Source organism: Variovorax sp. 10L426 (genome assembly GCF_056395305.1).
In genome coordinates this window covers 342,078-396,570 of the sequence record NZ_JBFTJF010000002.1, presented here as the reverse complement: position 1 = coordinate 396,570, position 54,493 = coordinate 342,078, and the positions used below count along the sequence as shown (strand labels likewise).

The window sequence follows — 54,493 nt, the reverse complement described above, 5'->3', positions numbered from 1 at the left end:
GGCGAGATGAGCGAAAAGGAAATGGCATGAAGCAGGCCCGAGCCCCCTTGGCGGGTGTGCGCATCGCCGATTTCACAATTCACGCGGCAGGTCCGTTCTGCACGCACATGCTGTCGCAGCTGGGGGCGGAATGCATCAAGATCGAAAGTCGCACGCGGCCCGATGCCTTTCGCAAGCCCCATGCCGTCTACGGCCGTATGCAGGCGGCGACCTTCGATCAGGTCTCGGCCAACAAGCTGTCGGTGCGGCTCAACCTCAAGCAGCCGGAGGCTGTGGTGCTGGCCAAACGCATCGTTGCGCTTTCAGACATCGCGGCCGAGAGCTTCAGGCCCGGCGTGATGAAGCGTCTGGGCCTCGACTTCGAGACGCTGCGCGAGGCCAAGCCCGACATCGTGCTCCTGTCGCTCTCGTCGAGTGGCCAGAGCGGCCCCGATTCCCACTTCGCGGGCTATGCGCCATTGTTCGGCGCGTGGGGCGGACTCGGATGGATGACGGGCTACACAGACGGGCCGCCCGTGGAGATGCGACACGTGATGGACCATTCGGCCGGCATGCATGCGGCACTGGCCACGATGGCAGCGCTGCATCAACGGCGCCGGACAGGCAAGGCGCAGCACGTCGACCTGGCCGCACGCGAAGTGGCCTCGGCGATGATCGGGGATGCGCTCGTACAGGCGAGCGCTGGGGACCAGCCGATTCGATCGGGCAACGACGATCCGGTGATGGCACCTCACGGCATCTATGCGACGGCCGAGCCTGATCGTTGGTTGACACTGGCGGTGCGCGATGACGCGGATTGGCTTGCGCTGCAACGAGTTCTGGGCTGCTCGACGGACGACCCTCGCTTCACGAGTGCCGAGGGACGCAGAGCGCACCGCGCAGCGCTTGATCAATTGGTGGAGACCTGGCTGTCCCACTGCACGGCGGATGGGACCGCGGTACGGCTGCAACAAGCGGGTGTGGCCGCACACGTTTCCTGGAACATGCAGGACATCGCCGACGACCCTCACCTTCGCAGCCGTGGAGCGCTCGTCCCCGTCAGTGCGCCGGACATCCCCACGCGGCTTGCGGTCGGGGCGCCCGCAACGTTCAGCCGGACCAACGAGGTCGGCATACGCCGCCTGACGCCCACCCTCGGCCAGGATGAGGACTACGTGTTCGGGGAATTGCTGGGCCTCACCAGCGCGCAGCGTGGCGATCTCGAATCGCGTGAAATCATTCTTTGACCGGCCGGGCGTGACCCGCGCTGACCTGAACGAAAGGAGCATCTCTTGAAGGATTCCATCTATCTCGTGCTCGACATGGAGAACGATCTCGTCCATGCGGACGGGCCGAACGGCAAGGCCGCCTACGGCGAACAGGTGCGCGCAAGGCGCGTCATCGAAAACACGCGTGACGCCGTGCGCAAGGCGCGCGACGCCGGAGTGCCCATCGGCTTTGTTCGGGTGGGTTTCTCGCCGGACTACCGTGAATGCCCGCCCAACTCGCCGATCTTCTCGGGGGCCCGCAAGAACGGCATCTTCAAGCTCGGAACCTGGGGCACCGAAGTTCACCCGGAACTCGGCATGCAGCCGAACGACTTCGACATCGTCAAGCATCGCGTGAGCCCGTTCTACAGCACTTCGCTGGAGGCCGTCCTGCGCGCCCACGGGATTCGGCGCATCTACTGTTCGGGAATCTCGACGAACGCGGTGGTGCAGGCGATGGTGCGCGAAGGCCATGACCGCGACTATGAAATCGTGGTGCTCGAGGACTGCTGCTGCGCCCTGTCGACCGAAGAGCACGATCAGGCGATTGCCGGGCTCAAGCGGTTCTGCCGGCTGACCACATCGCAAGACGTGACGTTTGAGTGAGGGGAGCAGGATCATGTCGCGCACGGATCGCAGCTTCCTGTTCGTGCCGGGGCACCGGCCGGATCGATTCGAGAAGGCCGAGGCTTGCGGCGCACACCAGGTGATCCTGGACCTCGAGGACGCCGTCGCACCGGACGCCAAGCCCGCGGCACGCGATGCAGTGGCCGGGTGGCTTGCCCGAGGGAGCCGCGCCCTCGTGCGTATCAATGCCGCAGACTCCGAGTGGTACGAAAAGGACCTGGACATGCTCCAGGGCTTTCCGCACGCGGGGGTGATGCTGCCCAAGGCAGATCGCCTTTCGTTGGCCCACGCGGTGGCGGCGTTGCCGGAACGGCCTGTCGTCGCCTTGCTCGAGACGGTGGCTGGTTACATGGATCTTCACGAGCTTTGCAAGGTCAGAGGCCTTTCCCGCATCGCATTTGGAAGCGTGGACTTCGGAGTCGACAGTGGCATGGCCGACGAGGGGGATGCGATGACCTCCGTTCGCGTGCAGATCGTGTTGCAGTCGCGTGCGGCAGGACTGTCGGCGCCGATCGACGGGGTCAGCGTCGGCTTCTCCGACCCGCAGCGCATGCGCTCGGATGGGCTGCGGTCGCGGCAGCTCGGTTTCGGCGGCAAGCTCTGCATCCATCCCGCGCAGGTCGGTGCGGTGAACGAGGCCTTTGCACCCTCGGAGGAGGAAAGAGCGTGGGCGCAGCGCGTCCTGGCTGCATTCGAGTCCAGCGGCGGGGCCGCCACGGCGCTGGATGGCAGGATGATCGACCGTCCGGTGGTGGAAAGGGCGCGTCAGATCGCCGCCAGCGCCATGGGACATGCACCCGCTTAGAATCGGCCCGAGCCGAGCGATGCCGAGGCCGTTCAGAGGGAGCGGGCCATGAGGCATCTGCTTTCCGGCGACACCTACGGAGAAACTTCGTTCGGCTTCGGCGGGACGGCCGGGCGGCTCGAGATGGAATACCGAACCAAAGAAGAACAGGTCGCAGACTACCTCCGGGAGCGGATCATTTCCGGGGTCTATCAGCGTGGCTCGCGCCTGAAACAGGCAGAGATCGCGGAGCAATTGAACCTGAGCATCACCCCGGTGCGCGAGGCGCTCAAGCTGTTGGAGGCAGAGGGCTACGTGAGCGGCGATTCGTATCGTGGCGCCCGCGTCGTGCCGTTCGACGCCGCAGCCTCCGGTGAGATCCTGAGCTTGCGCCTGATGCTCGAGGCGCAGTTGGTGCGCGGCGCGGCCGAGAGAGCCACGTCAGAAAACCTCGCGGAGTTGAGAAGTCTTGCCGACGAGTTCGCCAATGCTTTTGCAACCGGCGATCGCGCGACTGCGCGCGGCGTGAACTATCGCTTCCATCGACGCATGTATGACATCGCCGCGATGCCTCAAACGCTGCATTTCGTCCAGATTCTCTGGGCTCGCTATCCCTTCGACCTGATCAACGCCGCTGAAGGGCGCGGTGGCGATGCCGTCAAGGAACATGATGAGATCCTCTCGGCGCTTGCGTGTGGAGATGTGTCCGCCGCGGTACTGGCAATGCGCAAGCACATCGAGTCCGGGTGGACAGTACTGAGGGCAGTGCAGCAGTAGCCGCCCCAAGCCCCGATGCGAGTCTTCGATCGGCCGGGCGACGACCTGCTTGCACGTGGCCTGTTCCTGGACATGCCGCCGTGGGGGCATCACGTTTTCGACGTACAGTGGCTCGCATGACGTTGCCGAAAGCAGCCGAGCCTGCTTACCTCACCGAGGTGCTGCGCAAGGCTGGGGTACTCGACGAAGGTCGTGTGGCCGACGTGACGATCGAGACGTCATTCGCGACCGTGCTCTCGCACATCTTCAGATTGCGCCTCGCGTATGCCGACGCGGCCGCCGCTGCGCCCACAACGCTCATCCTGAAAGCCGGCCTGGCAGACCGCCCGGGCGGTCCATGGTTCGGAGGCCGGCACGAAGTCGCGTTTTATCGGGACCTTGCGCCTGCGATGCCCGCGGGCATCACGCCGCGTTGCTTCGACGCCCAATCGGATGCCGACACCGGCACCTGGCATCTGCTGCTCGAAGACCTCACCGACTCGCACGTCGTTGCGACCCGCTGGCCCGTGCCACCGACCTTTGTACAGTGCGAGGCCATCATCCGCACACGCGCCCGATTCCAGGCCGCATGGTGGGACGACCCGCGACTCGGCGTGACGATCGGCTCCTGGCAGGATGCGGGCGCTGCCGACGAAGCGACGAAGAATCTCGCGGCGCAATTTGCGCGCTTCGCCGACGAAATGGGCGATCGGCTTTCCGATGATCGGCGCGCGCTCTACGAGCGCCTGTTCGACGCCGCGCCGCGACTGGCCGCGCGCTATCAAACGCATCGCCACATGACCATCATCCAGGGCGACGCGCACGTCTGGAACTGCTTTCTGCCGCGCGATGACGCAAAGGATGGAGGCAGGTTGTTCGACTGGGATGCCTGGCGCGTCGACATGGGATCGGATGACCTGGCATGCATGATGGCCCAGCAGTGGTACCCGGAATTGCGGCAACGCTTCGAGACGCGCCTGCTCGACAGCTTTCATGATGAATTGACCGCGCGCGGCGTGCGGGGCTATGACCGGCGCGCGTTGCAGGACGACTACCGACTGTCCGTGCTCTGGCTGATCGCAACCCCTGTCTGGCAGCATGCGAACGGAATTCCTCCCGTGATCTGGTGGAACAACTTCGAGCGTGTTCACCTGGCCGTCGAAGACCTTGGCTGTCGCGAACTGCTGGGGTAGGTCGATGTTCAACGTCACGAAATCTTGGGTCGTGGGCTTTCTCATCGCACTGGCTTCGCAGGTCCAGGCGCAGACCACGGAGAAGGTGGTCGATATTCCCACCCGGCCCGGGGTGACGCAGCGAATGCTCGTGCTGTCGCCGCCCACGACGAAGGCTGCCGTGGTTCTGTTTGCGGGTGGACACGGCGGGCTGCAGATCTACCCGAATGGTTCGTTCAAGTGGGGCGCCGGGAACTTCCTCGTCCGCGCGCGGCAACTGTTCGCTGACCAGGGGCTCATGGTCGCCGTTGTCGATGCCCCGTCCGATCGCCAGAATCCGCCTTACCTCGGCGGCTTTCGCCAGAAGCCGGAGCATGTGGCGGACATCAAGGCGGTGATTGCATGGATGCGGGAGCAATCGAAAGTGCCCGTGTGGCTTGTGGGCACCAGTCGCGGTACGCAATCCGCGGCGTACATCGCCACCGAGCTTTCCGGCCCGGAAGGACCGGACGGCATCGTCCTGAGTTCGACCATCCTCGTTGACGACAAGAGCCGACCTGTCCCGGCAATGCCGCTGGCAAAGATCCAGGTCCCCGTGCTCGTCGTGCATCACGCGCAAGACGGCTGCGCGGCCTGTCCGTATGCCGCCGCGCCCTCACTTGTGGCGAAGCTCGAAAGCTCGCCAAGGAAGGAGCTATTGACCATCGAGGGCGGAGAGAACAAAGGCGACGCTTGCGAGGCCATGGCCTATCACGGCTTCAATGGGCTTGATCGCGAAGTCGTCCCGAAGATCGCTGCGTGGATTCTTGCCAGGTAGACAGCTGATCAGTTCGCCGAGTGGCCGCCGTCCACCTCCGGCTTGCTCGCCGAAGTGGGGGCGCTCATCCGCACGAAGTGCAGCAGCGGCGGCGACATTCAACGGCCTGGTCCACCGCCGCCGCCGGGTCCGCCGCCGCCACCGGGTCCGCCGCCGCCACCGGGTCCACCACCGCCAGCGCCGGGTCCACCGCCACCTGGGCCTGCACCACCGCCGCCTGGGCCCGCACCACCGCCGCCTGGGCCCGCACCACCGCCGCCTGGGCCCGCAGCAGCACTAGCACTAGCACCAGGAGTAGCAGCACCGCCACCGCCGCCGCCGGCCGCCGCGCCGGCCTCAGGGCCAATGGCGGCCGCGAATCCGCCTATGGCGGCAAGGCCTTTCGAAATCGCAGTTCCCCGTTGGGCCTGTCCAGGAGATGCGCCGTTCGTCCCGACCTGGGACTGTGGCACCTGTCCTGAAGGCTGAGTCACGCTCATACAGACCGCTTCGCCGAACGGGTTGTAGGGATCGCAATGCGCCGTGCCGCCCATCGCAGGCCGGGCGGAGGCTTGAGACAGCGATCGCGCACGAGGTGAAGTCGGGGGGCTGTCCACTCGCGGCCGTTCGACGGGAGACGGAGGTTGCGCTTCCAGAGACATCGCCACGGGTACTCCCCGACGCTCTGTTGCGAACGTGCGAGGTTTGGTGCGTGCGATCTCTTGCTTGACGGAAGGCGATGTATCGGCATCCACACGATGTCGAGGCCGAGCGTTCTGCACCGCTGCAGTGGGCGCCGGTGCTTGTGCTTGTCTCTCCGTTGCATCGTCGGCGGCAACCTCGGGCCGGGCCTGTGTAGGCTCGACGGGGTTCGGCTCAGGCCGGGCCTCGCTCTGCAAAGGTTCCGGCTGCACCGTCGGTTCGTCCTTCGATGCGGTCGGCGCCGCCGCAGCAGGTGCCGGCGTCGGAGGTGCAGCCGTGGCCGGCGATTGGAAAGATGCCTGCCGGGCCGGCGGAGGAATGTAGTCCGCGGTGCGGTTCCAATACCAGAGGACGAACGCGGCACTCGACAGGACGATGACGATCAACATCAGAACGACGGGCGCATCCAGGCGCGTCGACAGCTCAATCCGTCGGATGGGTTGGTGGTTCGCGGCGATCTGCCACGAGGCGGGGACGTTGGCCAGCGGCTGCCGGCGTGGCATGGCCAGTGCCGCGCCAACAACAGGTGTGGTGGGGCCGAACGCGCTTGCAAGGGTGCGGATGCCCGAAAACTTCCCTGCGCACCCGCGGCAGTACTTGGCGCGGTCCCTGTTGGGCGTGTGACAGGATTCGCAGAACTTTGTCATTTCTCGACTCCAGCCGAGCCAGGCGATTCACGGGATCGATATGAACGCCGTGACGACCACGAGCGAAGCGATCACGACCGAGAACGCCGCGAAATCGATCGCCCATTCACGCTCAGGCGCACCGAGAACGGGCCACATCGACACCGCGTGGCGCGTGCGCTTGGCGCCGTTTTCGACCGCATAGAACGCTGGCAACTTGTGCGAGCAGCATTTGCAGAAGCGTGCAGAACGCGCGTTGATGGTGTTGCATGCGTCGCAGACCTCTGCCGAGGGGCTCCAGATTTGGATCCGCGCGAGGTCGACGATGCTTCCAAAGGCGATGTCGTTCGACCGGACCGGAGATTCGACGGGAAAAATGGCGGCGGTTGTCACGGACGTTCTCCTCGAGACGGAATGGATCTGGATTCATCGCGCCGGCCCGCCGGCGCACGAACCTTGCACCTTGGCTTTGCCGAAGCCACGCTTCAGTCGCTGCTCGTGAACGGCGAGCCTTGCGAACAATTGCAGATCGAGGTCGGTAGGCCCCGGCCCGAGGCCCTCGATGCTTTGGCGGAACGCGCAAACGATGCGCGCGTGAACGGCCTCCCTCGCACGCATCGCGGCGACCCGCGCCCTGCGCGCGCTCATGGCACGCGGAGGCAACGTCTCCCGCGTCTTCGCGCTTCTGTGGCGCGCATCGCGGGCCGAATGCTTCGTGCGTCGACTCATCAGCTTGATTTGGCGTGTGACAGGATTTGGCATCGCATCCTCCGGTGAGAAAAATGTGAAAGCTTCACAGTTGTAATCCTCTTGTCCTATAGTGGGTAGAGCCTGGGTGTCAGACAGGGGCTGAAGTCGCTGTCCATCGGTAACCGGTGGTTAACGGCATCTGGCCTCGACGAAGAACATCGCGTTGTCGGAGGGCAACTCGGCTCCAATGCCATGGTCATGAAACGGACTGCATCGAAGAACGCCACGCACGATCGGGCCCGGCGGGTGCTGCGACAACCCATGGTTCAAGCCAGGGAAGGCCAGCTCACTTGGGTATTGGAGGCTTGCGCGCGCGTCCTGCATCCATTGGTCAGGCTTGCGCTGTCTTTTGGCGTGAAGCACGCCCACTTGGAGGAAGTGCTGCGCGACGTCCTGGTCGACGAAGCGCGCCGCGCGTGGCTCGCGAAGGGGACAGAACCCAATATCAGCCAGTTGTCCGTCACGACGGGCTTGAACCGCAAGGTGGTGACCACTTGGGTGCGCGGTGCGGAGGAGGCCTCCTTGCCGCAAACCGAGATGTCCGTGGAAGCCAAGACGTTGACGTTGTGGCTGGAGATGTTCTCGAACGACCCGACCTGCCGGTCACTGCCGATCGCATCGCAAGAAGAGTCCAAGCCATCGTTCGAGGCCGTTGCGCGACGTGCCAGCCGCGGCAACGTCCATCATCGGGCCATATTGGACGAGCTGGTGCGCCTGAACATGGCGATCGATCACGACGATGGAACCGTGGAGTTGGCTGTCGCTGGCTTCGTGCCGGCCAGCGACTTGAAGGCCATGCTGGCATTCCTGGGCGACAACACGCGTGATCACCTGCTGGCCGGCGTGTTGAACACCGTCGGCGGGAAGCCGCCGATGCTCGAGCGATCGGTGTTCGCGGCCGGCATCTCGCGGGAGGAATGCGAGCGCATTCATCAACTCGCGCGCGAACGCTGGGGTGGCCTTCACCACGAGTTGACTCAGGAGATGAGACGCGCCTTCGAAGCTGCGCACAAGCGGGATTCGGGGCGCATTCGGGTCGGCATCTACACCTTCTATGAAGACGCGGCGGCCGAGGGCGTTGCCGCGTCGCCCGATGCCTCGAAACCATCCGGACGAAAAGCATGACGAAATTCCTTCTGCGCCATGGCCTGCTGTCGTTGTTCGCCGCGCTGCTGCTTTCATGCGGAGGAGGCGGTGGCGGGGGAGCAGGCTTGAGCGTATCGGCGCTCGGGAGTCCTGGCGCCGGCGCGACCGACCCCGTCGGCGGTTCGAGTATGGACGCGAGCGCCGGAGGCAACGGTCTTGGCGGCATTGCAGCCAGCGCGGACAGCAGCACGACGACCGCTTCGGGCGGTGATGAGGGATCGGGCGTCGGCTCCGGCGGCACCGGCGTGACCACCGCCGATGCGGTCGGCGTCGGTGCGGTCGACGGCGCGGGAAGCATCTTCGTCAACGGCCTTCGCTATGACACCAACACCACCGTCGGCGCTGTCGAGGACGCTCAAAACGGGATTCAATTGGGCATGACGGCGAAGGTGACCGGCCCGGTCGACGCGGCTTTCGCGAGCGGCATTGCCCGTCGAGTCGACTCCGCCGCGGACGTGCGCGGTCAGGTCGAATCGCTCGACCAGGCACAGGGAAGCTTCGTGATCCTCGGCACGCGTGTCACAACGGACGACGCCACCGTCTGGGCTGACGCATCCGGGCTTGCCGCCATTCCGCTCGGCAAGACGTTGCAGGTCTGGGGCCTGCCGGCGGGGCCTGGCGTGATACGTGCAACACGCATCGAGCAACGCGATCCCTCCACGCCCATTCTCTCGGGCACCGTGCAGAACCTCGACGAGATGGGCCATACCTTCATGCTCGGCGGTCTTGTGGTCGACTATGGAAGCGCGGTTCTGAGCGGAAGCCTGGACGGCCGTCCGCTCGCCAACGGAACCATCGTCCGCGTGCGCGCGGACGTTGCTTCGCCGGGTCGCCTCGCTGCCACGCTGGTGCAGTGGTGGTACCCCGTGCCGATGGCGAACGCCACGACCGCCCACCTGGAAGGGGTCGTCACGGACTACGCGGGACTGGGCGCGTTCAGCGTACTCGGCTTCCCGGTCGACGCGAGTGCGGCGCAAATCACGGGCGGGCCTGCCAAGGGGATCGGCAATGGGGTGAAGGTGATCGTCGGGGGCGTGGTGTCCAACAGCGTTCTCAAGGCAACGACCCTCAAGATCCGCAACGTGCCAGGTACCGGCGGCCCGGCATCGTTCAATCTCATCGGTCCCGTCGGCGCCTACAAGTCGCCTTCCGACTTCCGCGTCAAGGGGCAACCGGTGAATGCCGGCGGCCCCGGCGTCGTGTTCTCCAACGGCACGGCCGCAAACCTGGGCAATGGCGTGAAGGTGAGCGTCCAGGGCACACAGGTGATCGACGGGGTGCTGATTGCCAACACGGTCAGCTTCCCGTGAGCGTCTTTGGGTCGACCCGAGTTTCGCGACCCTGACCGGGTTCTGACTGGTCTCCGGGGCTGCTACGACAACCGCCGGTTGTCGTCAACACGCGAGGTTGCCTTTGCGGGATCGCTTCCGCCGCCTAGGATGGCGAGTCCGTGGAGGACCTTGTTTCACTGCAACGGAGATTTGATCCATGTATGCCTGCGCATCCTTGACAGACGACACGGTGGTGCGGCGCGCCGTCTGTCTTTGCCATCGCCCTGAAATCCAGACGCTGACGAATCGCATCAACGCGGACCTGTCGCGCCGCGGATTCGTGGTCGGCATGGCGGCCTCGATCGCATCGCTCGGCCTTCCGTTTCGTGCGCTGGCGCAATCCGCTTCGCCTGCGGCGCCGCGGCCCGTGATGTTCACCAATGTGCGCCTCTTCGACGGCAAGTCAGCTTCGCTGCGCGATGGCATGTACCTTCTGGTCGAGGCCAACCGCATCAAGGGCATCGGCACGGGCACGCCGGCGGCGCCCGAGGGCGCCCAGGTCATCAACGGCGGTGGCCGCGTGCTCATGCCGGGGCTGATCGACGCGCATTGGCACGCGATGTTTGCGGCCTTGCCCTTGCCGGTCCTGCTGCAAGGGAACATCGGCTATATCCATCTCGCCGCCGCCGGGGAAGCCGAGCGGACGCTGATGCGAGGGTTCACGACGGTGCGCGATCTCGGTGGCCCGGCTTTCGCGTTCAAGCAGGCGATCGACGAAGGTCTTGTCGTCGGGCCCCGCATCTACCCGAGCGGCGCCATGATCACGGGCAGCGGAGGCCACGGCGACTTGCGTCCCTTGTCCGAGGTTCCGCGCGCTCCGGGTGTCCCGAGCTTCGTTGAAAAAACGGGTGCCGCCGCGATCGTCGACAGCCCGGACGAGATTCGGCTGCGCGTGCGCGAGCAACTGACGCAAGGCGCATCGCAGGTCAAGCTCGTGGCCGGCGGCGGTGTCTCTTCGCCGCGCAGCCCGCTGGACCTGACGACGCTCTCCGAGGCAGAGTTGCGCGCGGGCGTCGAGGTTGCGCGGGACTGGAACACCTACGTCGCCGCGCATGCCTACGCGCCGACCACGGTCCAACGCGCCCTCGCGGCAGGCGTGCAATGCATCGAACATGCGCACCTCATGGACGAGACGACGGCGAAGATGATGGCGGACAAAGGCGTCTGGCTGAGCATCCAGCCTTTCCTGTCCGAAGAAGATACGGGCGTATTGACCGGACCCAATCGCGTTGCAGCGCTTCAGGTCTTCGCCGGCACGGACAACGCCTACAAGCTGGCCAAAAAGCACAAGATCAAGACGGCGTTCGGTTCGGACATGTTGTTCGCGCCTGCGCTGGCAAGGCGGCAAGGCACGATGCTCGCGCACCTGACGCGGTGGTACTCCAACAGCGAAATCCTCACCATGGCGACTTCCGTCAATGCGCAACTGCTGGGGCTGTCGGGGCCACGCAATCCCTATCCGGGAAAGCTCGGCGTCCTCGAGGAAGGCGCCTATGCGGACATGTTGCTCGTCGATGGCAACCCGCTCGACAATATCGCGCTGTTGGCGACTCCCGAAACCAGCCTTCTCATCGTCATGAAGGACGGCAAGATCCACAAGAACACGCTGAAGGCCTGATGCCGGATGGCCGAGAGCCCTAGCTTTTCTTGGAAGTCTTCGCGAAGAACTGCGTCGGCTGGTGCTGAACGGTTTCGCTGCCGCACTTGGGGCAACGCAGTCGAGCCGTCTCATGCTCGGCCACGTGCTCGACGTGCTCGAAAATCTCACCGCATTTCGCGCAACGATACTGGTAGGTGGGCATGGCGCTTCTCCATTCGGACTGCGCATCCTAAGGCGAGGCCGCTGCCGGGGAAACCCCTTCGGCGCAAAGGGCCGCGCTCGGTCCGGAATCAGATGACCCACTCCACTCAACCGCATCGCGTACCTGGCCGCCTCACTTCCTATTTCTGGAGTGGCGATGCCATCCGCAGTCGAAGCGTGAGCGATGTCGTGCTGTCGGGCACGGTCGACATACCTGCTCCCCCTGCAAGGCTGGTGGCGGATTGGGAAAGAGAGATATCACTGCGAATGAGCCTGGAACCCGGCGACGTCGAGGCCCTGCCTCTGGCGCGTGCGCGCATGCGCTGGCCGGACTATCGGCACTGCGTGCATGCGGTGTCTGAATGGACGCGTTCGCTCGGTCTGCAGGAGGTGCTCGTCACTTCCGACGTCGCCCTGATGGCTTGCCGCGGCGCGAAGTACCACCATGACGGCGAACACTATGGTGGTGCGGCCTTCTGCAATCTATTCCTGAGCGAGGACAAGGGGCTGGACTTGCACTACCCCGCGACCGGTCATCGGATCCCCCTTGCCAGGGGCACGGCCGTGATCTTCGATACCGGCCAGCCGCACGCCGTCATCAAGCGCGGCGGCGGCGGCTTTGATGCGGCCGATTTCGGCCCCGATCGGGACTGCACCCAGGTGTTTCTGACATGGGAGCTTCCCATCGAGGACGCCCAGGTCGGACGCGCACTCCATGTCGCCTTCGACATCGACCCTTCGACTTCGTCGCAATTGGAGGAAGAGCAAGTCTGGCTTGACGGCGCACGGGCCAATGTATGGCCGGATTCTGGTCGGTGGCGCCGGGCTGACCAGCCGTCGTAGGCTCAATCGACGTCGACAACCATCTGATATGAATGGCGCTTGCTGAAAGCGACCACGACATTCACTCGGGCACGGCATCACTTACGGATATTGGGGGCTCAAATTCCTGTCGCGCCCCAACTACAACTTGTCGAGTGCGGCACCATTTCTGCACTTTTGCCGCATTGTGAGAATGGCTGTTCCTTCGGATAGCCGGCTCAAGCTCCGACGACGAGGTGCGCGGCCCTGGGGTCGCCGGGTTGGCAACTCCCCCTTAGACTTCCGAATCCGGCCACCACCGGTCATTCGACGCGGGCGGCTACTGAGGAGACTTTTTCGATGGCTTGGGTTCGAGACGTCAACAGCTTGTACAACTTCATCGGGTACGTCGTGCTTCGGGCGCCGGACCGGTTCCCGCGAGAAGACTACTTGCGCGACGATGAGCAATTGACACTAGACAAGGCGTTTGAGGAGCTGCGAGCCGGTGTCAGTCTCGTACAAGCTGACTTTCCTGAGCGCCACGTCTCCGGCGAACTGCAGCTCATCCTCGACGAGAGCCTGGCGCTTTACCGGTCAGGCGAAAGGGTCGCGGCGGCACGTCGTCTGCAGGATTTCTCGACCGCAATTTTCAACGAATGACCGGCGCGAGAGCCAACAGGCGGCCACAACCGGTCAGTCGCACCTGACTTCCAGCCAGAGAACCTAGAACATCTATGACTGCATCCAGGCAGAAGGCACTTGCATTGGCCAAGTCGTTGGGCCTTCCCGTGAATAACCGGCTGCCGCCCGTCGATGGGCGCCTTCGGCCGCTTTCCGCCATCATCGAACGTGCGCTATGCCTCAATGTCGTCGCGGCCGTCTCGTACGGCCTGCTGTGGCAAGCTGGCCGCAAATGGGTTGAGCGCGAGGGCCTTTGGTTGTCGCTGACACCCGCCGAGCGAGAGTTTCTCACCGGGCCGGGACTTAACGCGACCAACTTTCGTGGTGCTGTGCAGTCCCTCTATGCCCTCGCATGGGTCTTAGGCTTGGCGACGCCGCTCTCGCCTACTTCGCCGGTTCCGCAGGATTTCTACAAGGTGTTGCCCGACCTGAAGTCGGGCGAGTCGAGTGAGCGATTTCGCGCCAGAGTTCATGGCATCACAGAGAGTGAGGCACTTGGGGCGCTGGACATCTTCTACTGCGTTCATTGGGGGGTGCGAGAGGCAGGGTTTTCGGGTTCTCCTGCGCGCTTCGAAGGACTCGACGAGCGGCGACATGCACTCGAATGGGCGATGAGCACGGTGGCGTGGGACGAGGTATCGCTCGACACCTGAGGGCGAGCAACTCTAACTGTCACGTCCGCCCGAGCGTCCGCTTTGCAGTGCGATCCGACGGCCGGTATGGGCCCTAACCCGGCCTACAGCAGACGTCGAAACTGCCCGGAAGCGGCCGTTCTCGAAGCCGTGCGACACAGAGGCGGAGATCCAGTCTTCCCGCTGCCTAGCCTTTAGGCACGAATTTGGACACCTTGCCCGAGGCGGCTGAACGAAGGTGCGCCAATTCAAAGCGCACGGCCTCAAGCGGTGAAGGCGCCACGGGCCTCAGCTCGTACTCCGCCGATAGAACGCCAACGACCCTGCCAAGGCCAGCAGCGCGGCGCCGCACGAGCGGTCCAGCCACAGCACCGCCCGCTGGCGCAAAAGCCGCACGGCGCGGGCGCCGATGACCGCGTAGCCGAGCATCACCGCGAAGTCCAGCCCCGCGAAGATCAGGCCGATCACGACGTATTGAGGCCATTGCGGCGCAGATGCGTCGATGAACTGCGGCAGCAGTGCCGTGCAGAACAGATAGCCCTTGGGGTTCGTCACGGCCACCAGAAAAGACTTCGCGAAGACGCGGCGAGCGATGGCTTCCACCGGCGCCGCTCGCGCCTGCGAAAGATCCAGGTTGCCCTTGGAGCGCAGCAGCCTGAGACCGATCCATGCAAGGTAGGCCGCGCCCACCCATTTCACGACGGAGAACCAGAACTCCGACGCCGCAAGCAGCGCACCGAGCCCCAAGGCAACAGAGCCGACGAGCACGAAATCCGACAGGACCGCCCCGAACATTCCGGGAAGCGAGCGGCGCACGCCGAAGCGCGAACCGTTCGCGAGTGCCAGCAACACGGTGGGTCCCGGTGTCGCAATCGCCACCAGGGCGACCAATGTGAAGACGGCAAGGGTAGTGAGGTTCATGGACGTTCCTGGATGTCCAGATAGGCATCGACGGCTTCGCCGAGTGTCGCGTAAAAGGTCTCTGCGCCAAAGCGCGCGAAAAGGCCGAAGCGCTTGAGCTTGTCCTTGACCGGGTCCTTCATCTCGGCAAAGCACAGCTCGATGCCCTGGGCATGCAGGGTGTCGTCCAGTTCCGCCACGATGTCGGCGGCGGTCACGTCGACGCTCGTCACGGGCTCGGCCGCGACGACGACCCATCGAACCGGCGCGGGCGCGCTGGCGACTGCCGCCGTCACGCGGTCCCGGAAGAGTTCCGCGTTCGCGAAGAACAGCGGCGCATCCCACCGGAACAGCACGAGGCCCGGAATGCGCTCCGCTTGCGGGTATCGCGTGATGTCGTGGTAGCCCCTCACGCCGCGTACGCGCCCGAGCACTGCCGAATGCGGACGCCAACCATCCCACAGAAACTCGATCACCGCGATGGCCACCGCGATGCCGATACCCTGGATGGCACCGAACACCACGACGCCCGCGAAGCAGATGATCGACAGCCAGAACTCCCATCGCTGGATGCGATAGATGCGGCGCAGGTCGGTGATCTCGATGAGTCCGATGGCCGAGGCGATGACGACCGCCGCGAGCGCCGCACCGGGCAGGTTGCGCAGCAGGTTCGGTGCGACGAGCAGCAGCGCCGTGATCGCGAGGGCGCCGACGATGCCGGTGAGCTGGGTTCGCGCGCCGGCGGCTTCGGCGACCGGCGTGCGCGACGAGCTGCTGCTGATCGGAATGCCCTGGAAGAAGCCCGATGCGAGATTCGCGGCACCGAGGCCGATCATTTCCTGATTGGGATCGACATTCGTCTGCGTTCTCGCGGCGAAGACGCGCGACAGCACGCTCGTGTCGGCGAAAGAGACCAGTGCGATGGCCAGGCCGCCGAGCAGCACGGGCCCGATGTCGTTCACTCCGATGATCGGCACCGAAACAGCCGGCAGGCCTTGGGGCAGGGGTCCGAGCACCGACTGGCCGACGCGCGTCGACAGATCGAACACGCCGGCGACCAGCGTGGCGCCGACCACGCCGATCAACACGGCCGGCACGCGTGGCTTCCGTTGCAAGACCAGGATGGTCGCGAGCGTGCCGGCGCCGACGGCGAGCGTCGCGCTATTCGTCCGTCCCGAGAACACGCCTTCGATGAACGCCCAGAGCTGCCGAAGCGGCCCCTCCGATTCGACGGAGAACCCGAAGAGCTTCGGCAACTGGCTCAGCAGGACCGTGAACGCGATGCCGTTCATGTAGCCGTAGCGGATCGGCTTTGAAAGAAGCTCAGTCACGAAACCCAGTCTCGCGATGCCTGCAGCGATGCAGACCAGCCCGGAGACGATGGCCATGGCGCTGGCAAGCGCGATGGCGCGCATCGGGTCGCCACCCGAGAGCGGAAACACGACCGCGAGAATCAGCGCCGCCAGCGCCGAGTCCGGACCGAGCACGAGGATGCGGCTCGGACCGAACAGTGCGTACGCCAGAAGGGGCACGATGGTCGCGTAGAGGCCGTAGATGCCGCCGACGCCCGAGGCCTCGGCATACGCGATGCCGACCGGGACCAGCATCGTCGTCAGCACCAGTCCGGCAACGATGTCGTGGCGCAGCCAGGTCCGGTCATAGTCGCGCAGCGTGCGCCAGCCCGGAAGCCAGCGGGAAAAGGACCTGCCGGACGTCACAGCAGCCATTCGATCGGGAGCTTGGCGCCGATGTCGACGACGGCGCGCTCGAACCATCCGGTCTTCGGATCGACGGTGAACACCTTGCCGTCGGCATCGAGCCACGTGACGTTCCCGTCCTTGTCGATGTTGACGCGGTACGCCAGCGAAGGGTAGGCGTGTTCGACAACGGTATGGAGCTTCGCAGCGAGCGTGGGGCTGTCGATCACGAGGCCCATCTCGGTATTGAGGCGGGCGGAGCGCGGATCGAGATTGAACGAACCGACGAAGATGGCTCGACCATCGACCGCGTAGGTCTTGGCGTGAAGCCCGGCCTTCGATCCTCGGCCGATCTCGCTGGCGCGGCTCATGATGGGAGCCGCTTCAGGCTTCAGTTCGAAGAGTTGCACGCCAGCCGCCAGGAGTTCCTTGCGATGCTTGATGTAGCCGGCATGCACCGACTTCTCGTCGGTCGCGGCGAGCGAATTCGTCAGCACGCGCACCTGCACGCCTCGCTTGGCCAGGTCGGTCAGCGCCTGGGTGCCGGCATCTCCGGGCACGAAGTAGGGCGAGATCAGATCGAGCGACTTGGCGGGTTTGCCGAACGCCGTCTGGAGCCTCGGCAGCAGGAGCAGTTCCGGATGCTTGCCTGCGCTCAGCGTCTTTTCGGGATCGTCGTGCACGACGGTCGCCGTCGTCCATTCCGGATTCACCGTGCGGGCCAGCAAGCGCTGGACGATGTCCGTGTGGGCGATGGCCTCGGCGTACTTGGCCGTCACCGGATCGTCGCGCACCGTCTGCGCGCGACGTGCGAGCGCCTCGCGGGATTCCGGTGTGACGCCGGCGAGGATCTTCGTCGCGGGGTAGGCGGAGGCACTGTTCCAGAACAGGTCGAACTCGGCCGAGACCGACCGGACCACGTCGCCGATCGCGATGATGTCGAGGTCGACGAGACCCGTTTCCGCGCCCGCCTCGAAATACTCGTCCGCGATGTTGCGCCCACCGACGACCGCGACCACGTTGTCGACGGTGAACGACTTGTTGTGCATGCGATGGTTCAGGCGCGTGAAGTCCGCGAGGAAGCCGAGCGATCGGGCGCTGCGTCCGGCGAAGGGGTTGTAGAGGCGCAGTTCCAGATTCGGCTGCGATGCGAGCAGCGCAAGGGTCGGGTCGAGCCCGGTGGTGTTCAGGTCGTCCAGCAGGATTCGCACGCGCACGCCGCGTTCGGCAGCGCGCATGACTTCGTCGAAGAGAAGCGTGCCCGTCGCATCGTTGTGCCAGATGAAGGTCTGGATGTCGATCGACCGTGTCGCGGCCTGCGCGAGCGCTGCCCTGACGCCGAAGGCGACGTGCCCGTCGTTGATCGCGACGACGCCGGTCTTGCCGGGGTGCGCCTTCGCCTGGGGTTCGATGGCACGTCCCAGCGGGCTGTCGGCGGAAGGGGCGAGTGCGTAAGTCGCGGGGCGGTCCTGCTGGGAGGGCAGTCCCGCGCAGCCGGTGGCGAGCACGAGCAGCAATGCGGCGGCGCCGGCGCCGACAGCCCGCAACGCACTGCTCAGGAGGGGACGAGCGACGTGACGATCAGCTGTGTCGATGGGGTTCACGTGTCTTCTCCGGGTTGCATGTCGGCCGGGCGGCGAATGCTCCCATCATGCCGCGCGATGCTGGCGAATCAACTGAGATGCGAAACCGCATTTCCATAGTACAAATCAGCAAAAGGCCGCGAAAGGCCGGGAAGCCAAGGAGACAAGACCATGTTGGGACTGATGCAGGATCGGCCGTTGCTGATCTCTTCGCTGGTGGAGCATGCGGCCACCTTCCACCCGGCGACCGAGATCGTCTCGCGCCGGCCCGAGGGGGGAACACACCGCACCACCTGGCGCGGCGTTCGCGACCAGGCCCGCCAGGTCGCCGGCCTGTTGCGCGACCTGGGCGTGCGGCAGGGCGACAGGGTGGCCACGCTGGCCTGGAACTCCGACCGGCATCTGGCGCTTTACTACGGCGTATCGGGCTCCGGCGCCGTGCTGCATACCGTGAATCCACGGCTCTTTCCGGACCAGATCGACTACATCGTGAACCACGCAGAGGACGGGGTGCTGTTCTTCGACGCATGCTTTGCGCCGCTCGTCGAAAAGCTCGCGCCTCGCTTCAAGACAGTGAAGCACTTCATCGCGCTGTGCGGGCGCGAGCACCTGCCCGCGACTTCGTTGCCGAACCTGCGCAGCTTCGACGAACTCGTCGCCGCGCAAAGCACCGACTACGCCTGGCCCGAATTCGACGAGCGCACCGCCTCGTCGCTCTGCTACACCTCGGGCACAACCGGCAATCCCAAGGGCGTGCTGTATTCACATCGCTCGACCGTGCTGCATGCGCTGATGGAACTCGCGCCGGACACCTTCGGCATCAATTCGGGCGAGACGCTGATGCTGATCGTGCCGATGTTCCACGCCAATGCCTGGGGCGCGCCGTATGGTGCGGCGATGGTCGGCGCGAAGCTCGTCCTGCCGGGCCAGTTCCTCGACGGCAAGAGCGTCTACGAGCTGATACGCGACGAGAAGGTGACCTTCTCTCAAGGCGTGCCCACCGTCTGGCTGATGTTCTTCCAGTACCTCGATGCCAATCCCGATCTCGATACGGCGGCGCTGTCGCTGAAGCGCGTGGGGATCGGCGGCGCGGCTGTCTCGCGAGCGATGCTGGAGCGCTTCGAGGGCCAGTTGGGCGTAGAGGTGGTGCAGGGCTGGGGCATGACCGAGACCAGCCCCATTGGCGTCATCAGCAAGCTGCTGCCGAAGCAACAGGCGCTTTCCGGCGAAGCGCTGGTGAAGGTCAAGCTCAAGCAAGGTCGCGGTGTGTGGGGCGTCGACCTGAAGATCGTCGACGACGAAGGCAAGCCGCTGCCGTGGGACGGCCAGGCCTTCGGCCACCTGCGGGTGCGTGGGCCCTGGATCGCCAGCGGCTACTACAGGTCCGAGGGCGGCGTGGTGATCGACGACGAAGGTTTCTTCAGCACGGGCGATGTCGCGACCATCGACCCCGACGGCTTCCTGCAACTGGTGGACCGCGCGAAGGACGTGATCAAGTCGGGCGGTGAATGGATCTCGTCCATCGATGTCGAGAATGCGGCCATGGGCTGCCCTGGCGTGGCCGAGGCGGCGATCATCGGCGTCGCGCATCCCAAGTGGGGAGAACGTCCGCTGCTGCTGGTCGTCAAGCGCCCGGGCGCCGATGTCGGCAAGGAGGCTGTGCTCGAATTCCTCGCCGGCCGCATCGCCAAGTGGTGGCTGCCCGACGACGTGGTGTTCGTCGACGAACTGCCGCATACCGCGACAGGCAAGCTGCTCAAGACGAAGCTGCGCGAGCAGTTTCGCGACTACAAGCTGCCCACGGCCTGAGCCTGCAGCCAGCCGATCGCGCTCAGCGCGGCGAACAGACGCTGACGACCATCTTGCAAGGCTCCGTCGGAAGATGGTTGTCGCACTCGGTCACGGCGGCCTTGCCGGCGGCGCTCGCCGTCGGAGCGACGGCCGTGCCCCATTCCCCAAAGTTGCCCGTCGCGAGCGCGCCGCATGTGCGATCGAAGTACGCGCGGACGACGCAAGTGTTGGCACGGCCCGCCGCGCGGTCGCATTGGGCGCGTGCCGCGCGCTCCGCCGCTTCGCGAGAAGGGTGGTTGTACGAGAAGCCGTACCACCCGGACATCGCCGCGATGGCGCCCCAGCTGGGGTTGGAGCCGGGATCGGCATGGGCTGGAGTGACGGCGATGTCGGCCAGGCCACAACTGAACAGGAACACCAGCACGGCAAGGACGCGGGCGGCGCGAAATCGAAGGTTCATCCCTGAAAGCTTAGCGCCTGGCGGATCGCGCGCAGTCGTTGAATCATGGTGAAGAAGTCCTCGGCCCGGGTACGACGGATTTCGAGGGATCCATCGAACTCTCGCGACGCGCAACCGAAGAATCCGCGTGTTGGGCACCCGTCGAGCGACCATGGTCGATCAAGGCGACCGCGATTGCCGCTATCACCGCCGGGATCGCAATCGCCATGAAGTTCTGCTGCAGGGGGAGTGCCAGGCCGACAAGGCTGCCGATCACGATCGGGGCGAGGATGGCGCCACTTCGCCCCACGCCGGAGGCCCAGCCGATACCTGTGGCACGCACCGCCATCGGATAGAACTGGCCCACGTAGGCGTAGGTCACGATCTGCGTTCCGATGGTCGACGCGCCGGCCAGGCCGACGAGCAGGAACAGCGCTTCCGTCGGAACGCGATAGCCCAACAGCGTGATCGACACCGCCGCCAGCGCATACATGCCTACCAGGACATATTTGATGTGAAAGCGGTCGGCGAGCCAGCCTCCGCCCACCGCGCCGATCATGGCGCCGAAGTTCAGCACGAGCACGAAGGTCAGGGCCGATCCGAGGCTGTAGCCGGCGGTGGCCATCAGCTTGGTCAGCCACGAACTGAGGGCGTACACCATGAACAGGCACATGAAGAACGCGATCCAGAACATCACGGTGCTGAACCCGCGGCCTTCCTGGAACAGGCGACCGATCGGCGCGCTCACGGCCTTGTCCTCGCGCGGCAGCGCGAAATTGTCGCCGGCACCTGGCCTGTAGGTCGGATCGAGGCGCGACGCGAGGCGCTGCAATTCGTCGAGTCGATTCGCCTTGATGAGAAAGGGCATCGACTCGGGCATCGATTTCAGGATCGCGGGGATCAGCAATATCGGCAAGCCTGCCGCAAGAAACACCGACGACCAGCCATAGGCTTCGATCAGTCCCTTGCCGAGCAGCGCGGCCAGCATGCCGCCAACGGCATAGCCGCTGAACATCAGCGTGACCATCGTGCTGCGGATCTTGCGCGGTGAGTACTCGGTCATCTGGGCGACCACGTTCGGCATCACGCCGCCGATGCCGAGCCCGGCCATGAAGCGCATCACGCTGAAGCTGACGGGCTCGTGGGTCAGGCCAGCGGCCGCGGTGAAGGCGCTGAACAGTGCAATGCAGATGACGATCGCGCGTCGCCGGCCGATCTTGTCCGCGATGGTCCCCAGGAAGACAGCGCCGAACATCATGCCGAACAGCGCGGAGCTGACCATGAAGCCGGCGTTCGTCGGGCTCACGCCCATCTCCTTCATGATCGAAGGCAGCGCAATGCCGGCCACCGCGAGGTCGTAGCCATCGAAGATGATGATGAGGGCGCACCAGAAGAGAACCAGCCCGTGGAAGCGATTGAAGCGGGCCTCGTCGGCCAGCTTGTGGAGATCGATGTGGCGCATGGTTTGTCTCGATGTGTGGGGTGAATAAAGACCGTCGCGGCGTCAGCCGAGATCGCCGCCGGCGACCGGTACGACAGTTCCCGTGATGTAGGAGGCATCGTCCGATGCCAGGAACAGGATGGGCCCGACCTGCTCGTCGATCGTCCCGTAGCGGTGCATGAGGCTGGAATCCACCGTCTGATCGACCACGCCCTGGTACCAGGCGGTCTCGCGCGCACTGGGCTTGGCCTGGGACTGGTTGCGCGGCACGCGACGCGGCGGCGCGTCGGTTCCGCCCGGCGCGGTGGCGTTGATACGGATGCCGTTGCGCGTGTGCTCCATCGCCAGCGATGCGGTCAGCGCATTGACGCCGCCCTTGGCCGCCGAATACGGCACGCGGTGCACACCGCGCGTGGCGACCGACGAGACATTGACGATGACACCGCGCTTCTGCTCGACCATGAACGGCAGCGCGGCGCGGCAGGCCCAGAGCGTCGGGAACAGCGAGCGTCGGATCTCGGCTTCGATCTGCGCCTCTTCATAGTGCTCGTAGGGCTTGGCCCAGATCGTGCCGCCGACGTTGTTGATGAGCACATCGAGGCGCTTGAACCGAGCCAGGCATTCCGCCACCATGGCCTGCGCACCCGCGAAGGTTTCGAGATCGGCCTGGAAGGCCGCCGCAGTGCCGCCGCCCTCGTTGATTTCCGCGACGACCTCCTCGACGATCTCGGCGCGGTCGACGGCCAGCACGGTCCCGCCTTCGGCCGCCACGCGCAGGGCGACACCACGGCCAATGCCTTGCGCCGCGCCGGTGACGATGACGACCTTGTTCTTGAAGCGGTCCGGGTTCATGCTTCCACCGCTTCGTTGGCCGACGAGAACTTCTCGAAGTGGAAGCTCCTGGGCGTGACGCCGACACCGGACATCCATTTGCGCACGCCTTCCACCATCGGCGGCGGGCCGCACACGTACACATCGACGTTGCCGTCGTGCAGGTCAGCGCTCGAGAGGTGATGGGTCACATAGCCTTGCCTGGGATGCCCGCTTTCCTGGTCGACCACGCAGGTGAAGAACTCGAAGTTCGGCAGGCTCGCCTTCAGCTCGGCCAGGGTCTCGAGTTCGACCAGGTCGTCATTCGTGTTGACACCGTAGGCAAGGCGAATCGGATGGTCCGTCGGGTTGTCCTTCAACCAGAGCAGCATCGACAGGAAGGGCGCAAGGCCGGTGCCGCCCGCGAGCATCAGGATCGGGCGCACAGCCGGGCGCAGGTAGAAACTGCCATAGGGGCCCGTGAACATCATGAAGTCCTCGGGCTGCGCCTTCTGGCGCATGTAGGTGCTCATGAGTCCGTCGGGCACGTCGCGGATCAGGAAGGCCAGTTCGGACTTGTTCGGTGCGGAACTGAAGGAATACGAGCGCGTCTCCTTGCTGCCCGGCACCATCAGGTTCACGTATTGACCCGGCAGAAATGCCAGGGGGCGCTCGGCTTTCAGCTCGAACGAGACGGTCGTTGCCGAATCGCGTTCGATCCGCGTCAGCTTGCCGCCGTGCGCGCCGACTTCCGTCTTGCACGCCGCCGACGATGCCGGCACACGCACTACGCAATCGGACGTGGGCCTCATCTGGCAGGTCAGCACATAGCCGTTCTCGGCCTCGTCGTCGGCGAGCGCATCCTCGATGTAGTCGCCCATGGTGAAGCTGCCGCTCTCGCAGTGGCACTTGCAGGTGCCGCAGGCGCCGTCGCGGCAGTCGAGCGGGATGTTGATCTTGGCGCGGTACGCGGCGTCGGCGACCAGTTCGTTGGGCTCGCACGGGATGATGCGCGAGACGCCGTCCTCGAACTGCAGGGCGATGTTGTACGTCATGGTTGTCTCCTTGACCCTTGAAAAGCTAGATGTGATAGATGTCGAGCAGGTGGTGGATGTAGTCGTTCTTCAGCACCACGTACTTGCGCTTGATCAGCGGCTTCTCGCCCCGCGTGTCGAGCGTGTATTGCGAGCTGCCGAAGTAGACGTCGACGATGTCGTAGCGGAAGCTGTGCGTGGTCCAGTTGAAGGACACGACGCATTGCTCTTCGTCCTGCGACAGCACCTCGAGGTTGTTGATCGCATGGCCCGTTCGTGTGTCAGGCATCGTGGCGCTGGAGCGCTCGGTCTGGATGCGGAAGACGCGGTCCTCGAGGCCCTGCTTGTCGGGGTAGTAGATCAACGAGACCTCGTTGTGCGGATCCGTCGTTAGCTTGTCGTCGTCATCCCACGAGGGCATGAAGAATTCGGCGTCGTCCGCGTAGTACGCAAGCCAGTCGGCCCAGCGGTGTTCGTCGAGCGCGCGGGCTTCCGAGTAGACGAAGGCCTGGAGTTGCTGGTAGGTCAACATCACTGGCCTCCTGCGGCGTGTTCGGCAACCACGGCCTTCTTCATCGTGTCGAGCCAGTACTCGTGCTGTCCGATGTAGAGGCCTTCGTCCTCGGTCTTCACGCAACTGAGGTCAGGCTTGAGGTCGATCAGGTCGGCGGTGGCATCGGGCCCCTTGATCCAGTGCGTGGCGCCGCGGCTCATGTCGTTCCACTTCACAGCGCGCGCGCCGTAGCCGTGCTGGCAGGAGCGGAACTCCTCCAGGTCGTCGGGCGTGGCCATGCCGGTCGCGTTGAAGAAATCCTCGTACTGGCGCAGGCGCCGCGTGCGTGCTTCCGGCGCCTCGCCCTTCGGCGCGATGCAATAGATCGTCACTTCCGTCTTGTTGACCGAGATCGGCCGCACGATGCGAATCTGCGAGCTGAACTGGTCCATCAAATAGACGTTGGGGTAAAGGCACAGGTTGCGGGACTTGCCCAGCATCCAGTCGGTGCGCGCTTCGCCGAACTTGCCGATCCACTCGTCCCGCTTCGAGTACAGCGGACGGTCTTCCGGGTTCGCCCAGTTCGTCCACAGCAGCAGATGGCCGTGCTTGAAGGTGTAGGAGCCGCCGCCTTGCTGCGCCCACTTGCCTGCGTTCATGGCCTTCACGGTGTCGACCTTGCCGTCGACGCTGCGGCGGCTGGTGGTGGCCGCGTAGTTCCAGTGCACGGACGACACGTGGTAGCCGTCGGCGCCGTTCTCCGCGCCGAGCTTCCAGTTGCCGTCGAAGGTGTAGGTGGAAGCACCGCGCAGCACTTCGAGGCCGTCGGGCGACTGGTCGACGATCATGTCGATGATCTTGGCGGCCTCGCCCAGGTGTTCCTTCAGCGGCACGACGTCAGGGTTGACGCTGCCGAACAGGAAGCCGCGGTAGTTCTCGAACGCGCCGAGCTTCGCCAGGTCATGGCTGCCTTCGCAGTTGAAGCTCGAGGGGTAGCCGGCCTCGGCGCTGTTGTCCTTGACCTTCAGCAGCTTGCCTGCGTTGTTGAAAGTCCAGCCGTGAAACGGACAGGTGAAGCTGGACTTGTTGCCCTTCTTGTGACGGCACAGGATGGCGCCGCGGTGTGTGCAGGTGTTGGCCAGCGCGTTCAGCTTGCCGTCCTTGCTGCGCGTGATGACGACCGGTTGCCGGCCGACATACACGGTCAGGTAGTCGTTGACATTGGCGATCTGGCTTTCGTGCGCCAGGTAGACCCAGTTGCCTTCGAAGATGTGCTTCATCTCCAGGTCGAACAACTGCTCATCGGTGAAGACGGAACGGTCGAGGCGGTACTTGTGTTCGACCGGATCGTCTTCGAGCAAGGCGTCGAGCTTGGCGAGGTTCGGCGTCGACGGGACGGGGTAGATGGGGATCATGCGTGTCTCCTCGGAGGTAAGCGAATGGGAATTCACTGAAAGGCGGTCGTCGCCAGGCCGAAGCACGCTGCTTCACGCATCGACGATCGGTATGGAAATGGGCTGGAATGGACTCCTGGCCGGCCAGCCCTGCCGGCTCAGGAGCAGCAGCGTCGGATCAGCCGACGGCGCGGGCCACGCGGGCCTGGGGAGAGGCCTCGCTCTCGTCAACGGCCGGCTGCATGACGAAGTCGAACGGCACACGGGTGAAGGGTTCGTTCACGCCGAGCGATTCGTAACCCTTGGCAGGCGTGTTCTTCTCGAGCTGGAGGATCAACCCGTCACGCGTCGCGAAGGCGAAGTCATCGTCGATGAAGCTGTCGCCCGGAACGTTGACTTGCGTCGTGAGCGTGCGCAGGCCCGGTGCGACCACGAGGAAGTGGATGTGCGCCGGACGGTTGCCGTGGCGTCCGATCGCGGTGAACAACTCCGAGGTCGGGCTGTCCGGGGGAATCGCATAGCCCGGCGGCAGGAAGCTGCGGAAGCGATAGCGGCCTTCGGCATCGGTCTCGATGCGGCGGCGCAGGGCGTACTCGGCCTGGTCCGGATCGAAATGCGAATAGCGGCCCAGTTCGTTGGCGTGCCACACATCGACGATCGCGCCAGCCACGGGCTTGCCGTGGATGTCGAGCACGCGGCCTTCCATCACCATCGTTTCGCCGCGTTTGGCGTCGCCTTCTTCATCGACGCGCACTTCGTACTTGGCGAGCGGCGCTCCGGCGATATACAGCGGCCCTTCGATGGCGCGCGGCGTGCCGGCATTGCGGCCTGCGCGTTCGTCGGCTTCGTCGAGGCGGATGTCCAGCAGGCGATCGAAGCCGAGGCCGGCGGTGATCAGGCCGGCCTGGCCGCTCGATGCCAGGCGCGAAAGCCAGTCGACGCCAGCCCAGAACTCGTCGGGCTGGATGTCCAGGTCGTCGATCGCCCGAAAAAGGTCACCGACGATGCGCGCCGTGATCGTCTGGACGCGCGGGTTGCCGTTGGGCCGGTTCGAGTGGGTGACTCTTTCCAGCAGCTGGGTCTTGCTCATTTCGTTCATGGCTTTGTCTCCGTGGGGTCGTGGGGGTGGGTTGAAGAAAGATGGAAGTCAGCGGTCGTCTTGATGGATGGACGAGGCGTGACGGCAGAGCGGCCGCACCTCGATATCCATGTAGGGGAACAAGGGCAGCGTCATCAGCGTGTCGTGCAAGGCCGCGTTGTCGGCGACGTCGAAGATGCTGACGTTGGCGTAGCGCCCGGCAACGCGCCACAGGTGGCGCCAGACGCCGTCGCGCTGCAGGCCTTGCGCAATCTCCTTCTCACGCGCCTTGAGCTGGTCGGCTTGCGCCGGTGGCATGTCGTGCGGGAGGCAAACGGTCATTTCGACGTGGAACAGCATGGTGAGGACCCTCAGGCGGTGACGGCGACGGACTGCGAGGCGCGGTCGCGGCGATAGAAGTTGAGCTTGTCGAGATCGAGTTCCACGCCCAGGCCGGGCACTTGCGGCAGTTGCAACTCGAAATCGCGGTAGTCGGGACGCTTGACGACGATGTCGTCCTTGAGCAGCAGGGGTCCGAACAGTTCGGTGCCCCAGGTGAGCGTCGGGCAGGCCGCAAACACATGGGCGGCGGCGATGCTGCCAATGCTGCCTTCGAGCAAGGTGCCGCCGTAGATGCCGACGCCGCCGGCGTCGGCAACGGCCGCGGCACGCAAGGTCGGCCAGAGGCCGCCCGCTTGCGAGATCTTGAGCGCATAGACGTCCGCAGCGGCGTTCGCGGCCAGGTCGAAGGCATCGATGGCGTCGTGCACCGCTTCGTCGGCCATGATGGCCACGTCGAAGCGGGAAGCGAGCCGCTGCAATGCACGGCGATTGCGGCGTGCCACAGGTTGCTCGATGAGGCCGACGCCGATGGCTTCGAGCGCCGCGATACCTTGCACGGCGGTGGTCTCGTCCCAAGCCTGGTTGACGTCGACGGTGAGCATCACGTCATCGCCAAGACCGCGTCGAATGGCTTGCACGTGGGCAATGTCCTCGGCCAGCGGGTGGCTGCCGATCTTCAGCTTGAAGACCTTGTGGCGGCGCGCCTCGATCAAGGCAAGCGCCTCGTCGACATCGCGTGTGGCATCGCCGCTGGCGAGCGTCCAGAGGACAGGAAGCGCACTGCGCATCGCGCCGCCCAGCAAGGCGTGGACGGGAAGGCCGAGGCGTTGGCCCTGCGCATCGAGCAGTGCGGTTTCAATCGCCGACTTGGCGAACGAGTTGCCTTGCACGGCGGCCGACACGCGCTGCATCGCGACGTTGACACCGGTCGCGTCCGTGCCGACCAGCAGCGGGGCGAGGTAGTTGTCGATCGCGCTCTTGATGCTTTCCGGGCTCTGGTCGCCGTAGGCGAGGCCGCCGATGGTGGTGGCCTCGCCGATGCCGGTGAGGCCGTCGCTGCAGACGAGGCGAACGATCACGAGCGTCTGGCGCATCATGGTGGTCATGGCCAGCTTGTGCGCGCGGATGGTCGGCAGGTCGACCAGGACGGCTTCGATGGATTGAATGGTGGGGCTCGTGTTCATGGGTTGAATGTTCGTCTTCACGATGCCTTTGGTCCAATATCGATTGGGTCCGGCAAAATACCTTCAAGGTATGGAGACATCGGGTTTCCACTGACCCGCGCATTCTTCGAACAGGAGATTCCATGCACCTCGAATTGCGTCACTTGCGCTATTTCTGCGCGGTCGCGCGCGAACTGAACTTCAGCCGCGCGGCCGAGCAGTTGCACATTGCACAGCCGCCCTTGAGCCGACAGATCCGCACGCTCGAAGAGGAACTTGGTGCGGAGCTGCTGGACCGCAGTTCGCGGCCGCTGCGTCTCACGCCGGCCGGTCGATTCTTCCAGATCCAGGCGCAGCAGATGCTCGATCGCATGGCGGAGGTGCAAGCCGCAACGGTACGCATCGCCGGCGGCCGGCGCACCTGGTACGCGATCGGCTTCGCGCCCTCCACGTTGTATGGCAAGTTGCCGGACGTGATCCGGCAATTCCGCGCAGCCCAGCCGACGGTCGAGTTGAACCTCTACGAGATGACGACGGTGCAGCAGGTGGAGGGCCTCAAGGCGGGCCGCATCGACGTGGGCTTCGGGCGGCTGAACTTCGACGACGATGACGTTGTTGGCGAACTGGTCCGCGAGGAGCCCGTGATGGTGGCCTTGCCCGTGAACCACCGCCTGGTCAAGCACAAGAAGATCAGCCTGGCCAAACTGGCGACGGAGCCGCTCCTGCTGTACCCCGCAAAACCACGGCCGAGCTATGCCGACCAGGTGCTGGAAATGTTCCAGTCGCGTGGATTGAAGCCCATGATCGCGCTGGAGGCCAACGAGGTGCAGACCGCCATCGGGCTCGTGGTTGCCGGCCTCGGCTATGCGCTGGTGCCGCAGTCGGTGCAGAACCTGCACCGGGAAGGCGTTCTCTACCTGCCTTTGAGCGACGAAGGCGTGACGACGCCCGTGATCATGAATCGCCGCCGGAACGATGAATCCGAGCTGACGACCTATCTGGCCGAGATGGTTCGGTCTTTGCCGAGCTCTGTACGCAGCATGGGCAGGCGGGCGGAATAGGGCGGCGGATCAAGGTCCGATCAAGGCTTGTTCTTGACTGGCCGACGGCGCGCGACCAGTTCGAGGAAGCCGGTCGCTGCATCATGCTCGCGCAGCAACTCCCAATCCGATGCCTGCACAAGCAGCAGTTCGGCCGTGGTCCTGACCACATTGCCGTACACGACGTGCCCGCCCCTGACATCTCCTTCCGAAGACGCGATGCTCATGTGCAGATGCGCGCCCTGTGGGGTCACGGTGCCGGTCAGGGTGAGGATCTCGAATGGGCCTTCGTAACACGCTTCGTCGCTCTCCCCGGCCAGCCGAAGTCTTGGATCGATGAGACTGCCGATGCCGCAAAGCACGAAGGCGCCATTCTGGAATTGATCACGGCAAAGCGTCTCCAGCGCGCGCCTGAGATCGCAGCCGGGCGGAAGGCGAACGGGCAGTGGGTGCATTCGCGAAGCGTACGGCGGGCTACGCACTGGAAACGACATGCACGCCCGCGGCCACCCAAAGCGCGGCGAGAACGCCGTTGCTGGCGGCAAACGCGGCCAGCCGATGCGGAACCCGGTTGTAGGTCAGGTGAATCAGGCTGTGAACAATGCGCAGTGCGACGTACGCCCATGCCAGCACGAGGGCCTGAAGCGTCACGCCGGAAGTGACGTACAACAGCAGGCACACGACATAGAACAGCATCGGCGCTTCGAGCAGGTTCATGTAGTTCCGATTGGGAATGCTCACCCGTGTCGGCACGGACGCCGATTCCCCGAACCTGAAGTCCAGGAAGGTGACTTCGCGCCGATGGCCCGCGCGAAATCGCGCGACGGGAATCAGCAACAGCACGAGGCCGGTCCAGGCCGCCAGCGCGAGAACCGGGTAGAGGATTTCAGCGGCACGCATCGACATCCGCGAATTGTCGGCCGCGAAACGCTCATTGGGGCATTGGCCGGTCGCCGCCAGCGGGCAGCACGATCGTGGAGCGGCCGTCGGGCGAGGTCACGGTGTCATCGTTGCCCTGGGGCGGCGGCGCGTTGTCCGGCATCACCACGGTCGAGCGGCCATCGGGCGAGATAACGTCGACGTTGGGGGCCAGGCCGCCGCGGGCCCGGTCCAGGGCCCTTCCTGCGTCGCGCACGCAGGCATCGCGCTCCGGACGCGGCAGGTTGGCGTTGTTGCAGTAGGCGATCGCGCGGTCATAGCGCTGCTGGGCGGTGGCTGGATCGGCTGTCTGCTGGGCGAGTGCCGCCGCGCTGGCTCCCCATGCGGCGCAGAAGATCGCGGCGCGCAGGCGACTTCGGGTCATGGTGCTGCTCCTCGATGGGATGACGAAGCATCATGCTGCCACGTTTGCGATCAGCCGCCAGCGGGGAAGTCGGCGCCGAGCGTGGTCGACTCCCACCGATCGAAGTCGCCGCGCATGAAATCGAGCTTCTTGCGTGCCAGTTCCAGCGCCGTCTTGCCCAGCAGCAGCCGCAAGGGCGGGGTATCGGAGAGCGCGGCGTCGATGATGGCCTGGGCCGCGCGAACCGGATCGCCCGCCTGGTTGCCGCTGCGCGCCTCGGTTTGCTTGCGGCGCTCGCCAGCGGTCGCGTCGTACGCGTCGATGCGCGTGGCGGACTGCTTGATGGAAGGGCCGGCCCAGTTCGTGCGAAACGGACCCGGCTCGACGATCAGCACATCGATCCCCAATGGCTTGACTTCGGTCGCCAGCGATTCGGAAATGCCTTCGACCGCGTATTTGGTGCCGTGGTAGTAGCCGGTTGCGGCAAAGCTCGAGAGGCCGCCAATCGACGACACGTTGACGATGAGCCCGCTCTTCTGCGCGCGCATGGTCGGAAGGACCGCCTTGGTCATGTCGATCAGGCCGAAGACATTGGTCTCGAACATCGCGCGAACCTCCGCGTCTTCGCCTTCCTCGATGGCTGCGAGATAGCCGTAGCCCGCGTTGTTGACCAATGCGTCGATGCGGCCGAAGCGCTGCTTCGCCTGCGCGACGACGTCGGCGATCTGTTCAGGTCGGGTCACGTCGAGCGGGAGCACGAGGGCCCTGTCGCCATGGCCTTCGGCGATGTCCTTGACCTGTTCGGGCTTGCGCGCCGTCACGACGGCACGCCATCCACGCGCCAGCACCAGCTTGGCCAGTTCACGGCCGAAGCCGGTGGAGCAGCCGGTGATCAGCCAGACAGGTTCGGATCGATTCATCATGAGGAGGCTCCTTTGAACGTTGGTGAAGCAATGATCAGGAGAAAGCCCGTTGTCAGGGCGCGAACCCAGCAGTCTAGCCATGCGATCGGCAGGCCAGCGTAGGACCTCGCCGATGGCAGTCCATCGCACTCAGCCGTTGCGAAAGAGGAAGCTGTAGGCGTTGAGGGCCGGCACGCCGCCAAGATGCGCATAGAGAATCTTCGAGCCCGCGGGAAATTCGCCGAGCCTCACCTTCTCGATCATCCCGTGCATCGACTTGCCCTCGTACACCGGGTCGGTGAGCATGGCCTCCATGCGGGCGCTCAGACGGATCGCTTCGAGCGTTCCTTCGTTGGGCAGGCCGTACTCCGGCCCACCGAAGCGCGTGTCGAGCACCACGTCCTTCTCCGTGATCTCGCGGCCGAGACCGACCAACTCGGCCGTGTGCCTCGAGATGCGCAAGATCTGGTCGAAGGTCTGCTGCGGCTTGGCCGATGCGTCGATGCCGATCACGCGATCGGCGCGCCCGTCGGCCGCAAAGCCCACCACCATGCCGGCTTGCGTGCTCCCGGTGACGGAACAGGTGACGATGTAGTCGAACTTGAAGCCGAGCTCCGTTTCCTGCTGTCGCACTTCTTCCGCGAAGCCCACGAAGCCGAGCCCGCCCTTCGGATGCTCGGAGCAGCCCGCGGGAATCGGAAACGGCTTGCCGCCGGCCTGGCGCACGCTGTCCATCGCGTCTTCCCAACTCTTGCGGATGCCGATGTCGAACCCGGCGGCATCGAGCCGCACGTCCGCGCCCATGATGCGCGACATCTCGATGTTGCCCACGCGGTCGTACACCGCATCTGAATAGTTGACCCAGTTCTCCTGCACCAGCACGCATTTCATGCCGAGGTGGGCCGCCACCGCCGCGACCTGCCGCGTCTGGTTCGACTGGATGCCGCCGATGGACACGAGCGTGTCGTATCCGCCTTCGATGGCCTCGGGGATCAGGTACTCGAGCTTGCGCGTCTTGTTGCCCCCGAAGGCCAGGCCGCTGTTGCAGTCCTCGCGCTTGGCATAGAGCTCGACCTTGCCGCCCAGATGCGCGCTGAGCCGCCGCAACGGCTGGATAGGCGTAGGCCCGAAGGTGAGCGGATAGCGCGGAAATTGGTGCAGGTTCATTGCGAATTCCTTGTTCAAGAGATGAAGTGAATCGTAGAAAGAATCGCCTGAACGAGGGTTGCAAAATCATGGCGATTCACGACACTAAGAATCGCTGATCGAACAAACGACCGAGATTCATGCTGCGAAAGGCGCCATGAGCACAACAAAGTTGCAAGACAAGAATGGACTGGACCGAACCGATCGCGCCATTCTTCGGGCGCTGCAACGCGATGCTTCGGTGTCGAACGTGGCGCTCGCTGCCAAGGTCAACCTGAGCGCGCCGGCCTGCCTGCGGCGTGTCGAGCGACTCAAGTCGCTGGGGCTGATCAAGAAGGTGGTGGCGCTGCTCGATCCGGCGGCGCTGGACTTCGGCACGCTGGTGATGATCGGCGTGGTGCTCGACCGCTCCACGCCAGAGTCGTTCGCCAGTTTCGAAAAGGCCGTGCAGAAAGTGTCGGGTTGCCTGGAGTGTCACGTGGTCACCGGTGAGTTCGACTACTTCATGCTCGTGCGCACGCGCGACAACGACAGCTACAACCGCTTGCACGCCGAGCAACTGCTGTACCTGCCCGGTGTGCGGCAGATACGGACCTTCATGGTGCTCAAGCAGGTGATGTCGACGACGCAGTTGCCGCTGCAGGCATGAGGCAGTTGCGGGGGCGTCGTCTTATGCCGACAGGTTCACGCGCCGAATGATGGTTGACGGTGCCCGTATGGACCCGCGCAAATGCCCGCGAGACAGCGGCGCGATGACAACGCGTGCCGCCAAGCAATGAGGCTGTAGGCAGCCTCCCACGCGCAAAACTCCCCTGGGCTGCGGGAGCACAAGTCCGCCGCGGAACAGCATGGAGCCGCTACTGATTCAAAGTGCCCAAGCGCAGCAATTCAGCCTCAGGAGACCAAGCCATGGACAGGATGACCCCGCAGACCTTGACCGCGCTCGCCATCGTCGCGGCGGTCGTGTTGATTGCACTGGCTGCCTATTTGATCCGCCGCAGCAAGCAGTCGCATCGATTGCGGGCGCGCTTCGGCCCGGAATACGAACGTGCCGTCGAGGCACACGACAGCCGGGCCAAGGCCGAAGCCGAGTTGCTGCGCCGTGAGGATCGCGTCGGACGCCTGACCATCGTTCCGCTGACTCCCGCAGACGCCGCGCGCTTCAGCGCGGCCTGGACGGCCTTGCAGGCCGATTTCGTCGATAACCCGCGAGGTGTGGTCGACCAGGCCGATGCGCTCGTGCGCGAGCTGCTGGCCAAGCGCGGCTATCCGCTCGCCGATTTCGAGCACCGGGCAGCGGACGTTTCGGTGGATCACCCTTCCGTCGTGAGCAACTACCGCGCAGCGCAACAGATCCGCCGGCGCAATCTCCAGGGCGAGGTCGAGACCGAAGAACTGCGCAAGGCAGTGGTCCACTACCGCGCGCTGTTCGATGAGTTGCTGGAAGTGCGTGAGCAACGGCCGGGCGCACGGCCTGTGCAGTCAATCCGGCCTGCGCGGCCGATGGAGGTTCGATCATGATTTTCGATTCAAGACGCCGTCAGACAAGGGAAGCCGAAGCGGAGGCAGTGACGCTCGCCGAGGCACCCGATGTAGCGGGATCCGTCGCCCCAGACGATGTGATGACGACGACGCCTGTTGGCGTGAGCCGTCTCGCCGAGCGGGGTGCCTACCGGGAAGACGACCAGCCCACCGAGCGGATCGCGGACGCATGGGCCGACGAGCCGGTGGCTGAAGGTGTTGTCGAGCCCGCCACTGACGGCGCTGTCGAGAGGACCCGCATGAGGATCGATGACCGAGCCGAGGTCAAGCCGGACGACGGCGACGACCTCGAACCGCTGCTCTCGACCGAGGTCGCCGAGGATTTCCGCCGCGGCTGGGACGCCGTCCAGATCGGCTTCGTCGACGACCCGCGGCAGGCGGTGCGAAACGCCGACGAACTGGTGAACCAGGTCCTGCGAAGCTTGAGCGAGACCTTTGAAGAGGAGCGCAGCCGCGTCGAGGCGCAGGTTGCAAAAGCGGACCCGATCTCCACCGAGGATCTGCGCGTGGCCATGCGACGCTACCGCTCGTTCTTCCAGCGGCTGCTGTCGGTCTAGCGCCCTAAGTCAACACCGCGAGCAAGCTGACTACGCCAATCCCCACCGCGGCCAACGCATCGCCGGCGATCAACCCTCCGCCAAACAGCGAAGCGCTGCTCATGTCCTCCGGCACGTCGGGCCGCGCGGGCGCGCGCGCCGTCCACAGGCTGCCGGCGACGCCGCCCGCACCGAGCCACAGCGATGTCGGCAGGTTGACGAAGCCGCCGAAGGAAAGCGCATAGGGCGAAGGCAACACGATGGCGTCGAGCACGAAGCTGCACGGTCGCAGCCATTTGCGCAATACCTCCACGACCAGGCCAACCGCGATGCCCACGCCTATGGCGGTGCGCTGGAACGGCAGGTCATTGGTCAGGCTTCGCAGCACGCCGACGAACTTGTACGTCATGGCAGAACTCCACTCGGCCGGTTGCTGGTCGGCCTTCAGCACCGTCTGGTCCTGCAACAGCACCGGATAAGCCGCCATGAACAGTCGCGCGAAGACCACCGCCAGCGTGGCGCCCACGATGATGCCCAGCACCTGGTAGCGGAACTGCATGACGCGCGGGGTGCCGAGCCGCCAGCCGGTGGAGCGGTCCTGCTGCATGTCGCAGGCCACGCTGGTCGCCACCAGCAGCACCGCGCCGGCCATCAGGCCCACGCCGGGGTCGCGCAAGCCCAGCGCGGCAAGGATGACGATCGTCACGACGAAGGCGGAGGAGATCGGATTGGAGTCGCTGACGCCCACCGAGATGCCGTTGACCAGCGCAAAGAGAAAGACCAGTGCCACTGCCACGACGAGAAAGAAGAGCGGCTGTCCCAACAGCCAATGGCCGCAGGCCACCGTGGCGCCGGCCCAGAAAAGCACCCACCGGATGAGGCGCGTGCTGTTGATGCGCCGCCAATCGTCGTTGACCGGCGGCTCCGCATCGCGTGCAGCCTGAAGTCGCGCGCGCGGAAGGGCTCGCGCGAAGATCAGCGCCATGTCCACCAGCGCAGCGCCCATGATCGTGCCCAAGGCAATGAGGAACATGATCTTGCGCGGCGGGTCGCCCGGCTGCAACCAGCCGATCGAGACGAAGTACGGCTGCAGTACGACACCGATCAGACCCCCGATGACCGCGGGGATGCCGATGCGCGCGCCGATCACGAGCCCCGCGCCGAAGGTGGATGCGGACAGGCCGATGGCGCCCAGCAGCGGCACGCGGGCCGAAGCCAGGCCCGTCATCAATCCGACAGTGATGCCGCCTCCGAGTTGCCGCACCGAGCGCCGCAAGAGCGCGGGGTCGGTCAGCGCCCGCAGAATGTTGGCGACCGCCAGCCCGGAAGGAAAGGCCAGGCGCATCCTGTCCACCAACACCGGCGTGTAGAGCATGCCCACGCCGACGCCGAACATGCCGACGCAGGCGAGATACAGCACCATCTGCCAGGCCGGCGGCTGCGCCAGGCCCATCCACGCCATGGCCTGAAGCAGCACGCCCATACCGCTCATGCTGGCCACCGAGGCGGCGGCGGTCTGGATGTAGTTGGCGCCGTGGCGCCCCGGCGCGCCGTAGCCCGCGGTGACGGCGGAGCCGAGCAGGCCCGCCAGCACTTGCCCGCCCACAAAGAAGCCGAGCGAGAAGTTCATGTAGGCCGCGGTCACGCCGGCCAGCGGCCCCAGAATGAACATGCCCGTCCCGGCCAGGAGCAGGTGGTATCGCCAGCTGCCCTCGACGGGTAACCAGCGCCAGCGGGGGCCTTGGTGTGGGTGCATGGACGCGAATGATCTCGCACTCTTGTCCGCGTCGTCGGAGACTCTGCCTTGCCCTCGCTTCAGGCGGCCTTCAAGAGGCCGAGTTGGGTCAGCGCCTTCACGCCGTCGTCCAGACCGATCTCCTCGACGATCTTTCCGTCCTTCAGGCGCAGTACCGTCGTTCCGGTGAAGTGCATCTTCCGACCCGTGGCCGCCGGCAGTCCGCCGACCAGGAAGTCGTCGAACGCGGGACCCGTGTGCGTACCGCCGCCTTCCCACCGTCCGACCACGTAGTCACCTTCCGCGATCAGGTCCGCAGCGCCCCAGAAATTGAGATCGGGAAACGCCTTGCGGAAGTCCGTCATGAAGGCCTTGATGGCCTCCCGGCCACGACGCGGCTCGTGCAGCGAGTACTGCAAGAGCATGTCGGGCGCAGCGATTTCATCGACGATGCCGAGATCGCAGGTCTTGCCCCAGAAACTGGTGAACCAGCGGCCGACGATGGCCTTGTTGTCTTGCTCGATAGACATGAGAGTGCTCCTTCTTGAGAGTGGGTGATGAAGGGAGCGTAGTGAACATGTCCGCGAAGAACGATCCGTTTCTTGCGCTTGAACTCACACGGTCAACGCGATATCGATCGCAAGGACCGGAGTGACCCAATCCCCTTGCGTTCCTAAGCTGTGATCACTGCAACACCAACTTCACCTGCCCAAGCCTGGTAGCGAGGAACGACCATGAAGATGATCCTGAGTGACCTGACATCGCCCTTGGGTGCGATGCTGCTTGCCGCCGACGAACGCGGTCATGTCCGTGCGCTGGAATTCGCGGACCGACGTTCGCGCATGCATCGCAACCTGCGCGAGCAGTACGGCACGTATGAACTGATCGAAGGACCGGCACCGAAAGCCGTGGCCGAAGCACTGCAGCAGTACTTCGCCGGGCAACTGGACGCGCTCGGCAACATCGAAGTGGCGACGGCCGGTACCGAGCAGCAAGAAGGCGCATGGGCAGCGCTGCGCCGCATTCCCGCAGGGCAGACGACGACCTATGGGTCAGTCGGCAAGGCGATGGGCATCGATGACTGGCGTGCGGCTGTTGACGCGGGTTCGGCGGTGGGCGCGAATCCGATAGCCATCATCGTGCCATGTCACCGCGTTCTTGGCGCGGGCGGCGACCTCAAGGGCTATGCATGGGGACTGCACCGCAAACGGTGGCTGCTGGAGCACGAGAAAGGCATCGAGACTCGCCCTGCACCTACAGCCGGAACGACTTCGCCATCTCCACCACGGCCTGCTTGTCGAAGGCATTGACCTCGTCGATCAGTTCGTTCGTGAACAGACGATTCGGATCGCCCAGTTCTTCGCCCAGCTTCGGGTTCTTGCTGCTTTCGGCGGCCATCTCGATGTTGGCCTTCCACTCGGCCGGCGTCGACGCGCCCATGCGCTGGTCCGGATCGTCGGGGCGGCGCATCCAGCTGTTCTTGCGGTCCTTCAGGATGAACGACAGCTCCTTGCGTGCTTCTTCCTCGCTGCGGCCCTTCGGTCGGCTCTCGGGGTACACGGCCCAGTGCAGGTCGATGGCGGCGTCGAGGTTGCTGTTCGCGAAGATGGTGGACTTGGCGATGCCGCGAAACAGCGCCACCAGGTTCTTGTGCTCGTCCTTGAGCAGTTTGCGCGGCACGCAGATCCAGCCGGAACCCACCTGCGCAAACTTCGGCGTCAGCGGCACGTAGCGCAGCGGCGTGCCCACCAGTTCGATGCGGGCCGCGGCCGTGTCGAAGGCCACCATGGCATCGACACGGTCGTTGTCGATCGCCGCGCCGGCCGGCGCGCCGTCGCCGATGGCGATGTATTCGCACTTGTCGTCCTTCAGGCCGAGTTCGGCGAGCATGGTCCGGGTGATCACGATCCCGGTGTCGCCCTGGCTGCGCACGCCGATGCGCTTGCCCGCCAGGTCCGCCGCCGTCTTGATCGGGCTGCCCGGCTTCACCACGATCACGTTGGCATTGCGGGGCAGCCACTTGTACACGCTCACGAGGTCCAGCGTCGGGTCCTTGGCCATCGCCGGCAGCAGGATGCCGGGCACGGCTGGCCCGAAATCCACATGTCCGGCGCGCAGGCTTTGCAGCGCCTGCGTCATGCTCGACATGTTCACGTACTCCACATCCACGCCGCCGGGCTTGTAGAAGTCGAGCTTCGGGTACTGCCCCGCGGTCACGAAGCACTGCTGCGGGTCGTTGACCGCGGCAGTGTTCGCCACCTTCATCACGCGCAGGTTCTGTGCCATGGCAGGCAGGCCGCCGCCCATGAGGCCCAGGGCGCCGATGCCCAATCCGAAATCACGTCGTGTCAACATGGTCCGCTCCTTGCCGGCATCACGCCGGCGACGTTCGAGAAAAATCTAGACATTCACCGTGCGCTGCGAGGCGTCGGCGGGCATCCAGTGCAGCACCCGTCGTTGAATGCGGCGCAGCAACACCGTCAGCGCGATGCCGATCACCGAGAGAACGACGCACACTGCGAAGCTGCCGCCGGTGTCGGCCTGCGCTTCCATCTGCAGGATCAGCACGCCGAGGCCCGCCTGCGCGCCGACGAATTCGCCCACCACCGCGCCCACGACGCTGAAGGCCGCGGCCATGTTGAGACCCGCGAAGACGTAGGGCAGGGCGCTCGGGAACTTGGCCTTGCGGAAGATCTGCCAGGGCGTGGCGGACAGCGAGCGCAGCAGGTCGATGCGGTCCGGGTCCACCGCCTTGAAGCCCGCGATGCTGGTGACCAGCACCGGGAAGAAGGTCAGCAGGCAGATGATCATCACCTTGGAGCCGATGCCGAAGCCGAGCCACACCACGATGATCGGCGCCACCGCCACCTTGGGCACGCTCTGCAGCGCCGCCACGTAGGGTTCCAGCAGTGCCTCCACCTTGGGCATCTGCGACACCACGATGCCGATCGCCAGGCCGACGCCGCTGCCGATCAGGAAGCCCAGCAGGATCTCCGCGAGCGTGACGCCGCCGTGGTACCAGAAGCCGTCCTTGGCCAACGGGCCCGTGGCAAGGCCACGCCAGAGTGCGACCGCGATGTCGCTGACCGGCGGGACCAGGTGCTGGGGCACCTTGAACAGCCGCACCGCCGCCTCCCACGCGCCGAGCAAGGTGACCAGCAGCAGGATGGATTGCACGCGGGTGGACGCCAGCGGGTTGGCACGGCGCGGGCGCGGCGGCTTGGCGGGCCTGACGCCGGTGGAATCGGAATTCAACGTGGCAGTGGTCATGGCAGCACCCTTTCAATCGAACGAAGCGGCATGCGAGAAGCGCTCGCGAATCGAAGCGGCCGCCGATGCGAAGACCGGATGCGACATCGCTTCCATCGTCCGTGGTCGTGGCAGGTCGATGGGCAGCACGCGTTCCAGCGTGCCGGGGCGAGGCGACATCACGAACACCTGGTCGCCCAGGAACACGGCCTCGGGGATCGAGTGCGTGATCAGCACCACGGTCTTTCCGCTTTCCATCCAGATGCGCTGCAGTTCGAGGTTCATGCGCTCGCGCGTCATCGCGTCCAGCGCGCCAAAGGGCTCGTCCATCAGCAGGATCTTGGGGTCGTGCAGCAGGGCGCGCGCGATGGAGGCGCGCTGTTGCATGCCGCCGCTCAACTGGCGCGGCAGCTTGTGCTCGAAGCCCTCGAGGCGGACCATGTGCAGCAATTGCATGGCGCGTTCGCGTGCCACTTTCCTGTCCAGGCCGAGCACTTCGGCCGGCAGCATCACGTTCTCGATGATGGTGCGCCACGGCAGCAGGATGGAGCTCTGGAACACCACGCCCACATCGCGCCGCGTGCCGCGAACGGGTTGGCCGTCGAGCAGCACGCTGCCGACTTCATAGTCGAGCAGTCCGGCCAGGATGCGCAGCAGCGTGCTCTTGCCGCAGCCGCTGGGGCCGACGATGGTGACGAAGCTTCCCTGGCGGATCGTGCAGTCGATCTCCTTGAGCGCAAGCACGCCGTCGTTGCCGCCGCCGAATGTCTTGGAGAGTCCTGCGATGCGGATGTAGTCGGGTCTGCCATTCGTCGTGTTCATGCCTTGACTCCCGCGGGGCTCAGGAAACGAACCATGTGATGGGCGAGCACTTCCGGCGCCTGCATGGCCGTCACGTGGCCGATGGATGGCAGCAGGACGGCATCGGCACCGCGGATGCGCCCCGCCATGGCCAGCGTCACGCTGGGCGGCACCACGCGATCCAGCTCGCCGGCCAGCACGAGGGTGGGTGCCACGATGTCCGCAACGCCGTGGTCCAGCGTCGTAGCCACCGTGGCTGACCGCCGCGCAGCGCGAGCCGACACCGGCCGGGCATTCGTGAAGACGCGACGCAGTTCCGGACGCTGCGCAAGAAAGGCTTCGGGGAAGAACCATGTCGCTAGCTCTTCCGCCGTGCCGGGCAGGCCCTGCCGCAACTCGGCCAGTCGGTGTGCGTCCGGGCACAGCTCTTCATACGGACGCGGCAGCGGCCAGGTGCTCGCGAGCACGAGGTGATCGATCGACTTCGGATACAGCAGCGCCAGGGCCTGCGCCACGCGTCCGCCGAAGGACGAGCCGAACACATGCGCGCGCTTGAACCCCATCGCCCTGATGAACTGGTGCGCGTCGTTCGCCAGGTCCGCCAGCGTCGACGCGCGCTCGGGTGCCTGCGTGTCGCCGCAATCGCGCTGGTCGTACGTGAGCACGGTGAAGTGCTTCGCGAGATGTGGCACCAGCGCGGCGAACATCTGGCGCGAGGCCTCCGCGCCGTGCATCAGCACCAGCGCCGGGCCCCGGCCTTCGCGCTCGAAGGCGACACGCACTTCGCCGGCCTGGATGAAGTCGGTCATGTCGCGTTCCCTTCTTCCTGGCCCATCCAGAAGGTCATCTCGATCTTCAGCCCGCGTGGATCGTGGAGGAACAACTGATGGATACCCCATCCTGGAATCGGCGCCTCGGCAAACGGCACGCCCATCGCACCGAGGTGCTCGCGCATCTCCTTCAGGCCGTGCGAGCGGAACGAGATGTGGTCCAGGGGGCCGGTCACCGGCTGCGTTGCCGCGTCGGGCTCCGACAGATGCGCATACAAGTGCACGATCGGCTGGCCGTCCGCGTACAGCCATGCGCCGGGTGCAGGGATCTCAGGCCGGGCGCCGACTTGCAGGCGCATCACGCGCGTGTAGAAATCGACCAGCGGCGGCAACTCGTCCGGCGTGCACCGGATCGTGTAGTGGTGGAGTGCGGTGACGGGCATGGCATCAGTCCAGTAGTCGGGCGAGCGCGGCCGACAGCTCGGCGGCCGGATCCGATGGCGTCCATGGCATGCGGAACGCCACATGCCCGTCAGGCCGCACGAGCACCGCACCGCGCAGGCCGAGCAGCAGGCCGTCCTTCTCGTGCGAGTCGTCCAACTGGTGGGCCTGCACCGTGCGTCCGTTCTTGCCGGACACAGCACGCGCCGCCTCCATCCAGCCATCCGCCTTCGGCCCCGCCACCAGCACGAAGTCCTTGTCGAACCAGTCGAGCGTGGTGTGGCGCCGCGCCAGGTCCAGCCACAAGTGCGGAAAGCGCATGCCCGGCCGGTCGCTCGGCTCGTACCAGCGCGCGCGCATCACATGCTTGCCCGTGCCGTCTGGAATGACAGCACCATCCTCGTAGCAAAAGCCCAGCGACTGTCCGATGCTGTGGATGTGGTTGTCGCTGTCGCGGATCCAGAAGTCGATGCGGTCCGGGTTGCCGGAGCGCAGGGCCTCGTCGCACTGGATGAAGCGCGTCGCGTTGTGCAGGCTGAAGTCGGCGTTCGATTCCGCCACGGGGCGGCGTTCGCTCTCGTAGCTGTCCAGCAGGCGCGCGCTGGCGCGACCTGTGATGACGAAGGCCAGCTTCCATGCGAGGTTGTGCGCGTCCTGGATGCCGGAGTTCATGCCGTAGCCGCCGTTCGGCGGAAAGCGATGCGCCGAGTCGCCCACGAGCAAAACGCGCCCCTTGCGAAAGCTCGCGGCCACCTGGCGGCTCATGCGCCACACCGAGCGATTGATCACCTTCACATCGAGGTTGGGAACGCCCGAGATAGTGCGGGCGAGTTGCACCACTTCGTCATCGTTGCGTTCGCCGATGCGTTCGTCCACCTCGCGTCCCACCGGCAGGAGGTTCAGCCATCGGTCCTTGCCGTTGGTGTTGAGCACGGTCGTGATCGGGTAGGGCGAATCCTTGGCATACACGCGCCAGCCGGCGCAGGTGGCCGCGTCGCGCACGTGGGAGAGGTCGGCCTGCCAGAATTCGTTGGCCATCACGGCCAGCGTGGCGGGTCCGCGCATCTCGATGTCGGCCTGGCGGCGCACAGCGCTCGTGGCGCCGTCCGCGGCAATCAGGTACTGGGCGTGCCAGGTCATGGTCTCGCCGGTGTCGAGCTTGCGGCCGGTCACCGCAATGCCGCTGCCGCCCTCGTCGTAGTGCAGGTACTCGTGGCCGAACAGGAAGCGGCCGACTTCGCTCTTGCGTGCATGGTCCAGCAGCTCCGTCTCCACCGTGTCCTGCGACTGGATGATCTTCCAGCACGGCGAGTGGCCCACGTTGGGCTCCGGGGTGGTGCGGCCCCATTCGTGGCCCGTCATCGACTCGCAGAAGGAGAAGAAGTCGGCGCCGTCCGGCAGCGCATGGCGCTTCATCAGGCCGTCGATGCCCCACTGGCGAAAAATCTCCATCGTCCGCGTGTAGGTGCCCCGCGCCTTGGGGTGGGTCGTGGTCGTCGGGCTGCGTTCGAGCAGCACGAAGTCGATGCCGAAGCGCTGCAGCAGGATCCCCATCGAAAGGCCCACCGGGCCGCCGCCGACGATCACGACAGGTACTTTGCTTTGCATGGTCAAGCCTCCAGAGGATGGGTAAGGGATGCGCCCGCGAAGCGGTACGACAGGCCGATTGCGCGCGGCACCCAGCGCGCCGCGGCGAGGGCCAGCAGGCGGATGCCGAGGACCTCCTGCGGCAGCCAGTGCGCCCGCGTGCCGAAGACGTTGAAGGTGGCGTAGCAGAGGTTCCCGTGGAGCAGCGGCACGTTGATCACGCTGCGCAGGCCGTAGGGACGCATCTGGTCGAAGTCGTCGAAATGGCTTGCCAGCGTCTCCTCGCCCTCGCCGACGAAAACGCGGCCCTGTATGAAGAGGCACTCGGTCCACGGCGTGAGCGTCTTGCGCTTGGCGCCGTTCACCGGATAGTGCTCCGACACCGATGAATAGAAGCGGCGCAGCCGGATCTCGTCGACGGGGTCGCGTTCGGTCGTCACGTTCTGCTGGATGCTGAACACGCTGTCGCCGGCGATGAGGGTTCGGCAGCGGTCGACTTCGCGCATGGCGGCGTCGGCATTGCGCGCTGCTTCGAGCCCGTCGAGGAGCTTGGCCGTGAAGACCGTGGAGATCGATTCGGTGGCTGTCGTCGCGGAGGGCATGGAGAAAGTCTAGGCGCCTCAAATCACCGAAATGCATTAAATTCTGATTGACTGATAACCATGGAGTTATGGCTTGCCGACCGCCCGCGACCCCGCCGCCGACCTGCAGCACGCGCTGCTCTCTCGCCTGAAGCTGCGGCAGTTGTCGCTGCTTCAGGCCATCGACCGCCATCGCACGCTTGGCCGAGTGGCCGCCGAGATGCGGTTGAGCCAGCCGGCCATTACCAAGGCCTTGCGCGAAGCGGAAGACATCTTCGGCAGCCGACTCTTCGAACGCACGAGCCGCGGCCTGGTGCCCACGTCTTCAGGTGACGCGGTGCTGCACTACGCGCGGCGTTGGCTTGCGGAACTGGAAGCCACCACGCGTGTCCTCACCTCGCTCGAAGCTGGCCGCAGCGGGCGCCTGCGCCTGGGGCTGACGCAACAGGTGCCCCAACAGCTGCTGTCCGCAGCGCTCACCCATTTGCTGGATCGAAGCCCGCGCATGGCGGTGATGACGCGCGAAGGCACGACCGACGAACTCGTCGCCGGACTCATCGCGCGCGAACTCGATTGCGCCATCGGACGCTCTTATGACGGCGATGCGACAGGCCTCGTGCAGGAGGCGATCTACGAGCAGGCGCCTTGCCTGGTGGTGGCCGCCAAGAGCTTGAAGCGTTTGTCCCGCGGGCCGCTGGACTGGGCGCGATTGGCGCAACTCGACTGGATCCTGCCGCCGCCGAACACGCCCATGCGCAGGACCTACAACGCCATCTTCGTGGGCGCCGGCGTGCAACCCCCGGTCCCGATGCTGGAGACGACGTCGATCCGCAGCATGGAGACGGTGCTGCGGACGGAGCCGAACGCGATCTCCATCCTGGCCCGCGACGTCGTGGCCGAGATGGAGCAGGCAGGAAACTGCGCGGCGCTACCCCATCGCTTGAGCTGGAACTTGCCGCCGGTGAGTTTCTTCACGCTCAAGGAATTGGATGAGCACCCGATGGTGCAGTCCCTCAGGACGGTGGTGAGGGATGTCGCGCGGGGCATGCAGCGCAGGGCTGGATAACGCGTTGGCGCGATTCAGCGGTGGCGTTCGCCACCTATGAGCACTTGGGCGCGCAGACCAGATGGTTCTTGCCGAGGAAGCGGCGCGACGTCATCGAAGTGCGAATGACGAACTTGCCGCACTTGAAGCAAGACATCATGGATTCGGCGCGGGGCGTGGTGATGATCGAGCCTGGCGCCTTCTTGACATAGCGCAGGCCATCCTGGGTGAGTTGGGTATCGGTCATGGGGGCAGCATTTTACCCGGATTAATTCCAATCACCGATCCCTACGGGTATGTCCCAGCCTCAGATCCGCTTGCGCCGCGGCACCACGTTGAGTTGCAGAGTGGCCTTCGCAGGTGCGTCGTCGAGCATCACCTGGAGCGGCGCGATGTCGATGAGTTGGTCCGCGTGCCACACCTTGATCGACGCGGCGCCCTCGGGGACGTCGAGCGCGGCGATGCCGTCCGGGCCCGTCAGCGCCGCCCAGGGCGAGTCGCTCACGTAGACATGCCCGCGCATCGAGCTGTGCAGGTGACAGCCGAGCAGCACGGCGCCGGCCTTGTCGAAGGTGGCATCAGCGACCTTGCCGGGCTTGCCCTCTGGCTTGCCGGCGATCATCAGCTCGAAGCCGCCCCCCGGACCCACATCGAACTGCGCGACGCCGGCGGCGGAAGCGCGCACATGGTGCTCCCACGGGTCGTTGTTGACGAAGTGCGCCTTGGCACCGGGGGCGACCAGGCTCACGGCCGGCACGAAGCGCATCCTTTCCTGGCTGATCGTCACTTCCTTGGGCAGCGGCCGGGACGGTGCGGCCTTCGAAGCGGTGACCACGACGACCACCGCATCGACGACGGGTTGTCCGTCCTTGTCGAGGACGCTGACCTGCAGAGGCGTCGCCGCACAGAGCGCGCAAAGAAGGGCGCCGGCCAACGCGACGACTGAACTGCGCACGCCCGGCATGCGCAAGGATGAAGGGTTGCGCATGTGATCAGAGCTGGCTCGTCTTGATGACGTGCCAGACGTTGTCGTAGTTGTCGCCGTAGACGTCGCCGGGCTCCTGGTCCTCGGGCCAGGTGTAGAGCGGTTGACCCTTGAAGGCCCACTGCTTGCCACCATCGTCACGGGTGATCATCGACAGGCTGCCGCTCGGCTTGGCGCCTTCGGGGGCAATGACCGGCGGCCACGTCACGGCACAGTTGCCGTAGCAGACCGAGCGGCCGCTGTTCGGTGCGTCCTTGTCGAAGGTGTAGAGAGTGAACCCCTTGTCATTGACAAGCATGCCGTTGAGAAGCTTCACGGAGGAGACTTCCTTGACGGCGGTCGGCGCAAGCGTCGCGCAACCGGTGAGCAAGGTCAGGACGAAGGCGAGACTGGCAGCTGCAATACGCACGAAGTGGCTCCTTTGTGATCGCGAGGGGGAGTTCGCCACGTATTAAACATTTGGATACAGTCTTGTCGCTGCGTAATTTGTCACGACCGGAATGCTTTCGTCGAGCGGCCGGCGCGCGACGCGTATCGCCAGGCGTCCGCTCGTCGCTCAGTCGTCCCGCCCTGCGGCCGGCACGCGCGTCGCGAGCGGCGCACTCCGGTACTCGGGCCGCAGGTGGCAGCCCTTGCCGAATGCGGGCTCCGTCTGCGTGCACAGCTGCGCCACCTTTTGTGGCGTCGGGCGCTCGCCGAGCTCGACCCAGTCGAGCAGCGCTCGCATCAACGCGGGATATTCGGCATCGCTCAGATAGCTGTGCTCGGCCTCGTCGGCGAAGGTCTGCACCAGCCATTGCGAGGCGCCCGCGTTGTCGACGATCTCGCGGTAGGCGCTTTCGAGTTCGACGAACGCGGTCGGGTCGTGGATCGCATGCAGCGTCAACACCGGCAGCCGCAGCCGGCCGCTCGGACGGCTGTCGGCCGCCAAGGCGCCGACGGCCTGCGGATCGGCCTTGTAGCGCAGCACGCCGGCATTGAGCGCCGCATCGTCGCTCGAACCGCTGTAGACGACGTGCGCATTGCCGAAGGGATTGCGGTTGCCCAGGCGCTTCTGCGTCAGGTCCTGAAACAGCCAGGTGGCCCAGTTGAGGTGAGAGACCAGCGTGCGCTCCGGAATGCGCACCACCGACAGGATGGTCTTCAGATGCGCCTGCTGCTCGGGCGTGCGCTGCGCGGCCGGCAGGCCGACCCCGGTGCATTCCTTGACGCGCGCGACCAGCTCGGCGCGCGTGAGTTTCGAATCGAGCGGCAGGCCTTGCCACAGTGGGTACTGCGGCTCGTCGGGCCGCGGATGGTTGTGGCAGACGTACTGGTAGACCACGCGCAGGTCGAGCCGGAAGTCATAGGCGTTGCCGCCGCCGCCGAGCACGCCGCTGGTCAGCAGCACGCCGTCATAGGCGGGCCGCTCGCCGGGAACTGGGCCGTAGAGTTCCGCCGCCTTGGACGCGACGCCGCCGCCATAGCTCTGGCCGTGCAGGATGGTTCGCTCGGGCTGGCCGAAACGCCGCACGAACAGGCGGCGCAAGCGTTCCGTGTCCTCGGCCGCCATGGTCACACCGTAGCCGCCGCGCCGGTAGGTCGAACCGGCCCATGCGTAGCCGGCCTTCACCATGACGGACCAGCGCTTCAGATCCTCGGCGCCGCGCTTGAGCGTCGGCGCGTCGACCTCGGGGCCACCATGCGCATGCATGACCAGCACGTGGTTCCATTGCGCGGGAATCGCGATCCAGTAGAACGCGCCTTCGCGGTCGCGGCCGTTGTAGCAGTGCGCGTCGGCCGGGACGGTGGCGGGGCAGGTGGCAGTCTGCGGCTGCGTGGCGGGCTGCGCCGGAACGCCCGCGGCGAAAGCCAGCGACAGGGCGCAGCCGAGGCGCGCGATGAAATGGGCGGTGTTCACTCTCTGCCTCAGCTTGCCACGTGCGCGGTCTTTGCGTTGATAAGCGCTTCGGGCTCCTGCGCCTCGATCCAGTTTTCGTTGTTCAGCCCCGCCCGCAGGCGCTCCTCGTCCAGTTCGTTCGTCCATTTGGCCACCACGATCGTGGCCACCCCGTTCCCGATCAGGTTCGTCAGCGCCCGCGCCTCCGACATGAACCGGTCGATCCCCAGGATCAGCGCCAGCCCCGCCACCGGCACGTGCCCCACCGCCGAGAGCGTCGCCGCCAGCACGATGAAGCCGCTGCCCGTCACCCCCGCCGCCCCCTTGGAGGTCAGCACCAGCACCGCCAGCAGCGTGATCTCCTGCATGAGGGTCATCGGCGTGTTGGTGGCCTGCGCGATGAACACCGCCGCCATCGTCAAATAGATCGACGTGCCGTCCAGATTGAACGAGTAGCCCGTGGGGATCACCAGCCCCACGCAGGTCTTCCTCGCCCCCAGGTTCTCCATCTTCTCCATCATGCGCGGCAGCACCGATTCCGAGGAGGAGGTGCCCAGCACGATCAGCAGTTCCTCCTTGATGTACTTGATGAACTTCCAGATGCTGAACCCATGGAAGCGCGCCACCAGCCCCAGGATCACGAAGATGAACAACAGGCAGGTCAGGTAGAAGGTTCCCATGAGCTTGCCCAGCGAGAACAGCGAGCCGATGCCGTACTTGCCGATGGTGAAGGCCATGGCGCCGAAGGCGCCGATGGGGGCCAGCTTCATGATGTAGTTGACGATGGTGAAGAGCACGTGCGAGCCCTTCTCGATGACGTCGAAGACCAGGGTGCCGCGCCCGCCGAAGCGGTGCAGCGCAAAGCCGAAGAGCACCGCGATCAGCAACACCTGCAGGATCTCGCCCTTGGCGAAAGCGTCAACCAGGGTGTTGGGGATGATGTTCATGAGGAAGTCGACGGTGCCCTGCATCTTGCCCGGGCCGGTGTAGGCAGCGATGGAGTGGGTGTCGATGCTGGTGGGGTCGACGTTCATGCCGGCGCCTGGCTTCAGGAGGTTGACCATCACGAGCCCCACGATCAGGGCGATCGTGCTCATGACTTCGAAGTACAACAGGGCCAACCCACCGGTCTTGCCGACCTTCTTCATGTCCTCCATGCCGGCGATACCGACCACGACGGTGCAGAAGATGATGGGCGCGATCATCATCTTGATGATCTTGATGAAGGCGTCGCCGAGCGGCTTCATGGACTCGCCCACCGAGGGATGGAAGTGCCCCAGCAGCACGCCGATGATCACCGCGGTGATCACCTGGGCGTAGAGGGAGCGGTAGAGCGGCAGTTTGCGCGCGGGCGCTGAAAGGGACGTGGTCAATTGCGGACTCCGAGTTGAAGGACGGCGCCGGTGCCGCTGGCGGGAACGAAACCCAGCATGCCGGCGTTGTAGATGAAGTTGCCCGCGCTTGTGCCGGTGCTCTGCACCACGCCGAGCACGGGGCTGTCGTAGGCCAGCGTGCCGCTCGCGCCGCCGAGATTGAAGCTGCTGACGCTGACCGTGGCCTCCGACTGGCCGCCGTCGTTGTCGACGGTGACGAAGTGGCCGTCGGCCGTGCCCGGGCTCAGCGTCGTCTGCGGCGCATAGAGGCGCATGCCGTAGCTGGTGGCCGATTCGCGCACCAGCACGATCGGCACCGTGACCGCGCCGACCTGGCCGAAGATGGCCGAACCGCTCGGCGTGCCGCCGGTGGTCGTCGCGCCGCCGGTCGGCGAGGTGGCCAGCATGTCGAAGGCGTTGCGCGCGCTGTTGTAGCTGAGGTAGCCCTTGGTGGTCGATGCGCAGTTGGCGTCGTAGGTGATGAAGCCGCCGCTGATCGGGTCCTGGCAGGACTGGAAGGTGCCCGCATTGCGCACGCGCGACGAGGCCGTGTAGGCGCTGGCGGCGCCGGCGCTGCCGTACTGCACGCCCACTACGTTGAAGATGTTCGCCACCGGATTGAACACGGCCGGCGTCGACGCGTTCTGGAAGGTGTTCTGGAACGCGATCAGCGGCACGAAGCTCGCACCCGACGGCGCGGCGACGCCGCCCTGCACGGCGCCGCCCGCGCCGAAGGTGAAGCTGGCGCCGTTCTCGCCGCTCGCATAGTTGCAGTTGCCGTGGGACACCAGCGTGCCGCTGCGCTGCGTGCCGGCCGCGCGCTGCAGGCTCGCGTCGATGGTGACGGTGTAGTGCAGCGTGCCCGGGTCGACCGCCAGGCTGAGCTCCTCGCCGAACAGGTCGCCGCCCTTGTAGGTCGTCGCGCTCGCCGGCAGGTTCGGGCAGGCGAGCGGGTCGCCGACTTCCTGCACGCAGCTGTAGTTGACCGCCGCATCCATGCTGCCGCTGCCCTTGAACTTGGGCCAGGCAGGAAACTGGCACAGCGGCCGGGTGCGGCCGTAGGTGCCGGCCACGCTGTCGGAGACCACGCCGGTCGCGGGCGCGAGACCGTGCTCGACCCAGTTCTCCAGCGCCGCGAGCGAGTCCCAGGCCGGGATGAAGACGCCCGTCCCATGGCCCATGCCCGGCACGGTGTAGAAGCGGATGCCCTTGTCGACCGCGGCCTGGCCCATCGTCGCGATGAGGCGGTTGTAGTAGTCGATGGTCGAGTTGTTGCTGATCACCTCGTCGGCCAGACCCTGCATCATGATCAGCCGCCCGCCGTGCGCGAGGAAGGGCGTGAGGTCGGGATTGGTCGCATCGGTGATGGCCGAGACCGCGGCCACGCGCGCGGTGTAGGCGCCCGGGTCCAGGGGATCGAGCGTGAGCGTGTCGAAGGCCGCGTTGCGCGTCACGAAGTACTTGGCCCATTGGTCGCCGGTGACGTACATGTTGGCATCGGACGTGCTGGCCGGATTGCCCGGCACCGCGCGCGTGCCGAGGTCGCGCGAGGTGAAGGGCCCCGCCACCAGCGCGCCTTCGAGCAGGTTGTAGCCGCCGGCGCGCGTCACGCCGTTGGCCAGCGTGTAGTTCGTGAACACCAGCGGCGACTCGATCGCGCGGATGGTGGCGAGCTGCGGATCCGACAGGCAGGTGTCGCCGTTGTCGGTGCCCCCCGCGCAGCGCAGCGAGGCGAGGATCTGCGTGTTGAGCTGGCGGCAACTCTCGACATTGCTGACGATGCCGTCGGCCGCGCCGTCGAGCTTGTCGCAGGCGGCCAGCACCGTCTTCTGCACCAGCAGCGTCTTGGCGAGGTTGACCCAGCCCAAGCCGCCGTTGGCATACAGCGCGCGGCCGACCGCGACGTTCGACAGCCGCGTGCCGGTGTAGTTGAGCGCCGGCTCGTTGGCGATCACGCCGTCGTAGTCGTTCGGCCAGCGCTGGACGTGCAGCAGCGCATCGCGTCCGCCGGTCGAGGTGCCGAGGAAGTAGGCCTTGGCCGGTGCGACGCCGTAGCGCGCCTTCACCAGCAGCATTGCCACGTCATGCGTCTTCTTGAGCGACTGGCCGCCGTAGTTGGCCAGCGCCTCGTCGTTGGCGGCGAACTTGCCGTCAGTGATGCTGCTGCTCTGGTGGCCGCTGTCGTCGCCGAAGGTGGCGTAGCCGAGCGCCAGCGGCGTCGGCTTGTCAGGCGGGCCGAATCGCACGGGCTCGGTGCCGTCGATCAGGACGCCGTCGAAGCCGCCACCGCCGAAGTGGATCACCTTGCGGTTCCATGCTTCCGGCAGATTGACCGCGAAATTGATCGCCGGTGCCTGCGGGTCTACCGGTTGGATGGTGCCGCGCACCTGGCAGTAGTCACCCGACACGTTGCCGGCATCGGCAGCCGCGATGGTGGTGGCGCCGGTGACGGTGGCGCCCTGTGTCGGCAGGCCGATCTGGCCAGCGCCGATGGCCATGCCCGCGAGCGAGGCGCAACTCGCGACCGGCACGACGGGCGTATCGGGCGGCGTCATCGGCTCGTCCGGCGCGTCCGGCTCGGAGCCGCCCGCGGGCGGCGGGGTCGTGCCGCTCGGCGGCAGCGTCGCGAAGCCGTTGCCGTTGCCACCGCCGCCACAGGCCGCGAGCACCGCGGACAGGCCGAGGATGCAGAGCAGCGCGCTGGCACGGCGCGTCGAATGAAAGGACGAAGAAAGGCGCATGGTGTGTGTCTCCGGCGCGAGGCCTCGCAGGGCCTCTTTGAAAGTAGGGCGGGCCGAAGATAGTTGGCAGGGTGACTTAGCGTCAAATAAAATAAAGAGCCACTTTCGATATGAAAAAAATATGGAGATGAGACCGCTTCGCTACTTCGCAGCCGTGGCCGAGACCGGCCACATGACGCGCGCTGCGGAAAACCTCGGCATCCAGCAGCCGCCGCTCAGCCAGCAGATCAAGGCGCTCGAACGCGAGCTCGGCGTCGATCTGTTCCGCCGCCATCCGCGCGGCGTCGCGCTGACCGAGGCCGGGCGCCAATTCCAGATCGAGGCCACGCGCATGCTGCAGAACATGGAGGCCATGCAGCAGCGCATGGCGCGCGTGGCGCAGGGGCAGGAGGGTGCGCTGTCGGTCGGCTTCACCAGTTCGGCCGCGGCCCATCGCTTCATGCCCGAGGCGCTGCGCGCGTTTCGCCGCACCTATCCCAAAGTCGAGCTGCTGCTGCGCGAGAACAACGCGGCCGAACTCACCGATGCGCTGGTGGCCGGCCGGCTGCACTGCGGTCTGCTGCGCGTGCCGGTCGCACGGCCCGAGGGGTTGCTGTTCGAGACGCTGCTGCGCGAGCCGGTCGTGGTCGCGATGCCGAGCGACCATCGCTATGCGCTCGCCCGCGCCGGCAAACGCGCGCGGCCGCTGTCGCTCGCGCAGCTGTGCACCGAAGGGCTGATCCTCGTGCGCCGGCCCGGCGCGCCGGGCCTCTATGCCGACCTGCTCGCGCTTTGCCATGCGAAGGGGCTGCAGCCGCGCGTGGTGGCCGAGGTCGATCGCATGATGACCAACCTCAACCTCGTCGCCGCGGGGGTCGGGCTGTCGGTGGTGCCGGCCTCGATGACCGGCGCCCACGCGCACGCAATCACCTACTGCGGGCTGGCCGGCAGCGGTGCGCTCGATGCACCGATCACCCTCGTTCGCCGCGCCGACGAGGACAACCTTCCGGCGCGCCACTTCGCGGCCTTGCTGCGCGAGCTCGCGGCACGATGAGCCTGCGGCGCCGCGATCTCGCACGCATGGCCCTGGGCGCCGCAGCCTTGCAGGGTATCGCGCCCGCGTTGCATGCGGCACCGGACGCCGCACCCTGGCCGAGCCGGCCGGTACGCCTGCTGGTGGTCTATCCCGCGGGTGGCGTGAGTGACGCGACAGCGCGTGCGCTGGCCGAGCAGCTCGCGCCGGCGCTTGGCGTGCCGGTGCTGGTAGAGAACCGGACCGGCGCGGGCGGAAGCGTCGGCATCGAGGTGCTGGCCCGTGCGGCACCCGACGGCCACACGCTGGCCTTCTCCGCCCTGAGCCCTGTCACGCTGCATCCGCTGCTCGTGCATGGCGACGCCGACCCGCTGCACACCGTCGTCCCGGTCGCGAGCGTGATGCGCACGCCGGTGCTGGTGGCCGCCACGCCGGCCTTTGCGGGACGCAGCTTCGACGATCTGATCGCGCAGGCGCGCGCAAATCCGGGCGCCGTGCGCTGGGCCAGCTCGGGCGTGGCGACCGTCGGCCACATGGTGCTGGCACAGGTGCGCGTGCAAAGCCACACCGCGATCACGCACGTGCCCTACCAGGGCGGCGGCCGGCAGCTCAACGATGCCCTGAGCGGACAGTTTGAGGTGCTGTCGACCAACGTCGCCGCGCTGCAGTTGCAGTACCTGCGCGCCGGCCGACTGCGCGCGCTGGCCGTCGGCGCGCCCGAGCGACTCGACGTGCTGCCCGAGGTGCCAACCCTGGCCGAGCTCGGCTATCCGCAGGCCAATCTCGTGTCGTTGTTCGGCATCTTCGCGCCGGCGTATACGCCGGCCGCAGTGGTCTATCGGCTCAATGCCGAGATCAACCGCGCGCTCGACAGCGAGCTGCTGATCGCGCGGCTGCGCGTTGCGCACAACATCGCGGTGCATGGCGGCGTCGAGGCCTTCGCGCAGGATGTCGCGGAAGACCGCCGGCGCAATCGGGCGCTGGTCCATGGGCTGGGGACGCGGCTCGAATAGGGCGCTCGGCCGTTGAGCCCGAGGGCATCCGGACGGCGATCGCCTACGAGCGCTCGGGATCGGGACGCACGCGTGTTCCTGGCGGGTCGCGCTAGGTTGATCCAACAGCCATCGACAGCTTCTTATGACGATCAGCCTTGGGCATTTCCGGCCTCGGTTTCAGCGTGAGTTCCGCTTTCAGCGCAAGCGGCCGTGGGGACGACGCGGCTTGGCATTCTTGACCCTTTTTCTGATCGCGACGTTTGCGTTTGCACAGCAGCCGTCGGATGCGGTGCCGCCATCGCAACGAGCCCCAGCCGAAATTTCGAAGGGTACGCCTGTGCCGGCGCCGTCCGACGCGAAGGGCGCCCCTGCTCCCGGCGATCCGCATTTGCAAACCCACCCGAGTCCTGCCGCCGCCGCCAACGCGCAACGGGCTGCGCGTCAACCGGACGAACCAGGTGTTGCCGAGCGCCAGGATCCTGACGTGACGGCCCCACAGCCCGCTGCGCGGTCGAAAAGAGCCGCCCCGCCGCCGCCCTGACGTCGCCATCGGGCAGCCCGTCAATTCCTCTCCGCCAACTGCGCAAGCACGGCGGGGTTTTCCAGCGTCGAGGTGTCTTGCGTGATCGCCTCGTCCTTGGCCAGCGAGCGCAACAGGCGCCGCATGATTTTTCCGCTGCGCGTCTTTGGCAACTGGTCGCCGAAGCGGATCTCCTTCGGCTTGGCGATCGGCCCGATCTCGCGACCGACCCAGTTGCGCAATTCCGTGGCGATCTTCTTCGCTTCGTCACCCGTTGGCCGTGAGCGCTTCAGCACGACGAAGGCACAGATTGC

Annotated in this window: 58 protein-coding genes (2 of these 58 only partly in view); 22 read left to right on the top strand and 36 right to left on the bottom strand. The window is 65.7% G+C overall.

Annotated features, from left to right (window positions below; genetic code table 11):
* From AC1DHL_RS04525 to AC1DHL_RS04495, 7 genes are all read left to right on the top strand, one after another.
* Positions 1 to 30 carry the final stretch of a CaiB/BaiF CoA transferase family protein gene (locus AC1DHL_RS04525; RefSeq protein WP_478160918.1) on the top strand. 1,137 nt of this gene lie to the left of the window's left edge, so the window shows 30 of its 1,167 coding nt (coding positions 1,138–1,167); its start codon lies beyond the left edge, outside the window; the stop codon is at positions 28 to 30.
* Positions 27 to 1,226 carry a CaiB/BaiF CoA transferase family protein gene (locus AC1DHL_RS04520; protein ID WP_478105585.1) on the top strand — a complete coding sequence of 400 codons (1,200 nt, stop codon included), beginning with the start codon at positions 27 to 29 and terminating at the stop codon, positions 1,224 to 1,226. The genes AC1DHL_RS04525 and AC1DHL_RS04520 overlap by 4 nt, the downstream gene beginning before the upstream one ends.
* A 45-nt stretch (positions 1,227 to 1,271) precedes the next feature.
* A complete protein-coding gene (locus AC1DHL_RS04515; RefSeq protein WP_478160916.1) occupies positions 1,272 to 1,853 on the top strand; it encodes a cysteine hydrolase family protein in 582 nt (193 codons plus the stop codon).
* A 13-nt stretch (positions 1,854 to 1,866) separates the two neighbouring features.
* Positions 1,867 to 2,679: an HpcH/HpaI aldolase/citrate lyase family protein gene (locus AC1DHL_RS04510; RefSeq protein ID WP_478160914.1), complete on the top strand. Its 813-nt coding sequence runs from the start codon at positions 1,867 to 1,869 to the stop codon at positions 2,677 to 2,679.
* 48 nt (positions 2,680 to 2,727) lie between these two features.
* Positions 2,728 to 3,435: a GntR family transcriptional regulator gene (locus AC1DHL_RS04505; protein ID WP_478160912.1), complete on the top strand. Its 708-nt coding sequence runs from the start codon at positions 2,728 to 2,730 to the stop codon at positions 3,433 to 3,435.
* 116 nt (positions 3,436 to 3,551) lie between these two features.
* A complete protein-coding gene (locus AC1DHL_RS04500) occupies positions 3,552 to 4,607 on the top strand; it encodes a hypothetical protein (RefSeq protein ID WP_478160910.1) in 1,056 nt (351 codons plus the stop codon).
* Positions 4,608 to 4,638: 31 nt separating this feature from the next.
* Complete coding sequence (locus AC1DHL_RS04495) at positions 4,639 to 5,403, top strand: alpha/beta hydrolase (RefSeq protein ID WP_478160908.1); 765 nt, start codon at positions 4,639 to 4,641, stop codon at positions 5,401 to 5,403.
* A gap of 64 nt (positions 5,404 to 5,467) precedes the next feature.
* Here the strand turns inward: AC1DHL_RS04495 and AC1DHL_RS04490 are convergent, their stop codons facing one another.
* Both AC1DHL_RS04490 and AC1DHL_RS04485 read right to left on the bottom strand, forming a co-directional pair.
* On the bottom strand, positions 5,468 to 5,707 hold the full coding sequence (locus AC1DHL_RS04490; protein ID WP_478160906.1) for a hypothetical protein: 240 nt from the start codon (positions 5,705 to 5,707) through the stop codon (positions 5,468 to 5,470).
* Positions 5,708 to 6,758: 1,051 nt separating this feature from the next.
* Positions 6,759 to 7,103: a hypothetical protein gene (locus AC1DHL_RS04485; protein ID WP_478160904.1), complete on the bottom strand. Its 345-nt coding sequence runs from the start codon at positions 7,101 to 7,103 to the stop codon at positions 6,759 to 6,761.
* Positions 7,104 to 7,658: 555 nt separating this feature from the next.
* Here AC1DHL_RS04485 and AC1DHL_RS04480 point away from each other — a divergent pair.
* From AC1DHL_RS04480 to AC1DHL_RS04470, 3 genes are all read left to right on the top strand, one after another.
* Positions 7,659 to 8,585 carry a DUF6502 family protein gene (locus tag AC1DHL_RS04480; protein WP_478160902.1) on the top strand — a complete coding sequence of 309 codons (927 nt, stop codon included), beginning with the start codon at positions 7,659 to 7,661 and terminating at the stop codon, positions 8,583 to 8,585.
* Entirely contained in the window at positions 8,582 to 9,916 is a 1,335-nt protein-coding gene (locus AC1DHL_RS04475) for a DUF5666 domain-containing protein (protein ID WP_478160900.1), read from the top strand. Before AC1DHL_RS04480 ends, AC1DHL_RS04475 begins: the two co-directional genes overlap by 4 nt.
* Positions 9,917 to 10,094: 178 nt before the next feature.
* Positions 10,095 to 11,555, top strand: coding sequence for a metal-dependent hydrolase family protein (locus AC1DHL_RS04470; RefSeq protein WP_478160898.1), 1,461 nt, complete (start codon positions 10,095 to 10,097; stop codon positions 11,553 to 11,555).
* Between the two features lie 19 nt (positions 11,556 to 11,574).
* Here the strand turns inward: AC1DHL_RS04470 and AC1DHL_RS04465 are convergent, their stop codons facing one another.
* On the bottom strand, positions 11,575 to 11,739 hold the full coding sequence (locus AC1DHL_RS04465; protein ID WP_478105561.1) for an FmdB family zinc ribbon protein: 165 nt from the start codon (positions 11,737 to 11,739) through the stop codon (positions 11,575 to 11,577).
* Between the two features lie 92 nt (positions 11,740 to 11,831).
* Here AC1DHL_RS04465 and AC1DHL_RS04460 point away from each other — a divergent pair, with 92 nt between their 5' ends.
* From AC1DHL_RS04460 to AC1DHL_RS04450, 3 genes are all read left to right on the top strand, one after another.
* On the top strand, positions 11,832 to 12,581 hold the full coding sequence (locus AC1DHL_RS04460; RefSeq protein WP_478160896.1) for a hypothetical protein: 750 nt from the start codon (positions 11,832 to 11,834) through the stop codon (positions 12,579 to 12,581).
* Between the two features lie 345 nt (positions 12,582 to 12,926).
* Positions 12,927 to 13,199: a hypothetical protein gene (locus tag AC1DHL_RS04455; protein ID WP_478160894.1), complete on the top strand. Its 273-nt coding sequence runs from the start codon at positions 12,927 to 12,929 to the stop codon at positions 13,197 to 13,199.
* A gap of 104 nt (positions 13,200 to 13,303) precedes the next feature.
* Positions 13,304 to 13,873, top strand: coding sequence for a DUF4272 domain-containing protein (locus AC1DHL_RS04450; RefSeq protein WP_478160892.1), 570 nt, complete (start codon positions 13,304 to 13,306; stop codon positions 13,871 to 13,873).
* Between the two features lie 267 nt (positions 13,874 to 14,140).
* Here the strand turns inward: AC1DHL_RS04450 and AC1DHL_RS04445 are convergent, their stop codons facing one another.
* From AC1DHL_RS04445 to AC1DHL_RS04435, 3 genes are read right to left on the bottom strand one after another with little or no spacing between them, the layout of a single operon-like run.
* On the bottom strand, positions 14,141 to 14,773 hold the full coding sequence (locus AC1DHL_RS04445) for a LysE family translocator (RefSeq protein ID WP_478160890.1): 633 nt from the start codon (positions 14,771 to 14,773) through the stop codon (positions 14,141 to 14,143).
* Entirely contained in the window at positions 14,770 to 16,479 is a 1,710-nt protein-coding gene (locus AC1DHL_RS04440) for a SulP family inorganic anion transporter (RefSeq protein ID WP_478160888.1), read from the bottom strand. The genes AC1DHL_RS04445 and AC1DHL_RS04440 overlap by 4 nt, the downstream gene beginning before the upstream one ends.
* On the bottom strand, positions 16,467 to 18,053 hold the full coding sequence (locus AC1DHL_RS04435) for a phospholipase D family protein (protein WP_478160886.1): 1,587 nt from the start codon (positions 18,051 to 18,053) through the stop codon (positions 16,467 to 16,469). Before AC1DHL_RS04435 ends, AC1DHL_RS04440 begins: the two co-directional genes overlap by 13 nt.
* A gap of 150 nt (positions 18,054 to 18,203) precedes the next feature.
* Between AC1DHL_RS04435 and AC1DHL_RS04430 the strand changes: the two genes are divergently transcribed.
* A complete protein-coding gene (locus AC1DHL_RS04430; RefSeq protein WP_478104935.1) occupies positions 18,204 to 19,841 on the top strand; it encodes a 3-(methylthio)propionyl-CoA ligase in 1,638 nt (545 codons plus the stop codon).
* A gap of 22 nt (positions 19,842 to 19,863) precedes the next feature.
* Here the strand turns inward: AC1DHL_RS04430 and AC1DHL_RS04425 are convergent, their stop codons facing one another.
* The 9 genes from AC1DHL_RS04425 to AC1DHL_RS04385 all read right to left on the bottom strand — a co-directional run bounded on the left by AC1DHL_RS04425 (position 19,864) and on the right by AC1DHL_RS04385 (position 28,038).
* The gene (locus AC1DHL_RS04425; protein ID WP_478104933.1) at positions 19,864 to 20,283 is read right to left on the bottom strand and encodes a DUF4189 domain-containing protein; all 420 of its coding nucleotides are present in this window, start codon (positions 20,281 to 20,283) and stop codon (positions 19,864 to 19,866) included.
* A 43-nt stretch (positions 20,284 to 20,326) separates the two neighbouring features.
* Positions 20,327 to 21,724 carry an MFS transporter gene (locus AC1DHL_RS04420; protein WP_478160884.1) on the bottom strand — a complete coding sequence of 466 codons (1,398 nt, stop codon included), beginning with the start codon at positions 21,722 to 21,724 and terminating at the stop codon, positions 20,327 to 20,329.
* 42 nt (positions 21,725 to 21,766) lie between these two features.
* A complete protein-coding gene (locus AC1DHL_RS04415) occupies positions 21,767 to 22,555 on the bottom strand; it encodes a 1,6-dihydroxycyclohexa-2,4-diene-1-carboxylate dehydrogenase (protein WP_478160882.1) in 789 nt (262 codons plus the stop codon).
* Positions 22,552 to 23,568, bottom strand: a complete 1,017-nt coding sequence (gene benC, locus AC1DHL_RS04410) for a benzoate 1,2-dioxygenase electron transfer component BenC (protein WP_478160880.1) — start codon at positions 23,566 to 23,568, stop codon at positions 22,552 to 22,554. Before benC ends, AC1DHL_RS04415 begins: the two co-directional genes overlap by 4 nt.
* Before the next feature lie 25 nt (positions 23,569 to 23,593).
* Positions 23,594 to 24,079: a benzoate 1,2-dioxygenase small subunit gene (benB, locus tag AC1DHL_RS04405; RefSeq protein ID WP_478160878.1), complete on the bottom strand. Its 486-nt coding sequence runs from the start codon at positions 24,077 to 24,079 to the stop codon at positions 23,594 to 23,596.
* Positions 24,079 to 25,455, bottom strand: coding sequence for a benzoate 1,2-dioxygenase large subunit (gene benA, locus AC1DHL_RS04400; RefSeq protein ID WP_478104926.1), 1,377 nt, complete (start codon positions 25,453 to 25,455; stop codon positions 24,079 to 24,081). Before benA ends, benB begins: the two co-directional genes overlap by 1 nt.
* Positions 25,456 to 25,612: 157 nt before the next feature.
* The gene (locus AC1DHL_RS04395) at positions 25,613 to 26,533 is read right to left on the bottom strand and encodes a dioxygenase family protein (protein ID WP_478160876.1); all 921 of its coding nucleotides are present in this window, start codon (positions 26,531 to 26,533) and stop codon (positions 25,613 to 25,615) included.
* A 48-nt stretch (positions 26,534 to 26,581) separates the two neighbouring features.
* On the bottom strand, positions 26,582 to 26,872 hold the full coding sequence (gene catC / locus AC1DHL_RS04390) for a muconolactone Delta-isomerase (protein ID WP_478160874.1): 291 nt from the start codon (positions 26,870 to 26,872) through the stop codon (positions 26,582 to 26,584).
* 11 nt (positions 26,873 to 26,883) lie between these two features.
* Positions 26,884 to 28,038 (bottom strand): muconate/chloromuconate family cycloisomerase, encoded by a 1,155-nt coding sequence (locus AC1DHL_RS04385; protein WP_478160872.1) that lies wholly within the window; start codon positions 28,036 to 28,038, stop codon positions 26,884 to 26,886.
* A gap of 122 nt (positions 28,039 to 28,160) precedes the next feature.
* On the opposite strand from AC1DHL_RS04385, the gene AC1DHL_RS04380 reads away from it, so the two are divergent.
* Entirely contained in the window at positions 28,161 to 29,078 is a 918-nt protein-coding gene (locus AC1DHL_RS04380; RefSeq protein ID WP_478160870.1) for a LysR family transcriptional regulator, read from the top strand.
* Positions 29,079 to 29,098: 20 nt separating this feature from the next.
* On the opposite strand, the gene AC1DHL_RS04375 is transcribed toward AC1DHL_RS04380, so the two are convergent.
* The 5 genes from AC1DHL_RS04375 to AC1DHL_RS04355 all read right to left on the bottom strand — a co-directional run bounded on the left by AC1DHL_RS04375 (position 29,099) and on the right by AC1DHL_RS04355 (position 32,408).
* Positions 29,099 to 29,512, bottom strand: coding sequence for a PPC domain-containing DNA-binding protein (locus tag AC1DHL_RS04375; protein ID WP_478160868.1), 414 nt, complete (start codon positions 29,510 to 29,512; stop codon positions 29,099 to 29,101).
* A 19-nt stretch (positions 29,513 to 29,531) separates the two neighbouring features.
* On the bottom strand, positions 29,532 to 29,963 hold the full coding sequence (locus tag AC1DHL_RS04370) for an MAPEG family protein (RefSeq protein WP_478104916.1): 432 nt from the start codon (positions 29,961 to 29,963) through the stop codon (positions 29,532 to 29,534).
* 25 nt (positions 29,964 to 29,988) lie between these two features.
* Positions 29,989 to 30,360, bottom strand: a complete 372-nt coding sequence (locus AC1DHL_RS04365; protein WP_478160866.1) for a hypothetical protein — start codon at positions 30,358 to 30,360, stop codon at positions 29,989 to 29,991.
* A gap of 50 nt (positions 30,361 to 30,410) precedes the next feature.
* Positions 30,411 to 31,262 (bottom strand): oxidoreductase, encoded by an 852-nt coding sequence (locus AC1DHL_RS04360; RefSeq protein ID WP_478160865.1) that lies wholly within the window; start codon positions 31,260 to 31,262, stop codon positions 30,411 to 30,413.
* A gap of 129 nt (positions 31,263 to 31,391) precedes the next feature.
* A complete protein-coding gene (locus tag AC1DHL_RS04355; RefSeq protein ID WP_478160863.1) occupies positions 31,392 to 32,408 on the bottom strand; it encodes a 1-aminocyclopropane-1-carboxylate deaminase in 1,017 nt (338 codons plus the stop codon).
* 136 nt (positions 32,409 to 32,544) lie between these two features.
* Here AC1DHL_RS04355 and AC1DHL_RS04350 point away from each other — a divergent pair, with 136 nt between their 5' ends.
* From AC1DHL_RS04350 to AC1DHL_RS04340, 3 genes are all read left to right on the top strand, one after another.
* Positions 32,545 to 33,036, top strand: coding sequence for an Lrp/AsnC family transcriptional regulator (locus AC1DHL_RS04350; protein WP_478104911.1), 492 nt, complete (start codon positions 32,545 to 32,547; stop codon positions 33,034 to 33,036).
* Between the two features lie 260 nt (positions 33,037 to 33,296).
* Complete coding sequence (locus AC1DHL_RS04345; RefSeq protein WP_478160861.1) at positions 33,297 to 33,908, top strand: hypothetical protein; 612 nt, start codon at positions 33,297 to 33,299, stop codon at positions 33,906 to 33,908.
* Complete coding sequence (locus AC1DHL_RS04340) at positions 33,905 to 34,486, top strand: hypothetical protein (RefSeq protein WP_478160859.1); 582 nt, start codon at positions 33,905 to 33,907, stop codon at positions 34,484 to 34,486. Before AC1DHL_RS04345 ends, AC1DHL_RS04340 begins: the two co-directional genes overlap by 4 nt.
* A 4-nt stretch (positions 34,487 to 34,490) precedes the next feature.
* Here AC1DHL_RS04340 and AC1DHL_RS04335 read toward each other — a convergent pair whose 3' ends face one another.
* Positions 34,491 to 36,221, bottom strand: coding sequence for an OPT/YSL family transporter (locus AC1DHL_RS04335; RefSeq protein WP_478160857.1), 1,731 nt, complete (start codon positions 36,219 to 36,221; stop codon positions 34,491 to 34,493).
* A gap of 59 nt (positions 36,222 to 36,280) precedes the next feature.
* A complete protein-coding gene (locus AC1DHL_RS04330) occupies positions 36,281 to 36,730 on the bottom strand; it encodes an ester cyclase (RefSeq protein ID WP_478160855.1) in 450 nt (149 codons plus the stop codon).
* A gap of 204 nt (positions 36,731 to 36,934) precedes the next feature.
* On the opposite strand from AC1DHL_RS04330, the gene AC1DHL_RS04325 reads away from it, so the two are divergent.
* Entirely contained in the window at positions 36,935 to 37,510 is a 576-nt protein-coding gene (locus AC1DHL_RS04325; protein WP_478160853.1) for a methylated-DNA--[protein]-cysteine S-methyltransferase, read from the top strand.
* On the opposite strand, the gene AC1DHL_RS04320 is transcribed toward AC1DHL_RS04325, so the two are convergent.
* From AC1DHL_RS04320 to AC1DHL_RS04290, 7 genes are read right to left on the bottom strand one after another with little or no spacing between them, the layout of a single operon-like run.
* Positions 37,455 to 38,555, bottom strand: a complete 1,101-nt coding sequence (locus AC1DHL_RS04320) for an ABC transporter substrate-binding protein (RefSeq protein WP_478160851.1) — start codon at positions 38,553 to 38,555, stop codon at positions 37,455 to 37,457. The genes AC1DHL_RS04325 and AC1DHL_RS04320 overlap by 56 nt on opposite strands.
* A 45-nt stretch (positions 38,556 to 38,600) precedes the next feature.
* Entirely contained in the window at positions 38,601 to 39,470 is an 870-nt protein-coding gene (locus AC1DHL_RS04315; RefSeq protein ID WP_478160849.1) for an ABC transporter permease, read from the bottom strand.
* Positions 39,471 to 39,482: 12 nt separating this feature from the next.
* Positions 39,483 to 40,271, bottom strand: a complete 789-nt coding sequence (locus AC1DHL_RS04310) for an ABC transporter ATP-binding protein (RefSeq protein ID WP_478104903.1) — start codon at positions 40,269 to 40,271, stop codon at positions 39,483 to 39,485.
* The gene (locus AC1DHL_RS04305; protein WP_478160847.1) at positions 40,268 to 41,059 is read right to left on the bottom strand and encodes an alpha/beta fold hydrolase; all 792 of its coding nucleotides are present in this window, start codon (positions 41,057 to 41,059) and stop codon (positions 40,268 to 40,270) included. The genes AC1DHL_RS04310 and AC1DHL_RS04305 overlap by 4 nt, the downstream gene beginning before the upstream one ends.
* Positions 41,056 to 41,463 (bottom strand): VOC family protein, encoded by a 408-nt coding sequence (locus AC1DHL_RS04300; RefSeq protein WP_478160845.1) that lies wholly within the window; start codon positions 41,461 to 41,463, stop codon positions 41,056 to 41,058. The genes AC1DHL_RS04305 and AC1DHL_RS04300 overlap by 4 nt, the downstream gene beginning before the upstream one ends.
* A 4-nt stretch (positions 41,464 to 41,467) precedes the next feature.
* On the bottom strand, positions 41,468 to 43,069 hold the full coding sequence (locus AC1DHL_RS04295; RefSeq protein ID WP_478160843.1) for an FAD-dependent monooxygenase: 1,602 nt from the start codon (positions 43,067 to 43,069) through the stop codon (positions 41,468 to 41,470).
* 2 nt (positions 43,070 to 43,071) lie between these two features.
* Positions 43,072 to 43,650 (bottom strand): GAF domain-containing protein, encoded by a 579-nt coding sequence (locus AC1DHL_RS04290; protein ID WP_478104898.1) that lies wholly within the window; start codon positions 43,648 to 43,650, stop codon positions 43,072 to 43,074.
* Positions 43,651 to 43,723: 73 nt separating this feature from the next.
* On the opposite strand from AC1DHL_RS04290, the gene AC1DHL_RS04285 reads away from it, so the two are divergent.
* Positions 43,724 to 44,695, top strand: a complete 972-nt coding sequence (locus AC1DHL_RS04285; protein WP_478160841.1) for a LysR family transcriptional regulator — start codon at positions 43,724 to 43,726, stop codon at positions 44,693 to 44,695.
* 34 nt (positions 44,696 to 44,729) lie between these two features.
* Here the strand turns inward: AC1DHL_RS04285 and AC1DHL_RS04280 are convergent, their stop codons facing one another.
* The 6 genes from AC1DHL_RS04280 to AC1DHL_RS04255 all read right to left on the bottom strand — a co-directional run bounded on the left by AC1DHL_RS04280 (position 44,730) and on the right by AC1DHL_RS04255 (position 51,652).
* Entirely contained in the window at positions 44,730 to 44,921 is a 192-nt protein-coding gene (locus AC1DHL_RS04280) for a hypothetical protein (RefSeq protein WP_478104895.1), read from the bottom strand.
* A gap of 60 nt (positions 44,922 to 44,981) precedes the next feature.
* The gene (locus AC1DHL_RS04275; RefSeq protein ID WP_478104893.1) at positions 44,982 to 45,662 is read right to left on the bottom strand and encodes a cupredoxin domain-containing protein; all 681 of its coding nucleotides are present in this window, start codon (positions 45,660 to 45,662) and stop codon (positions 44,982 to 44,984) included.
* 4 nt (positions 45,663 to 45,666) lie between these two features.
* Complete coding sequence (locus tag AC1DHL_RS04270) at positions 45,667 to 46,068, bottom strand: COG4315 family predicted lipoprotein (RefSeq protein WP_478160839.1); 402 nt, start codon at positions 46,066 to 46,068, stop codon at positions 45,667 to 45,669.
* A gap of 147 nt (positions 46,069 to 46,215) precedes the next feature.
* Positions 46,216 to 47,559 carry a hypothetical protein gene (locus AC1DHL_RS04265; RefSeq protein ID WP_478160837.1) on the bottom strand — a complete coding sequence of 448 codons (1,344 nt, stop codon included), beginning with the start codon at positions 47,557 to 47,559 and terminating at the stop codon, positions 46,216 to 46,218.
* 8 nt (positions 47,560 to 47,567) lie between these two features.
* Entirely contained in the window at positions 47,568 to 48,911 is a 1,344-nt protein-coding gene (locus AC1DHL_RS04260) for a dicarboxylate/amino acid:cation symporter (RefSeq protein ID WP_478160835.1), read from the bottom strand.
* Positions 48,908 to 51,652, bottom strand: coding sequence for a tannase/feruloyl esterase family alpha/beta hydrolase (locus tag AC1DHL_RS04255; protein WP_478160833.1), 2,745 nt, complete (start codon positions 51,650 to 51,652; stop codon positions 48,908 to 48,910). Before AC1DHL_RS04255 ends, AC1DHL_RS04260 begins: the two co-directional genes overlap by 4 nt.
* A 121-nt stretch (positions 51,653 to 51,773) precedes the next feature.
* Here AC1DHL_RS04255 and AC1DHL_RS04250 point away from each other — a divergent pair, with 121 nt between their 5' ends.
* Positions 51,774 to 52,685 (top strand): LysR substrate-binding domain-containing protein, encoded by a 912-nt coding sequence (locus AC1DHL_RS04250; protein ID WP_478160831.1) that lies wholly within the window; start codon positions 51,774 to 51,776, stop codon positions 52,683 to 52,685.
* Positions 52,682 to 53,677: a Bug family tripartite tricarboxylate transporter substrate binding protein gene (locus tag AC1DHL_RS04245; RefSeq protein WP_478160829.1), complete on the top strand. Its 996-nt coding sequence runs from the start codon at positions 52,682 to 52,684 to the stop codon at positions 53,675 to 53,677. Before AC1DHL_RS04250 ends, AC1DHL_RS04245 begins: the two co-directional genes overlap by 4 nt.
* 543 nt (positions 53,678 to 54,220) lie before the next feature.
* Here the strand turns inward: AC1DHL_RS04245 and acs are convergent.
* Positions 54,221 to 54,493, bottom strand: the 3' portion of a protein-coding gene (gene acs, locus AC1DHL_RS04240; RefSeq protein ID WP_478160827.1) for an acetate--CoA ligase. 1,692 nt of this gene lie beyond the right edge of the window; only the last 273 of its 1,965 coding nucleotides appear in the window; its start codon lies beyond the right edge, outside the window; its stop codon occupies positions 54,221 to 54,223.

What these genes read in the sequence shown, in the direction of transcription:
- AC1DHL_RS04520 (WP_478105585.1), top strand. Translation starts at nt 27, where the DNA reads ATGAAGCAGGCCCGAGCCCCCTTGGCGGGTGTGCGCATCGCCGATTTC.
- AC1DHL_RS04510 (WP_478160914.1), top strand. Translation starts at nt 1,867, where the DNA reads ATGTCGCGCACGGATCGCAGCTTCCTGTTCGTGCCGGGGCACCGGCCG.
- AC1DHL_RS04505 (WP_478160912.1), top strand. Translation starts at nt 2,728, where the DNA reads ATGAGGCATCTGCTTTCCGGCGACACCTACGGAGAAACTTCGTTCGGC.
- AC1DHL_RS04500 (WP_478160910.1), top strand. Translation starts at nt 3,552, where the DNA reads ATGACGTTGCCGAAAGCAGCCGAGCCTGCTTACCTCACCGAGGTGCTG.
- AC1DHL_RS04480 (WP_478160902.1), top strand. Translation starts at nt 7,659, where the DNA reads ATGAAACGGACTGCATCGAAGAACGCCACGCACGATCGGGCCCGGCGG.
- AC1DHL_RS04475 (WP_478160900.1), top strand. Translation starts at nt 8,582, where the DNA reads ATGACGAAATTCCTTCTGCGCCATGGCCTGCTGTCGTTGTTCGCCGCG.
- AC1DHL_RS04470 (WP_478160898.1), top strand. Translation starts at nt 10,095, where the DNA reads ATGTATGCCTGCGCATCCTTGACAGACGACACGGTGGTGCGGCGCGCC.
- AC1DHL_RS04465 (WP_478105561.1), bottom strand. Translation starts at nt 11,739, where the DNA reads ATGCCCACCTACCAGTATCGTTGCGCGAAATGCGGTGAGATTTTCGAG.
- AC1DHL_RS04460 (WP_478160896.1), top strand. Translation starts at nt 11,832, where the DNA reads ATGACCCACTCCACTCAACCGCATCGCGTACCTGGCCGCCTCACTTCC.
- AC1DHL_RS04445 (WP_478160890.1), bottom strand. Translation starts at nt 14,773, where the DNA reads ATGAACCTCACTACCCTTGCCGTCTTCACATTGGTCGCCCTGGTGGCG.
- AC1DHL_RS04440 (WP_478160888.1), bottom strand. Translation starts at nt 16,479, where the DNA reads ATGGCTGCTGTGACGTCCGGCAGGTCCTTTTCCCGCTGGCTTCCGGGC.
- AC1DHL_RS04430 (WP_478104935.1), top strand. Translation starts at nt 18,204, where the DNA reads ATGTTGGGACTGATGCAGGATCGGCCGTTGCTGATCTCTTCGCTGGTG.
- AC1DHL_RS04425 (WP_478104933.1), bottom strand. Translation starts at nt 20,283, where the DNA reads ATGAACCTTCGATTTCGCGCCGCCCGCGTCCTTGCCGTGCTGGTGTTC.
- AC1DHL_RS04420 (WP_478160884.1), bottom strand. Translation starts at nt 21,724, where the DNA reads ATGCGCCACATCGATCTCCACAAGCTGGCCGACGAGGCCCGCTTCAAT.
- AC1DHL_RS04415 (WP_478160882.1), bottom strand. Translation starts at nt 22,555, where the DNA reads ATGAACCCGGACCGCTTCAAGAACAAGGTCGTCATCGTCACCGGCGCG.
- benC (WP_478160880.1), bottom strand. Translation starts at nt 23,568, where the DNA reads ATGACGTACAACATCGCCCTGCAGTTCGAGGACGGCGTCTCGCGCATC.
- benB (WP_478160878.1), bottom strand. Translation starts at nt 24,079, where the DNA reads ATGTTGACCTACCAGCAACTCCAGGCCTTCGTCTACTCGGAAGCCCGC.
- benA (WP_478104926.1), bottom strand. Translation starts at nt 25,455, where the DNA reads ATGATCCCCATCTACCCCGTCCCGTCGACGCCGAACCTCGCCAAGCTC.
- AC1DHL_RS04395 (WP_478160876.1), bottom strand. Translation starts at nt 26,533, where the DNA reads ATGAACGAAATGAGCAAGACCCAGCTGCTGGAAAGAGTCACCCACTCG.
- catC (WP_478160874.1), bottom strand. Translation starts at nt 26,872, where the DNA reads ATGCTGTTCCACGTCGAAATGACCGTTTGCCTCCCGCACGACATGCCA.
- AC1DHL_RS04385 (WP_478160872.1), bottom strand. Translation starts at nt 28,038, where the DNA reads ATGAACACGAGCCCCACCATTCAATCCATCGAAGCCGTCCTGGTCGAC.
- AC1DHL_RS04380 (WP_478160870.1), top strand. Translation starts at nt 28,161, where the DNA reads ATGCACCTCGAATTGCGTCACTTGCGCTATTTCTGCGCGGTCGCGCGC.
- AC1DHL_RS04375 (WP_478160868.1), bottom strand. Translation starts at nt 29,512, where the DNA reads ATGCACCCACTGCCCGTTCGCCTTCCGCCCGGCTGCGATCTCAGGCGC.
- AC1DHL_RS04370 (WP_478104916.1), bottom strand. Translation starts at nt 29,963, where the DNA reads ATGTCGATGCGTGCCGCTGAAATCCTCTACCCGGTTCTCGCGCTGGCG.
- AC1DHL_RS04365 (WP_478160866.1), bottom strand. Translation starts at nt 30,360, where the DNA reads ATGACCCGAAGTCGCCTGCGCGCCGCGATCTTCTGCGCCGCATGGGGA.
- AC1DHL_RS04360 (WP_478160865.1), bottom strand. Translation starts at nt 31,262, where the DNA reads ATGATGAATCGATCCGAACCTGTCTGGCTGATCACCGGCTGCTCCACC.
- AC1DHL_RS04355 (WP_478160863.1), bottom strand. Translation starts at nt 32,408, where the DNA reads ATGAACCTGCACCAATTTCCGCGCTATCCGCTCACCTTCGGGCCTACG.
- AC1DHL_RS04350 (WP_478104911.1), top strand. Translation starts at nt 32,545, where the DNA reads ATGAGCACAACAAAGTTGCAAGACAAGAATGGACTGGACCGAACCGAT.
- AC1DHL_RS04345 (WP_478160861.1), top strand. Translation starts at nt 33,297, where the DNA reads ATGGACAGGATGACCCCGCAGACCTTGACCGCGCTCGCCATCGTCGCG.
- AC1DHL_RS04340 (WP_478160859.1), top strand. Translation starts at nt 33,905, where the DNA reads ATGATTTTCGATTCAAGACGCCGTCAGACAAGGGAAGCCGAAGCGGAG.
- AC1DHL_RS04335 (WP_478160857.1), bottom strand. Translation starts at nt 36,221, where the DNA reads ATGCACCCACACCAAGGCCCCCGCTGGCGCTGGTTACCCGTCGAGGGC.
- AC1DHL_RS04330 (WP_478160855.1), bottom strand. Translation starts at nt 36,730, where the DNA reads ATGTCTATCGAGCAAGACAACAAGGCCATCGTCGGCCGCTGGTTCACC.
- AC1DHL_RS04325 (WP_478160853.1), top strand. Translation starts at nt 36,935, where the DNA reads ATGAAGATGATCCTGAGTGACCTGACATCGCCCTTGGGTGCGATGCTG.
- AC1DHL_RS04320 (WP_478160851.1), bottom strand. Translation starts at nt 38,555, where the DNA reads ATGTTGACACGACGTGATTTCGGATTGGGCATCGGCGCCCTGGGCCTC.
- AC1DHL_RS04315 (WP_478160849.1), bottom strand. Translation starts at nt 39,470, where the DNA reads ATGACCACTGCCACGTTGAATTCCGATTCCACCGGCGTCAGGCCCGCC.
- AC1DHL_RS04310 (WP_478104903.1), bottom strand. Translation starts at nt 40,271, where the DNA reads ATGAACACGACGAATGGCAGACCCGACTACATCCGCATCGCAGGACTC.
- AC1DHL_RS04305 (WP_478160847.1), bottom strand. Translation starts at nt 41,059, where the DNA reads ATGACCGACTTCATCCAGGCCGGCGAAGTGCGTGTCGCCTTCGAGCGC.
- AC1DHL_RS04300 (WP_478160845.1), bottom strand. Translation starts at nt 41,463, where the DNA reads ATGCCCGTCACCGCACTCCACCACTACACGATCCGGTGCACGCCGGAC.
- AC1DHL_RS04295 (WP_478160843.1), bottom strand. Translation starts at nt 43,069, where the DNA reads ATGCAAAGCAAAGTACCTGTCGTGATCGTCGGCGGCGGCCCGGTGGGC.
- AC1DHL_RS04290 (WP_478104898.1), bottom strand. Translation starts at nt 43,650, where the DNA reads ATGCCCTCCGCGACGACAGCCACCGAATCGATCTCCACGGTCTTCACG.
- AC1DHL_RS04280 (WP_478104895.1), bottom strand. Translation starts at nt 44,921, where the DNA reads ATGACCGATACCCAACTCACCCAGGATGGCCTGCGCTATGTCAAGAAG.
- AC1DHL_RS04275 (WP_478104893.1), bottom strand. Translation starts at nt 45,662, where the DNA reads ATGCGCAACCCTTCATCCTTGCGCATGCCGGGCGTGCGCAGTTCAGTC.
- AC1DHL_RS04255 (WP_478160833.1), bottom strand. Translation starts at nt 51,652, where the DNA reads ATGCGCCTTTCTTCGTCCTTTCATTCGACGCGCCGTGCCAGCGCGCTG.
- AC1DHL_RS04250 (WP_478160831.1), top strand. Translation starts at nt 51,774, where the DNA reads ATGGAGATGAGACCGCTTCGCTACTTCGCAGCCGTGGCCGAGACCGGC.
- AC1DHL_RS04245 (WP_478160829.1), top strand. Translation starts at nt 52,682, where the DNA reads ATGAGCCTGCGGCGCCGCGATCTCGCACGCATGGCCCTGGGCGCCGCA.